The organism is Micromonospora haikouensis, assembly GCF_900091595.1.
In the GTDB taxonomy this organism is placed as follows: Bacteria; Actinomycetota; Actinomycetes; order Mycobacteriales; family Micromonosporaceae; genus Micromonospora; species Micromonospora haikouensis.
In genome coordinates this window covers 1-57,671 of sequence record NZ_FMCW01000025.1, presented here as the reverse complement: position 1 = coordinate 57,671, position 57,671 = coordinate 1, and the positions used below count along the sequence as shown (strand labels likewise).

Sequence of the window (57,671 nt, the reverse complement as noted above, 5' to 3'; positions counted from 1 at the left end):
GAGGCGTGCCGCCGCCGGGAAGTTTGCCGCAAGCCGCGCGGGATCCAACCTCACCTCGTGGTGGTCCGCCCCCCAGTGCGCCGCCGTCCGCCCGGCCACCTCGCCCTCGTCCAAAACGGAACCGGGGAACCGTACGGTGAACGTCCGCACCGGACCATGCTCGGCGGCGACCCCGACCACCGCCGACGAGTCGAGCCCGCCGCTGAGGTGGAAGCCCACCGGCACGTCGGCCACCAGCCGAAGCCGGACCGCCTCCTCGACGTGGCCCCGCACCAGGGCCGCAGCCGCACCATCGGGGCCGGCCGGACCGGCCACCGCCGCAGCCGGTGGGTAGTCGAGGTCCCAGTACCGCACGACCCGCACCCCGTCGCCGTCGGCACGCAACAGGCAACCGGGCGGCACCTGGAGGATGCCCGCGAACAGCGTCCGGTCCGGCGCGAGACAGGCGTGCAGGTGGTCGTGGAAGGACTCGGCGTCCCAACGGGGTACCGCGCCCGCCGCGAACAGCGCCTTGACCTCGGAGGCCACCACCAGCCGCCCGTCGATCCAGGTGTAGTACAACGGCTTGACGCCGAACCGGTCCCGGACCGCCAGGAACCGCCCCCGACGCTCGTCCCAGAGCACCACGGCGAACTCGCCGCGCAGCAGGCCCACGAATCCCGCCGGATCCTCCTCGTAGAGATGTACGGCGATCTCGCTGTCCGAGTCGGTGCGCAACCGGTGTCCCCGGGCCTGCAGATCCCGCCGCCACCGCCGATGGTCGTAGAACTCCCCGTTGACCACCGCCCGCACGTCGCCGGCCCCGTTGCGCACCGGCTGGTCGCCGTTGCCGACCCCGACCACCGCCAGCCGGACCTGAGCCAGCCCCGCCCGCCCGGAGGGGGCCACCCAGCACCCCGTGCCATCCGGACCCCGGTGCCGCAACACCCCGATCGGAGCAAGGTGCTCGAGCGCCACCCCGGCCCCGGGCGACCAGACCGCCACCAGACCGCACACGGCTATGCCCGCCCGCCCGGAGACGACCCGCCACGGAGGGCCGCCGTCACCGCGTCCCGTTCCAGACGCAGGCGGGCCAAGGCGGCCACGCGCAGCGCGCGTTCCGGATCGCGGGCCAGCCACGCGTGGTCGATCTTGCCGTTGCCGGTACGCGGCAGCGCCGGCACCACCACGAACCGGGCCGGCACGCTCGCCGCGGGTAGGCGCTGAGCCAGGTGCCGCCGCACGCCCTCGCGGTCGAGACCGACGCCCGGTCCGGCGACCAGGTACGCCACCAGCACCGTCCGTCCGGCGGCCGGCCGCCCGCACACCGCGGCCTCCCGGACTCCCGGCACCAGACGCAACGCCGCCTCGACCTCGGCCGGCTCCACCCGGTGCCCCCGGATCTTGAGCTGACGGTCGACCCGACCGTGGAAGTGCAGCAGCCCACCGGAGTCGACGCTGGCCAGGTCGCCGGTACGGTACCGGCGCGCCCCCGCAGAGCCGGGGTCCGGCCGAAACCTATCCGCGGTCAGACCCGGCAGCCCCAGGTAGCCCCGCGCCAACGCCGCCCCGCCGATGTGCAGCTCGGCCCGGCCGCCGGGCGCGACGGCGCCGTCCAGGGTCACGGATGCGTACGGCAGCGCGGTACCGATCGGCACGGCCTCGGGATCGCCGGTGCTCACCCCGTGCACACAGCAGCCCACGACCGCCTCGGTCGGGCCGTACTCGTTGATCACCTCGGTCGGCGACGTGCCCCGCCACCACGGCTCGGCCTGGCCACGGAACAGCTGCTCACCACCGACCACGAGGACGTCCACCGAGGTCCGCACGTCCGGACGCCGGGCCAGAGCCGCCGCCACCGCGTCGAGGTGCGACGGGGTCAGCTTGACCAACCCCCACCTCCGGGCGGTCAGCGCCGAGGCCAGCGCCGTCGGCGCCGGATCGGCGAGCAGGACGACCCGGGCGCCCACCAACAGGGGCGCGAACAGGCCGGTGACCGTGAGGTCGAACGCGGGCGAGGTCGACACGAGGGCCGGTCCACCCCGGACGTAGCGGGTGGCCGCCCAGGCCAGATACCGGGCCAACCCGCCGTGCGAGACCACGACCCCCTTCGCCGTGCCCGTGGAGCCGGAGGTGTACATGACGTACGCCGCCTGCTCCGGATGAATCGCCGGCAGCGGACGCCGGTCCGGTGACGCCCCGGCCCAGCGTACGGGCATCGTCGGCACGCCCGGATCGGCCGCGGCCCCCTCCTCGGCCAGCACGGCGACGGCCCCGCTGGACCGCACGATCTCCCACCGCCGGCGTCCGGGATGGTGCACGTCGATCGGCACGAACGCGGCACCGCAGCGCAGCACCGCCAGCAACGCCACCACCAGATCACGGCCGCGCGGCAGGCACACCGCGACCCGGCGTTCCGGGCCGGCGCCCGCCGCCGCGAGCCGGCGGGCCAGCTCACCGGAACGCCGGTACAACTGCGCATAGCTGACGAAACCGCGGTCGTCCTCGACCGCCACCGCGTCCGGCGTCGACGCGACCACCCCGGCCAACCGCACGCCGAACAGCGCGGGTTCCTCCGACACCGGCATCAGCACCTCCCCAGACCGACGACGCGCCCTGGCCGGACCGCCGTCGCGCGATCCGGGCGACCACGACCACCCACCAGGGCGCGATGATGACCAACAATGGAGGCGTGACCAGTGACCCGCCCGCCGAGCCGGCGTCCACCCCCGCCCCACCCTGGTTCTTCGCCATCAGCCGGCGCAACCACGACCCGGCCCACACATGGTCCGCGCTCGACGCGACGGTCCGGCTCGCCGACCGGTACGGATTCACCGGCATACTCGCCCACACCGGCAACGACACGCTGGTGGACCCATGGTTCGTGGGCCAACACACGCTGACGGTGTCGGACCGGCTCCTGCCGTTGGTGGCGGTGAACCCCGTCTACCACCACCCGTTCGCGGTCGCCCAACTCGCCGCGTCGCTCACCTACCGACACCGGCGCCCGATCTTCCTCAACTTCGTCGCCGGCACCTCGACACCGGACCGGCTGGCCCTCGGCGACCACACCGACCACGACCGCCGGTACCAACGGCTGCGCGAACACGCGGAAATCGTGCTGCGCCTGACCGGCGATCCCGCGCCGGTCACTGTCGACGGCGAGTTCTACCAACTGCGCGGGGCGCGGCTGCGGCTGCCCGTCGGCCCCCGCTGGCGTCCGGTCCCGTTCGTGGCCGGACACTCCCCGGCCGCCCGGGAGACCGCGCAGGCGCTCGGCGCGACCCACGTCGGCATGATCTCGCCGAGGGTGCCGCCGGAGTCCGCGGCGACGTCCCCGGACCGATCGCCCCGGGTCGACGACCGGACCGGCGTGTACGCCGGCCTCATCGTCCGCGCCGACGACCGGCGGGCGTGGCGGGTGGCCCGGGAGCGGTACCCGCACGACCCCGGTCTGGAGGAGGCCGGCGCGACCGCGTTGCGGTACACCGACGCGCTCTGGCGGCACGAGGCGTTCCGCTCGGCGGACGATGTACGGGCTGTGCCAGGTCACTTCTGGACGGGACCGATGCGCAGCCTGCGGGCGGACTGCCCGTACCTGGTCGGTGGTGTCGACACCCTGGCCCCAGTGCTGGCGGCGGAGTTGGCCGGCGGGGTGCGCGCGTTCATCCTCGACCTCGCGCCCACCGAGACCGACTTCCGCTGGGCACGGGAACTGCTGCGCCGCGCCACCGCCCTGGCCGCGCCCGCCGGCGATCCCGGTCCGCCTCCGACTCACGGCAGCTCCGGCCGGTAGAGCCGGAACCAGGTGGCGGCCTCCAGCAGCCACTCCAACATCCCGCGCGCCGTCGGGTCCAGGTCGCCGGGGTCGGCCGTGACCGATCGACGCAGCCACCGGCCGTCGAAGAACCGCAGCGCGTCCGAAGAGTCCTCCGTGACCAGCGCGCGAGCCTGCCGTTGCACCTCGGCCAGGTACCGCCGGCCGAGCATGGACGGGTAGTGGCTCTTGCGCCGGCGTCGGACCGGCTCCGGCAGCAGGTCAGCCGTTGCCATCCGGAGCAGGGACTTCTCCCGCCCGTCCGCGACCCGGACCGACCACGGGGTGCCGAACACGTACTCGACCAGCCGGTGGTCGCAGAACGGCACCCGGATCTCCAGGCCGTGTGCCATGCCGATGCGGTCCTTGCGCTCCAGCAGCGCCGGCAGCAACCGGGTCAGATGCAGGTACCCGATCTCCCTGAGCCGCCGTTCGGTCGCCCCGCCGGTGCCCCCGGCCGGCACCTCGGTCAGGGCCTCGCGGTACCGCGCGTCGACGTACGACCACAGGTCCAGCTCGGCGCTGAACCCGGCCGCCAACGGCGCCCGGCCCGTCGCAGCGGCCGCCACCGGGTCACCCCGCGACGACGGCGGGGCAAGCCACGGGAACGTCGCCGCCTCCCGGGCAACCGGGTCGTGGAACCAGTGGTAGCCGCCGAACACCTCGTCGGCCCCCTCACCGGAGAGCACCACGGTGCGATGCCGGCGCACGTCCCGCAGGAACAGGTACAGGGATCCGTCCAGGTTCACCATCCCGGCGGGTGCGTCGCGGGCGGTCACGGTGGCCGCCCGGACAGCCGGCGCGACGGCGGAGACCGGGTCCACCGGCACGGTCCGGTGGTCGCTGCCCACCGCGGCCACCACCCGCTCCACGTACGGCTGGTCGACGTCCGGCTCGCCGTGCCCGGCACCCTCGCCGGACGGGCTGGTCAGGGTGAGCGAGAACGTGGCCGGTCGGTGGTCGGGTGCGTGCGCGGCGGCCAGCGCGGTCAGGGCGGTAGAGTCCAGACCGCCGGAGAGCAGAAGCCCGACGGGCACGTCGGCGTCCAGGTGCGCCACGACGATGTCGGCCAGCAGTTCCCGTACCGTCGCGGCGGCCAGCCGGGGGTCGTCGTCGTAACCGGTCGCGGTCAGCCCCCAGTACGCGTGCTCGACCGCACCTGCGCGGTCCACCACCAGCAGGTGCCCCGGCCGCAGGGCGCGCATGCCCCGCCACAGACAGTAGCCCGGGGTGCAGGTCAGCCCGGCCAACTCGCGCAGGGCGTCGCTGTCGAGCACCGCCCTGACCAGCGGGTGGGCGAGCAGGGCCTTGGGCTCCGAACCGAACAGCACCCCGTCGTCGGTGACCCGGTAGTACAGCGGCTTCACGCCGAGCCGGTCCCGGGCCAGCAGCAGGCGGTCCCGTCGGCCGTCCCACAGCGCCACAGCGAACATGCCGGTCAGCCGGCTGACGAAGGCATCGCCCCACTCCAGGTACGCCCGGAGCACCACCTCGGTGTCGCCGCTGCTGCGGAAGCGGTGACCTCGCCGGCGGAGTTCGTCGCGCAGACTCCGGTGGTTGTAGACCTCACCGCCGTACCCGAGCACGACCGGCCCCTCGGCGAACCGCTCCACCATCGGCTGGACGCCGCCGACCGGATCCACCACCGCCAGCCGGCAGTGACCGATCGCGGCCCGCCGGTCGCACCAGATCCCGTGGTCGTCCGGCCCCCGGTGCGCCAGCGCCGCGGTCATGGCCGCCACCGTCTCCCGGTACTGGCGCAGATCCGGCCCGAAGGCCACCCAACCGGCGATCCCACACACCGCGACCGGCCCGGTCAGTCGCCGCTGGGACGGCTCGACCCGTCCGCCAGCGTGCGTACGGCGTCGGCGACCTCCTCGGCCCGCTCCGGTGACATCAGCTCGATGTGCGTGCCGGGGACGACGGCCAGCTCGAACCGGCCGGTGAACACCCCTCGCCACAACGCCGGATCAGGCCGGGTCAGCGTGGAGCCGCTGGCGACGACCACTCCGGCCGCCTCCGGGTACGCGGACACCCGGTATCCGGTCAGCGCCTCGGTGCCGCGTTCGATGTTGTCGTAGAGCCGCCGGCCGGTTTCCTGGTCCAGGCCGCGCAGCGTTCGGCCGCAGTCCCGGATGATGGCGGCAATCCTGGTCGGCACGTCCCAGGAGGCGAACTCGGCCAGCTCACTGACCAGCCCCGCGGCGCGGGCGAACTGCCAGACCGACTCGACGGCGGGCGGCACCTCCTGCGACCCGAGCCGGACCAGCGCGTCGATCAGAACCAGGCACGGCGCGGGCGTGCCGGCCGCCCGTAGCTGTTGGGCCGCCTCGAGCGCGACGAAGCAGCCGAAGGAGAATCCGACCACGCAGTCGGGGACGGGCCGCCCCTTGCGGGCCAGGGCCGCCAGCCCGCGGGCCGCCATGCCCGGGATGGAGTCGCCGGCCGGGACCGCGGGCGCGGTCAGGATGCCGTACACGGTCCAGTCGGGCATCCGGGCGCTGAAGTGGGTGGCGACGTCCACCCCGCCGTCGATGCCCGGGTAGAAGACGGCGGTGCGGGCGCCGCCGACCGTGTTGAGCTTGACGGCCAGCGCCCGGGTCTGCGGCGGCTGTGGTCTCACGTGCCGTCCCCTCTCTGGGTGGGCTGGGCGGCCTCAGCCGGCCGGGGCGGGGCCGCGCCGGCGGCAGCGGCCACCAGCGCGGCCAGGTCGGCGACCGTCGGACTTTCCATCACCGCGCCGATCGACAGCTCGACGCCCAGGTCGTCGTTGATCTGATCGACCAGCAGCGCGGTGCGCAACGAGTTGCCGCCCAGGGCGAAGAAGTTGTCCGTCGGTTCGACCCGCACCCCCTCCAACACGGTCGCGACGATGTCGCGGACGCGCGGCAACCAGGCGCGCAGGATCTCCGGGTCCGGCCCGACCGGATCGGGCGCGATGCCGTCGACCACGACCGTCCGGGGCACGAGCTCGGGCGGCAGCATCGACTCCAGCCACTCGACGAGCACCATGGTGTCGAACGGATCGACGGGATCCGGGTCGGCCAGCCGGACCCGCGCGGTCAGGCCCGCCGGACCGGCAAGGCTCAGCTGCGCATGCGCGACGGCCGGATGCCCGGCGATGGTCCGCTCGATCGCGGCCGGGTCGCCGGGAACCCCGGCGATCAGGACCGTCCCCGCCACGCCCGGCCGACCGATGGCACCAGCATTCGGCACGCGCTGTTCCGGGGCCGGCACGAGATGGTCCGGCGGTGCAGCGGGTGGGCCGGACTCCGGCCCGACGCGGCCGGGTTCTGGCACGCGTTCAGCGTTCGGCGACGGGCCCAGCCCGGTGGTGCCGTCGGTGTGCGCGACCCGCACGCCGAGCAGGCGCCGCAGCGTCTCCTCGTCCTGGCTGTCGAGGGTTCCCGCGACGAGCCAGACGACGCGGAGGGTCTCCCGCGCAGCCAGAAGCAGGTACGCCAGCCGGTCGCCGGCGCCAAGCAGGAGACGGACCTCGGTTGCGGTCAACTCGACGACCGTCGCGGCTTCGCGCCGTACCGCCTCCAGCGCGAACACCAGGTGCTGTCGTTCGTCCCTGCCGGCCAGGACCAGCCGGGCGCCGGCCGCCAGCGCGGGCAGCATACGCAGCGGCGCGACACCGCACGTCGCGCCGCCCCGGTAGAGCACGGTGTCCGTCGGGCCGATCCCGGTATCGGCGACGACGGTCGCCACCGAGCGGGTGAGGACCGCGCGGCTGAGCCGGTGCACCGCCGCCGGATCGGTGGCCCACACCGGGCAGGAGACGTATCCGCCCGGTGCCGTGGCGCCGGTTCCGGCGAGGTGGGCACGCGGGCCACGCACCGGCACCGGGAGCACCGGTCCGGCACCGAGCCCGCTCCAACGGCACAGGTCATCGGCGGCGGCCACCACCATGCCGACGCCCGTCAGGCGGGCCAGGCCGGCGACGGCCGGCAGCGGCCAGGAGGAGTCGACGACGAGCGGCTCCACACCGGCGGCCAGCGCGGCGAGCAGCGCCACCGGCAGGGTCCCGTCGGGACGTACACACAGCGCGACCGTTCGGTGAGGATCGTCGTTGCGGGCGGACGGGGCCAACGTGGCGGCCAGCTTCCCGGCGGCCGCCGCGAGGGCGGCGTACCGGAGCGAGCCGCCCCGCGTGGTCACGGCGACGCGGTCCGGCTCGCGCGTGCCCCAGGCGCCGACCGGGTCGAGGAGGTCGTCGAACAAGGCTGGTTCAACGCGCATCGAGGGGCTCCCGGTGGTGTGCCGCCGGCAGGGCTTCCAGCGCGCCGGCGAGCTGTTCCAGTGGCTGCGGTCCGAGCAGCGCCCGGCCCCGCAGCCCGGTCCACCCGGCCAGTTCGAGGCAACGCTGGATGCTCGGCACCAGGGCGGCTCGGCCGCCCTGGTCCCGGAAGCTGGCCTCCGGCCCTACCGCTGGATCGGCCGTCACCTGCCGCACGGCCGCCAGCAGAGCCACGACCTGCGGCCGTCGCACCGGTTCGGGAGGTGCGGCGGCCGACGCGTCGGGCGGTAACCGGTGGACAACCACCTCGTCCGGCCGGACCACGCCCGGATGGTCCCAGTACGGCAGCAGTGGACGCAGTGGATCGGGCAGGTCCGCGGTCACCTCCAGACTGGCCACCAGACGGGGGGTGCCGTCGCCGGCCGGGCCGACGTGCGCCGTACGCACCCGCGGATCGGTCAGCCACAACTCGCGCATCAGATCCGGGTCGGCCCACACACCCGCGCGGGCGAAACAGCCTTCCGGGGGCCGTGGCCAGTCGCCGGGCAGACCAGCCGCGACCTCGTCAATGGTCGGGTCGGCACCGGCGGCGACGTCGCACAGCAGTGACTCGACCCTCCTGAGCACGGTCAGCATCGCCGCGTCGTCCAACACCCGGCGTTCGGCCAGCAGGGCGAGCACGCAACCGTCGGCGGAGTCCGCGGCGGAGAGTTCCAGGCCCCGTTTGGCGCTCTCCACTGCTCCCCACTCGATGGTGGTACGGGCCCGGACACCGGCCGACACCCGCCGGACACGGCCGGTGTACCCGTCGCCCGCCGCGACCGTCATGGCGTGGTAGTACGCGTCGACCTGGGTGACCCCGCCCCGGCTCCCCCAGAGCGCGGCCCGGTCGTCGAGAAACTCGCAGTAGTCGTAGTCGGCGAAACGTTGCGCCGTCAGCATGGCCGAGGCCGTGACCGCGACGGCGGCGGGAAACGGCGCGCCGAGCGGCAGGTCGACGTCGACGACGACCGGTTGCAGCCGGGTCTCGACAACGGGGCCGGCACCCGGCCGTGCCCCCTTGTCCGCCACCAGGGACCAGCGGATGGACGATCCGGTGTAGCAGCGCAGCACCATGCTGGCCACGGTCAGCACCACGGCGGACGCGGCCTGCCCGCACCGACGGGCGACCGTGGGCAGGACCAGCCCCAGTGCCGGCGAGGTCAGGGTCAGCGTCCGTACCGTTCCGGAGCCACCGGGCTCGGCATGGTAGGGAAAGGACACCGTCGGCGCGCCGCGCAGCAGCCTGGCCCAATGCTCGCGGGCCTGCCGCCGCTGTGTACCGCGTGCAGGGTCCGCTTCGTGGGCCAGACGCTCCTCGGCGGTGCCGGCGGCGGGCAGCACCGGCCCGGTGTCGCCATGCCGGGCACCGAGCAGGTGGCCGAACTCACCCTCCAGCACCGCCAACGCCTCCTGGTCGGCGGCGTGCCGGTGGATGGCGACGGCCAGGTACCTCGGCTGGTCGTCGAGGGTGAGCACGCTCGCCTGAATCGGCCAGCATCCCTCGATGTCGGCGGCCCGGTGGCTGAGGTCGTCGACCAGGCCGGTGACGCCGACGTAACCACAGTCCTCCAATCGCCGCACCGGCACGTCCATGTCGGTCGCCGGGTCCACGACGCCTGTCATGCCCGAGCCGGGGCGGTGCGCGATTCTGGTCCGCAGAACGCCGTGGCGGGCCACCACCTCCCGCACGGCGGCGGTGACGTCCGCAGTACGGCGGCCGGGCGGCAGCGCGACCAGTCGGGTCGTCACGTACTGGTGCCGCTGCGCCGGTGGCGCCTCGAGCATCTGGAAGATCCAGAAAAACTGGCTGCGGCTGAGCGGCCGCGCGGCCTCACTCATCGCCGGCCCCCGCCCAGTCCACGCCGGTCGGCAGCACCCGGGCGGCGACGGTGAGCCCAGGGTCGAGCCGCGCCAGCGCACCCGTCACCCGGCCCGCCGTGGTGGCCACGGCCGCGACGTCGTGCCGCCGCGGGTCGACGTACCAGGTCAGGTCCAACGTGTCGGAGGCCGAACGTACGTCGAGCAGCAGTCCCGCCGCGGTACCGGGCGGCGTGACGACCCGGTCTCCGGCCCGCCGTCGAATCCTGATCTCGGGCACGGGCCCGGGCGGTGCGTCCGGCGCGCCTGCCCGCCGGCCGGCGACGAAGCGGCGGGCCGGCCCGGCCGTGTAACAGCCGACCGGCTCGGCCTGCGGGGGCAGGCCCAACGCGCCGTGGGACCGGTCGTCCTCCGCCGGATCGTCGACCGGCAGGTCGAGTTCGGGTACGGCATGGCTGTCGGTCAGCACCGTACCGACGGCACGCCAGACCGCGGCGCCCGGCCCCGGGCCCATCGGCATGGCCGTGGCGGGTGCCGGGCCGGGAGCCAGGTTCTCGTGCCGGCACCAGTCACGCCAGGTCGGCCGGGCGGGCTCCCCCAGGACCGGCTCGCCGTCGAGCACGACGGCGACCGTCGTGCGCAGCGCCCGGACCACCCGGTCGAAGGACGCCGCGTCGCAGAGCACCGGGTGCACCCCGACCAGCAACCACGGACGGTCCGGGCCGTCGTGGTCGAGCAGGACGAAGTGGGTCAGCGGCACGGCGCGTACGTCGCCCGGGTCGGGCAGCAGCCGGCGCAGGTCCCACCCGTTCGGTCGGCTCTCGACGTGGACCCGGGCCAGCACGTCCTCGGCCACTGGCAGGTCGGTGACGCGCTGTCCGAGGCCGTCGGTGGTGAGCCGCACCCGCAGCGCGTCGTAACGGCCAAGTACGCCCCGGGCGGCGACCTCCAGGATCTGGTCGTTCCAGTCGGCACCGGCGGGGCGCAGCACGGCGAGTCGCCACCGGGCGGTCGGGGTGCGGTCCAGCACCGCGCGCTGGGTCCGCGTCAACGCGAGCGCGTCGGAGCCGCGATCGCCCGGTCCGCGGACGGCCTCGACCACCGCCCACAGCGTCGGCGCCCGGTAGAGCTGGTCGATGCCGATGTCGATGCCGGCGGACTCGGCAGCGTCGACGACGAGCGCGGCCCGCAGCGAGTTCCCGCCGACGTCCAGGAACGGTCGACCGAAGTCCGCGTCGTCGATTTCCAGCGTCTCGCGCAGGATGTCCGCCAGGCGGGCCGGTGCGCTCATCTGGCGGCGATCTCGCGGACGACGGACCGGCGCATCTTGCCCTCCCGGGTACGCGGCAGCCGTTCGGTGAACTGCACGACTCGTGGGAAGCGCACCTCGTCCAACCGTTGCCGGCAGTGGTCGAGCACGGCCGTCGCGTCGAGGCGTCCGGCGGCGCCAGGCACCGGCTCGACCACGGCGTGCAGCCGAAGCTGCCCGGTGCCGTCGACCACCCCGACCACCGCGACGTCGGCGACCAGCGGGTGCTCGCCGATGGCCTCCTCGACCATGGACGGGTACACGGTCTGCCCGTCGATCCGCAGTGTCTCCGACAGCCGGTCGGCGATGAACAGGTAGCCGTCCTCGTCCAGCCAGCCCAGGTCGGCGACGCTCACATAGGTCGGGTCGTCGGCGGCGGCACGCAGTTCGCTGCTGCCGACGTAGTAGTTCGCCCGGCCGGTGGTCTGGGCCACGAACACCTCGCCGATGGTGCCGGGCTTCACGTCGGCCCCCTGCTCGTCGAGGATCCGGATGCCCTGGCCCAGGCCGACAGTACCCGGCCGGCGCAGCCACTCCTGTCCATCGCACATGATCGGTCGGGCCGATCCGCCGACCTCGCTGCTGGAGTACACCTCGTGCACGCGTTTTGCCCCGACCAGCCCGATCCAGCCGCGCTTGACCCATTGCGGGCAATGGGTTCCGCCGTGCGACACCCGGCCGAGGCGGCGGTAGGCCGCCGTGTCCAGGTCGGGATGCACGAGAATCCGGCCCATGTGGAACGGCGACAGACACAAGGAGTAGACGGTCTGCTCCCGTAGGACGGCGGTGACCGTGTCCACCGCGAAGTCCCGCATGGTGACGACCCGGCAGCCGGTCAGCACGACGTGCAACGCCAGCGTCAGCTTGCCGGTGCTGTGCAGGTCGCCGCAGACCAGGCGGGTACCGTCCAGGCCGACGGGTTCACGCCCGCCGGTCGCGTGCGGCGAACTCGACCGGCCCACACCTCGAAAGGTGTACGACACCACCTTCGGCAGGCCGGTGGACCCGCCCGAGGTGAGGTAGAGGTACGGCGTCGCGCCTTCGCCGTCGCCCGGCGACTCTCCGGGCGGGGTGACCGGCCCGGTCCGCAACGACTCTCGCAGGCCCGCGCTGGCGGCCGCGTCCACGACCAGGGTCGGGCCGATCGCTGTCTCGACCAGACCGAGCAGTGACCGCTTGTCCGGGGCCGGCAGGGTCGTGCTGACAGGCAGCACCGCGCCGCCGTGCATCCACGTGCCGAACAGGTAGCTCAGGTAGAGCGGCTCGTTGTCGAGGTCCAGGACGACCAGCATCTCGGGACCGGCGCCAAGCTCGCGCAGGTGGTCTCGGAAACGACAGCTGGTCGCGAACAGTTCCGCGTAGGTCAGCGACTCCAGGCGACCGTCGGGCGCGGCGACCGCGAACGCAACGGTGTCCGGACAGGTCCGGGCCAACTCCGCGATCCGCCCGACGAGGTCGGCGCGGGTGGTGGTCGGGATACTCAAGGCCGATCTCCTCACCACGGTGGATCCGGGTTGCCGGCGGGTCGGGGTTGCCCCCTCACCCCCCGGGGCTCAGGTACAGGGATGCGTACAGCCCTTGGCGGGCGAGCAGCGCCTCGTGGCCGCCTTCCTCGACGATCAGGCCGTCGGCGAGCACCACGATCGCGTCGGCGGATCGGATGGTCGACAACCGGTGCGCCATGACCAGGGCGGTACGGCCGCGCAGGATCTCACGTAACGCTTCCTGGACCAGCCGCTCCGACACCCCGTCGAGGTGGGCGGTCGCCTCGTCCAGGACCACGATCGCCGGGCTCTTGAGGAACAGCCGGGCCAGGGCGAGCCGTTGCCGTTCGCCCCCGGAGAGCCGCTGTCCCCGGTCCCCGACCACGGTGTCGAGCCCGAGTGGCAGACCCCGGACGAACTCCAAGAGTTGCGCGGCCTCAAGGGCACGCTCGAGGTCGGCCTCGGCGGCGTCCGGACGGGCGTAGTGCAGGTTGGCCCGGATGGTGTCGTGGAACAGGAACGTCTCCTGGCTGACCACGCCCACGGCCTCACGCACCGCCCCGAGGCGGTACTCCCTCAGGTCGACGTCGTTGATCCGGACCGCACCGCTGTCCGGGTCGTACAGGCGGGCCAGCAGGTGCCCGATGGTGGTCTTGCCCGCCCCGGAGGGCCCGACGAGCGCGGTGACCGTACCGGGCCGCAGCTCGAACGACACTCCGTGCAGCACGCCGGTGCCGCCGCGTCGGCCGGGCAGCCGTACCTCGTCCAAACCAGCGGCGGTGAGCTGGTCGGTCGTGGGGTAGGCGAAGCTGACCTGATCGAAGCTGACCCGCGGCGGGACGGCCGGTTCGATCGGTCCCCGCCGGCCCGAATCGAGGACCGGCGGCTTCAGGTCGAGGACGGCGAAGACGCGTTCGAAGCTGACCATCGCATTCATCACGTCCACATGCACGTTGACCAGCCCGGCAACCGGGCCGTAGAGCCGGCCGATCAGGGCGACGAGCGCGATGAGCGCCCCGAGTTGCATAGCCCCCCCGGCCACCAGTGCCCCGCCGACGCCGTAGACGGCGGCGGTGGCGATCGCGGCGGCGCCGGTGAGGGTGACCATCAGTAGCTGTCCCCGACGGACCGAGACGATACCGAGGTCCCGGGCCCGGCCGGCGTGCCGCGCGAACGCGCCGGCCTCGTCGTCGTCGCGGCCGTAGAGCATGACCAGCATCGCCCCGGCCGCGCTGAACCGCTCCACCGCCGTGGCCGCCAGGTCGGCGTTGACGCCCATCTGGGCCCGGGCGACGGAGCGCAGGCCACGGGCCGCCACCCGCCCGATCAGAAAGAAGGCGGGCAGCAGCAGCACGGCGATCACCGCGACCGGCCAGGAGACCACGAACATGGTGGCCACCACCGAGACGACCGCGACCACGTTGGCCAGCAGACCGGCCAGGGTCGAGGTGAGCGCCCGCTGCGCGCCGATGACGTCGGTGTTGAGTCGGGACACCAGCGCGCCGGTGTGCACCTGGGTGAAGAAGGTCAGCGACATGCGCTGGATGTGCCGGACGAGTTCGGTCCGCAGATCGTAGATGATCGACTCGCCGATCCGGGCGGACACCATCCGTTGGGCGTAGCTGAGCAGTCCCTCTCCCACCGCGACGGCCGCGGCGAGTCCGGCGAGCAGGACCACCGTGTCCGTGTCCCGGCGGGCGATGCCCACCTCGACGATCGCCTGCAGCAGCAGCGGAGTGGCCACGATCGCCGCCGACCCGGCCAGCACGAGCAGGCAGAGAGCGAGTAGCCCGCCACGGTACGGGTGGGCGTAACGGAGAATTCGGCGCAGTGTTCCGGGGGCCGGTCCGCGGGCCGCCGGCCCGTTGCCGGCCAGTGAGCCGAGAGCCGCCCAACCGATGCCATTCTCCGCCATGTCCGCCCCGCTAACCGGTCACGACCTCGGCCCGCCAGGCGGGTGAGGACCTGATCTCCTGGGCGGTGAAGCGGCCGGTGACCCACTGGCTCGCCGAGTACAGCAGGGTCTGGTCCGCGTAGTGCGGCGAGGTCGGGTCGGCCGACTGTGAGTAGGTCAGTACCGTTCTCACCCGGGGCCCGCTTCCCGCGCGGAACTCGACCACCTGCACGAAGCTCGACCCGGACGAAACCTCGACGTTGCCGCGCGTGGCATCCCAGACAGGCTGCACGACGTTGAGCAGGCCGACGTGCGGCCCGGCTCCGTGTACCGGGATCGTCGTACCGGACCGGGTCACGCTCTGGTGATCACCGAGCGGGGCGTCGAGGGGAATGCCCGCAGCCTCCAGTCGCAGCGCGGCGTCGCCGAACGCGCGTTGCACCTCCACCCGGTCGGCGGCGAGCGTGTGCGGAGTGGTGAGCGGCGCGGCGGGGTCGAACGGCTGCTGCCAGTACCCGCCGGGTACCCGCCCGGCGAGCGAGATGAACCAACTGAACAGCAGTGCGCCACGGCTGTCGAGGCGGAACGACCCGTCCCAGGCGGACAGTGCCGCGCAGCCGTCGCCGACATCGACCAGGCCACCACCGCTGACCGGCGCCTTCCCGCCCGGGAACGCCGCGCACATCCGGGCGATGCCGTCGCGGGCCAGGTCGGCGACCCGACCGTGGTTGCCGTAGAAGGCTCCGGCCAGCGTCTCCAGCGAGTGCCCGCGACCGGCCAGGCCGTCGGTACCGTCGATCCGGGCCTCGACCGACAGAACCCCCTCCTGGGTGCGGAAGGAGCGCCGGGTACCGACGTCGCCCACCCCACGCGGATATCCGGTCAGCGGTGCCCGCGCGTTGGTCAGCCACGGGCTGTCGTTGAAGTTGGCAACGTAGTCGCGCCGAACGAGGCTGGGCAGCCGGGCGGTGCCGAAAATCCCGGGTTCGACCGCGTCCGCGTCGGTGCCCCACGCGCAGTCGCCCCGTGAGCCGTCGAGTACCGAGATGCCGGCAAGCGGGAACATCTGGCGTCCGAGCGGGGTACCGCAACTGAGCGCCTGCTCGTCGGTCACGTGCGGGACGGCCTGGTAGTCGGCGTAGAGAGTGCGGCCGTCGCGGTCGGCGGCGACGGTGTTGACCCAGGGCGCTCCCTGGTTGGCCGCCAGCGCCCGCGCGATGCCGGCGGTGTCCCGCGAGGTCGCGATGCCGAGCCAGGTGTTCAGCAGGCGCACATTGGTGGCGTTGGCGTCGCGTACCGCGTGCACGGTGGTTCCCCAGGGCAGCGGGGTACCGTACGCGCTGGTGACCACCGGTCCGTAGCGGGTCTCATAGAAGGTCCGCCCGACCGTCCGCAGCGTGCCGTCCGGCTGCCTGACCTCGACGCTGACCGCCCGGGTGGTCATCGCTTCGGCGGCCCCGTCCACAACGTACTCGGTGGGGCGCCCCGGGGTGGTCGGCATCTCGAAGAGCCCGATCGTCGCGGCCGTCGAGACGGTGTGGCTCCACGCCACGTGCCGGTTGTGGCCGATGAGCACCATGGGCAGGCCGAGCAGGCTCGCCCCCGAGACGTCGAGCCGTCCGGGAATGGTGAGGTGGCTCTGCCAGAACCGGCGTGCGCCCTGCCAGGGGAAGTGCGGGTTGCCGAGCAGGGCGCCGCGTGCTCCGCGACTTCCCTGGTCGCCGACGGCGATGGCGTTGCTGCCGAGTTCCTGGCCCGTGCGCCGCGCTTCGACCGCCGCGGTGATCTGGCGCGCGGTGGCGGCGGGATCGATCAGGGCAGGCGCGGCAGTGGCGCCGGCCGGTGGCGCGGCCGTCACGATGTCGGTGACGAGGCTGCCGGTCCCGCTCATCGTGGCTAGTGCGTAGAGGTGGCGGTACACATCCAGGTCGGTGATGGGCCGTACCCACTCGGCCCCGCGACAGGCCGGATCGGTGATACCGCCGACGCCGGTCTGGCGCAGATAACGGTTGTAGCCGCTGACGTATCCACGGACAAGGTCGACGACCTCGGGATGTGGCCCATGCGGCGCCGGAGCGCGGATCAGCCGTTCGACGACGCCGCTGGCGTTGGTCCGCGCGAAGTACAGGTCGCTGTCAAGACTGTTGGCAGCGGTGACCAGGCCCGACGCTGGCGCGTCCGGGCCGAGGTACCGGGCCCGCTCGGCACGTACGGTCAGATAGATGTCGGCGAGGAGACAGACATTGTCCTTGGCCGAGGCGTATCCGTAGCCGAGGCCGAGGCCGGTGTACGAGGTAGCCGAGATGTGCGGGATGCCGTACTCGGTGTACTGCACCAGGGCCTGCGGACGGCCGCCTCGGGTTCCGGCGGCGACCGCCCGTGAGGCAGTGGCGGGCACGACGGTCGCCACCGTGACGGCGACCACGACGGCGGCCAGCAGGTTTCGGCCGCTGGCCGACGGGCTACCGGCGCTGCTCATGCTCACTTGCCCTTCTGCCGGACACCGGCCAGCTCATCGGCGACTTGGGAAGCGACACGGGTTCGGAGAGCGCCCGGGCCGAGGCATCGATGATATTCGCACGCTTCGACGCCCCCGGATAGACCCATGGATGCAAATGCTTGGCTGAGACAGCCCTGGCGGGACCCGCCCAGCCACTCGGCCAGGTCGCCGCCCCCCGGCGATTGACCGCCGAATTAGGTTAGCCTAACCTTTTACCATGGCGCGCACGAACATGAAGCAGGCTCGACTCAAGCCCGAAGCGGTGGAGCCGCTCACGATCCAGGTCGTCCGCCGCGAACGACTGTCCGCCCATTTTGTCCGGATCACCTTCAGTGGCGGCGACATCGAGCGATTCCGGTACATGGGCTTTGACCAGTGGTTCCGGCTGTTTCTCCCGGTCGCCGACGACTCGCTTGAGCGCCTGCCGGCCAAGCTCGACGCCCTGTCGTACCTGCGATTCCTGACCATCCCCAAGGCGTCGCGCCCGGTACTACGCAACTACACCGTGCGTGCCTACCGCCCGAAGGGGCCGGAAATCGACGTGGACTTCGTCATCCACGGCAGCACCGACGACGGTACCGCCGGTCCGGCAGCGACCTGGGCCGACCGGTGCCGTGTCGGCGACCGCGTCGCGATCCTCGACGAGGGCATCATGTTCAACCCCCCGGGCGGCACCGACCGGGTGCTGTTGGTCGCCGACGAGACCGGCCTGGCGGCTACGGCCGGCATTCTCGCCTCACTGGCGCCACACGTGCAGGGTCAGGCCGTGGTGGAGATCCCGTCCGATGCGGACCGCCAGGAACTCGATGCGCCAGCCGGAGTCGAGGTCATCTGGCTCGCCCGGGAGGACCCGCAGGCGCTGCCCGGTCGGGCCGCGCTCGCCGCAGCACAGGCGCTACCGGCCCCGCCGCCGGACGCATACGCGTGGACCGTCGGCGAGCAGACACTGCCAACGGCGCTGCGCCGGCACTGGATCGCGGCCGGGATACCCAAGGAGCACATCATGTTCTGCGGATACTGGAAGGCACCAAAGAGCCATTGACCTTCGGCGGGCAGGGCAGCAGGCAGGGAGCCGGCGTCGTCGTCGCCGTGGTGGAGCCGGGCGGCCGGAACCGCTGCGCCACGTCGGGCGGAGCCGCCGCTCCGGATGAACGACGGCCGGGTCAGCTCGGGCAGCCGGAGCGCGCGTCGTCTCTGTCAGAAGGCGGCGCCCAGGCGCAGGCGTCGGCGCGGCGATCTGTCCGATCGGGGGCCGTGGTCAGGTTCGCCCCCGTACCTGACCACCGACCAGCCGGAACCGCGACGGATCAGGCGCCAGACGGCAGAGCGACGTGATCGGGACGGCCCGCCCGGACGGCGGCGCGGCGGCGGACCCGGGCCGGCGGAGGGGGCAGCGCCCGCCGGTCGATCTTGCCGTTGGCGGTGGCGGGCAGCTCGGGCAGGAGGACGCAACGTGCCGGCACCATGTGGTCAGGCAACGCCTCGGCGAGGAACCCGCGCAGCGCCGGCTCGGTCAGCCGGGCCGGTTCGGCGTCGCGCTCGGCGACCAGGTACGCCACCAGGGTCGGCGCGGCGCCCACGTCCTCGCGCAGCAGGACGACGCTGTTGGCCACGAGCGGGTGCCGGTTGAGGGTCGACTCGATCTCCCCCAGCTCCACCCGCTGCCCGCGGATCTTGACCTGGGTGTCGACCCGGCCGACGTAGTTGAGGTGGCCCTCCGGCGACCACCAGACCAGGTCCCCGGTCCGGTACACCCGCTGCGGCCGGCCGGCTACCGTCACCTCGACGAACCGCTCGGCGGTCAGGTCGGGCCGGCCCGCGTAGCCGCGCGCGAGGCAGTCCCCGCCGACCACCAGCTCCCCCACCTGGCCCAGCGGGGCGAGTTCGCCCCGGTCGTCGAGCACGTACGCGACGACGTTGCTGATCGGCCGGCCGATCGGCACGGTGTCGGCCGGTTCGGGCCGGCGGCACTGCCAGGCGGTGACGTCGATGGCCGCCTCGGTGGGGCCGTACAGGTTGTGCACCTGCGCCCCGGGCAGCACAGCGGTGAGCTTGTTGACCAGCTTCGGCGGCAGCGCCTCCCCGCTGCAGATCACCCGGCGCAGGTCGGCACAGCGCTCCAGTCCCGCCTCCTCGACGAAGAGGGCGAGCATGGAGGGCACGAAGTGGACGGTGGTCACCGACTCGCGGGCGATCACCTCGACCATCTCCTGCGGGTCACGGTGGGCCTGCGGCTGCGCCGTCACCAGGGTGGCGCCGGCGAGGAAGGGCCAGAGCAGCTCCCACACCGAGACGTCGAAGGTGTACGGCGTCTTCTGCAACACCACGTCACCCGGGCCGATCCGATAGGTGTCCTGCATCCAGGCCAGGCGGTTGGCCAGCGACAGGTGCGTCATCTGCACGCCCTTGGGCGCGCCCGTCGAGCCGGAGGTGAAGATCACGTACGAGAGGCCGTGGACCACCTCCTCCGGCGTCCGGTAGCCGCGCCAGTCGACCGGCGGGGCGGGCCGGTCGCCGCCGTCCAGCGGGCGAACGGGCACGGTCGGCTCGACGCCGAGGGCGGCCTGCCCCGCCGGGTCGGCCAGCACCAGCGCCGCCCCGGCGGTGCCGAGCATGAGGTCCAGCCGGGGACGCGGGTGCGCCGGGTCGACCGGCAGGTACGCCGCGCCGGCCAGCAGCACGCCGAGCACCGCGACCACCAGTTCGGGGCTGCGTTCGGCGCAGAGCCCGACCACCGACCCCGGGCCTATCCCGTCGGCGCGCAGCCGTCCGGCCAGCGCCGCCGCCTCGTCCAGGAACTCGCGGTAGCTGAGGTGTCGGACGCCGCCGCGCAGCGCGACGGCGTCCGGGGTGCGTGCCGCCTGCCGGCAGATCAGCTCGTGCACCGGGGTGCGCGGGGTGGGCGTCGGCGCGGGGTTGAAGCCGAGCAGGGTCCGGCGTTCCTCGGGGCCGACGAGCGTCGCCTCCCGCACCGGCCGGTCCGGGTGGGCGGTGAGCCATGCCTGCAGGGTGTGCAGGCGCTCCGGCAGCCACCGGGCGTCGCCGTGGTGGCGCAGGAAGCGCACCGGCAGCGCGCCCAGGGTGGCCACGACACCGTCGTCGGCGGCCGGAGCGGACAGCAGCACGTCCGGCACCGCCGCCGGCGGCACATCCGGCTCCACCGCCGCCGGGGGGAGGCCGCGCGCCTGCGCGCGTACCTGGTCGAGGGTGTGCTCCGGGCCCACGCGCAGCCGCAGCTCGCCGCGCGGGCCGTGCACCGCGACCTCGGTCGCGCCGCCGAGCCGGTGGCAGAGCACGGCCGCCACCGCGGCGGCGAGATCCAGGTCGTCGTGGCGGGCGGTCACGCGGTCACCAGCCCGGCGAGCACGCGCGGCGTGGCGTCCGCGGTGAGGGTGTCGATCGGCACCCGCACCCCGTAGCGGCGCCGCAGCTGGCTGATCATGCGGATGAGCAGCAGCGAGTCGCCGCCGACCGCGAAGAAGTTCGTGTCCGGGCCGATCTCCGGGACACCGAGCAGGTCGGTCCAGAGCGCCACGAGCTCCCCCACGAGGCCGTCCTCGCCGCCGGCCGGCGACGCCGGGGCGTCCATCCCGCCGGCCGGCGACGCCGGGACATCCGGTGCGACGTTCGGGACGTCCGGTGCGATGTCCGGGACCGGCGGCGGGACGTCCGGGAGCGGTGGTGCGGCGTCGAGCCAGTGCCGGGTGGGGGCGAACGGGTAGCCGGGCAGCGCGACCCGCCGGCTGCCGGTGTCGCCGCGCAGCGCCGGCCAGTCCACGCCCACCCCGGCCGTCCAGAGCGCGCCGATGCCGGCCAGCACGTCACCGGCGTCCGGGCGGGCCGTTGGCCGTGGCTGCAGGGCGTACCCGGGCACCGGCCGGCCCTGCGGGGTCTGCCGGGCGGCGCCGGTCAGCGCGCTTCCCGGCCCTACCTCGACCAGGACCGGGTCGGGCAGGCCGAGCGCGGTCAGCAGCGCGTCGTGGTAGCCGACCGGGCTGCGCAGCTGGGTCGCCCAGTAGCCCGCCGGGCGGGACAGCCCCTTGCCCAGCAGCGCCCCGTCCACTGTGTTGATCACCGCAACGGTGCGGGGACGCTGGTCCACCCGGTCGGCCTCGACGCCGAACCGCCGGGCCGCGTCGGCCATCATCCGGCTGTGGAAGGCCCGCCGGGCGGGCAGCGCCCGCCAGTGCACGCCCGCCCCGGTCAGCCGCTCCCGTAGCGCGTCGAGCTGCGCCACCGGCCCGGCCACCACGGTCAGGTCGGGGGCGTTGCGCGCGGCCACGTCGAGCTCGTCCAGGCCGGCCAGGTGGGGGGTGAGAACGGGCGGGGAGGCGAGGACGGCCAGCATGCCGCCCTCGGGTGCGTCGTGCATGAGCCGGCCCCGGGTCGCCACCAGGCGCAGCATGTCGTCGCCGGCCAGCTCCCCGGCCAGCGCGGCGGCGGCGAACTCGCCGACGGAGTGGCCGACCAGCGCGGCCGGGCGTACCCCCCAGGAGAGCAGCAGCCGGCCGAGGGCCAGCTCGTGCAGCGCCAGCACGGGCTGGGTCACGTCGGTGCGGTGCACCACGTCGTGCGGGTCGTCGTCGACCAGCACGTCGCGCGGGTCCAGCCCGAGGATCGGGGTGAGCAGCCGCGCCCCCCGGTCGAGGTCGGCCCGGAACGAGGGGTAACGGTCGTAGAGGCCCCGGGACATGGCGGGGAACTCGGTGCCCTGGCCGGGAAAGAGCAGGACCACGCTGGGCCGGCGGGCCGCCGCCCGGGCCGGGGCGCGGCGCAGCCGGGTCGCCGTCTCGGCGAGGTCCCGGGCAGCCACCGCGAGCCGGTGCGGGAAGTGCCGGCGGTACGACTGCAGGGTGCGGGCGACGTCGGCCAGCGGCAGGTCGGGGCGCTGCCGCAGGTGCTCGCCGAGCTGCTCGGCGGCGGCCCGGACCGCCTCCGGGGTGCGCCCGGAGAGCACCACCAGCTCGGTGCGCTCCCCGGGCGGGACGGTCGGGTCCGGCACGTCCGGCCCGTCCCCCTCCTCCAGCACCACGTGGACGTTGGTGCCGCCGAGGCCGAACGCGCTGACCCCGGCCCGGCGCGGCGTGCCGTCGGTCTCCCAGGGCCGGGCCACGGCGTCCACCGTGAACGGGGTGGAGCCGTCGAGCAGCTCGGGCCGGGCCTGCTTCAGGCCGGCCAGCGGCGGGATCTGGCGGAAGTGCAGCGCCAGCGCGGCCTTGATGAGCCCGGCGACGCCGGCCGCCGCGTCGAGGTGGCCGACGTTGGCCTTGACCGAGCCGAGCGAGCAGGGCCGGGTGCCCCGGGTGAAGACCTCGGCCAGCGCGGACAGCTCGATGGCGTCGCCGACCTCGGTGGCGGTGCCGTGCGCCTCCAGGTAGCCCACGGTGGCGGGGTCCACCCCGGCGGCAGCGTACGCGCGGGTCAGCACGTCGATCTGGCCGGCCACCCCGGGGGCGGTGTAGCCGACCTTCAGGTTGCCGTCGTTGTTCACCGCCGAGCCCTTGATCACCGCGTAGACGGTGTCGCCGTCGCGGCGGGCGTCCTCGGCGCGCTTGAGCACCACCAGGGCGACGCCGTTGCCGGGCACGGTCCCCTCCGCGGTGGCGTCGAACGGGCGACAGGTGCCGTCGGCCGACATGATGCCCTTGGTCTCGTACAGGTAGCCGGAGTGCTGCGGCACGGCCACGCAGGCCCCGCCGGCCAGCGCGACGTCCGAGTCGCCGGCGCGCAGGCTCTGCGCGGCCAGGTGCACCGCCACGAGCGAGGTCGAGCAGGCGGTCTGCACGGTGACGGCGGGCCCGCCCAGGCCCAGCCGGTAGGCGATCTTCGCCGCCAGGTGGTCCTTCTCGTTGCCGAGCACCACCGACAGCAGCCCCTGCGCGTCGACCAGGCCGGGCCGCGCGAAGACGTGGTGCAGCGCGTAGTAGTTGAAGCCCGCGCCGGCGAAGACGCCGACCCGGCCGAAGGGCGCGTCGGTGGTGAGCCCGGCCGACTCCAGCGCGGCCCAGGCGGTCTGCATCAGCAGCCGGTGCTGCGGGTCGGTGGTCTCCGCCTCCCGGGGGGTGATGCCGAAGAAGGCGGCGTCGAAGAGCTCCGGGTCGGCCAGCATCCCGCGCGCCGGCACGTACGCGGGGTCGTCCAGCCGGTCGGCGGGCACCCCGGCGGCCAGCAGCTCGCTGCGGGTCAGCGAGCTGATGGTGATCCGTCCGGCGGCCAGGTTGGACCAGTACTGCCAGACGTCGGCGGCGCCGGGGAACCGGCCCGCCATGCCTACGATCGCGATGTCGCCGTTCATGAGGGTGCGCCTGCTCCTTCGGTCTGTGCGTGCAGATGCCGGGCCAGCGTCTGGACGGTCGGAAAGCGGTAGAGGTCGGTCAGCGGGATCGTCCGGCCGGACAGCCGCTCCTGGAGCAGCCGGCGGACCACGGCCAGCCGCAGGGACTCCCCGCCGACGTCGAAGAACGCCTCGTCGAGGTCGAAGTCGTCGGTGCCCAGGGCCTCCACCCACGCCCCCGTGACCAGCTCCTCGAACTCGGTGAGCGACGCCGAGGACAAGGCCGGGGACGACGCCGAGGAGGAGGCCGAGGAGTTCGCCGCGGTGGGGGGCGCGACGGTGGCCAGGGCGGCCAGCGCCCGCAGGTCGACCTTGCCGTTGCGGTCCAGCGGAAACTCGGCCACGGTGTGCCACTGCTGCGGGCGGGCGTACGGGGCCAGCTCCGGCTCCACCGCCCGGCGCACGTCGGCCACGTCGACGCCGTCCCCGTCGGGCTTCAGGGCGGCGCACAGGCGCACCCCGGTCGCCGGGTCGCCGACGGTGAAGACCACCGCGTCGCGTACGCCGGGGCGGGCGCGCAGCCGGCGCTCGATGTCGACCAGCTCGACCCGGTGGCCGGCGATCTTCACCTGGCGGTCGTTGCGGCCGAGGAACCGCAGCTGCCCGTCCGCGCCCCAGCGCACCAGGTCACCGGTGCGGTACAGGCGCGTTCCCAGCTCCGCGGAGCGGACGAACGAGGCGTCCGTGCGGGCCGGGTCGTCGAGGTAGCCGTCGGCGAGCCCGGTCCCCGCCGCCCACAGCTCGCCGACCGCCCCGGGCGGGACGAGGCGTCCGCCCGGACCCACGACGTGCAGGTCGGTGCCGCGCACCGGCCCGCCGATCGGCAGCGGGTCCGGCGTGGCCTCGGCGTGGTCGATCGAGTACGTGGTGGTGAACGTGGTGTTCTCGGTCGGACCGTAGCCGTTGGTGAGCCGCAGCCCCGGGCAGGCGGCCAGCGCCCGGCGCACGTGCGCCGGGGAGACCACGCCGCCGCCGGTGAAGAGCTGCCGCAGCCCGGCGAAGGCGTCCGGCCGGTGGTCGGCGACCAGGTGGAAGACGCCCGAGGTGAGCCAGGCGTGGCTGACGGCCTCGGCGCGCAGGAACCCGGTCAGCGCGCTGGGCGTCGGCTCCCCGGCCGGGAAGACCACCACGGTGTCCCCGTTGGCCAGCGGCACCAGCAGCTCCAGCGTGGACGCGTCGAACGCCAGCGGCGACAGGCGCAGCATCCGCATGCCCGGCCGGTCGACGAAGAGCCCCGGGTCGTCGGCGAGGCGCAGCACCGCCCGGTGCGGGACGACGACGCCCTTCGGTACGCCGGTCGAGCCGGAGGTGAACGAGGTGTACGCGGTCCGGTCCGGCCCGGCCGGCGCCTCGGGGCCGGCGTCGAGGACCGGAGCCGGGTCGTGGAGGTCGACCAGCGGGCAGTCGGCCACGCCGGACCGGTGCGGCCCCGGTGCGTCCACGCCGAGCCGGGCGCGGGGTGCGACCGCCTCGACCAGGTGTGCCCGCCACTCGTCGGTGGCGTCCCGGTCGACCGCCACGTAGTACGCGCCGAGGCGCAGCACGCCCAGCACCGCCACCGCCTCCGCCGCCGAGCGCGGCAGCTCCAGCAGCACCCCGTCGCCGGCGCGCACCCCGCGGGCGTGCAGCAGGCCCGCCTGGGCCACGGCGCGGTCGTGCAGTTCGCGGTAGGTGAGGGTGAGCCCGGCCTGCGGATCGACCAGCGCGATCTTCTCGCCCGCGTCGCGGGCGTGGCGGGCGAACCGGTGCCACACGTCGTCGGTGGTGTGGTGGGGGCCACCGCCGCCCAGGGTGCGCAGCCGGTCCCGCTGGGCCGGCGAGAGGGTGCCGACCTCGCCCAGGGGCGCGTCGGGGTCGGCGGCGAGCGCGGCCAGCGCCGCCCGGAACGACTCGACCAGCTCGCCTGCCTCGGCGGCAGTGAGCGCCGACGTCGCGTACTCCAGGGCCAGCCGCGGGCGCGCCGACCAAGACTGCAGGTAGAGCAGGGCGTCGAAGACCGCGCCGTGGCAGTGCCCCTCGTGCAGCCGCCAGCGCCGGCCGCCCCCGGTCAGCTCGTCGGGGACCAGCTCGTGGTGGGCGGCGAAGCCGAGCTGCGCCAGCGGGTTGCGCGCCGGGTCGGTGGGGACGTCGAGCGCCGCGACGACCCGCTCGAACGGCACGTCGGCGTCGGCGGCCGCCTCGCCCACCGCCCCGGCCACGCCCCGGACGTGCTCGCGTACGGTCAGCGCGTCGCCGCTCGCGCAGCGCACCGGGACGACCCGGGTGCACAGGCCCACGATGTCCGCCATGCCCGCCTCGAAGCGGCCCGCCGCGGGGACCCCGAGGACCAGGTCGTCCAGCCCGGCGTGGCGGGACGCGGCCAGCGCCCAGCCCGCCATGACCACCGACGTCACGGTCACCCCGCACCGGCGGGCCAGGTCGGTCACCGCCTCGGCCGTCGCCGGGTCGAGGTGGAAGTGCAGGCGCGCGCCCCGCCCGTCGGCCTCGGCCAGCGGGGGCAGGTCGGTGGCGAGCGCCACCGTGCTCGGCGCGCCCGTCAGCCGGGTCCGGATCCGGGCCAGCGCGGCGTCCACCTCCCCGGCCGCCTCCCGCGCGGCCAGCCGGCTGCCGATCCAGTCCGGGGCGGGCGCGGGCGCGTCGTCACCGGGTGGTGCGCCGCCCGCCGCGTCGGCGGCGTAACGCGCGGTGAACTCCCGCCACAGCAGCCCGATGCTCCAGCCGTCGCTGACCACGTGGTGCACCAGCAGGGTCAGCAAATCCCGGTCCCCGGCCCGGGTCAGCACGAACACGACCGGTGGCTCCTCGAAGGGGCGCAGCAGCCGCCCCGCCGCGGTGCCATACAGGTCGTGCACGGCGCGGACCGCGTCGTCGCCGGGCAGCGCCTGGTGCAGCAGCCGCGGCTGGTACGGCGCGGGCAGCACGATCCGGGCCTGCCGGGGCTCGTGGACGAAGCGGGTGCGCAGCGCCTCGTGCCGGGCGGCCAGCTCCCCCAGCACCCGGCGAACGCGGGCCGGGTCCAGCGGGCCGTCCGCCTCCAGGGTGAACATCAGGTGGTAGGGCGCGTCCCGGTCGAGCAGGTGCGCGGCGAGCATGGACCGCTGGCCGGGCAGCAGGTCCCGTTCGGCGGGCCGCCGCGCGAGCACCGGCGGGGCGGTGTCGACGTACTCGACCGCGTCGGCGAGCACCTGCGCCAGCGGCAGCGCGGACAGCAGCCGGCCCGCCTCCACGTGCGCCCGCAGCTCCCGCTGGCCGAGCGAGACCAGCGCGATGGCCTGCAACGAGGTGCCGCCCAGCCCGACGAAGGACTCGGCGGCCGCCGCCTGACGCAGGTGCTCGGGCGCGACGCCGAGCACCTGGGCGGCCAGTGGCGTCCAGGCGGCCAGGTCGGGGCGGTCCATCACCGTGCCTCCGCCGCCGGCCGGTCCGCCGGCACCTGGCCCGCCACCGTACGCAGGTCGGCGAAGCGGGGGTTCTCCAGGACGTGACCGAACATCACCGCGAGGTTGAGCTCCTGGCGGATCAGGGTGCTGAGCCGCAGCGCGCTCAGCGAGTGGCCGCCGAGGTCGAAGAAGTCGTCGTCGTCGTCGACCGTGTCGACGCCGAGCACCTCCTTCCACAGCTCCTCGAACTCGGCCACCCAGGTCCGGTCGTCTACGTCGCGCATCAGTGGTGCCTCTCTGTGTCCAGGTGGGTAGCGGGGGCGTCCAGGTAGTGCCGGGTGGCGGCGAAGGGGTAGGTGGGGGCGGGCACCCGCCGCCGCCCCGTGTCGTACGCGGGATCCCAGGGGCCGGCCAGGCCGAGCTGCCACAGCGCGCCGACGGTCGCCAGCAGCCGGGCGTGCCGGTCGGTGGGCAGCGCCGACGGGTCCGGCCCGAACCGGGGGGTGACGCTCGTGCCGACCTCGATCCAGAGCAGCCGGTCCGCGTCGGGTGGCAGCGGCTGCGGCGCGGCCGGGGCGAGCGCCGCCGCCCGCCAGCGGGTCGGATCGGCGCACTCGGCGTCGGTGAGCGGTTCCCCGCCGGCGGCCCGCAGCGGCAGCTCGGCGGGGCGGAGCCGGGCCGGGTCGCGGTCGCCGCGCAGCAGCGCCACCGCCTCCGGCAGGGTGACCACCCCGGCCACCACCGCGCCGGCCAGCAGGCCGAGGCCGGTGCCGGCCAGCTCGCGGGGCGCGATCCCCCGGCCGCGTAGCGACCGGGCCAGGCCGACGCAGGCGACCAGCCGGTTGACCCGCTCGCGGGCCGGCTCGTCGAGGGGCTGCCCGCGCAGCAGCGCCGCCCCCTCGTCGGCGGTGGCCCGGTAGGCCGGGTCGGCGTCGTAGTTCGGCCGGTTGCCGGTCAGCTCGCCGGCTGCGGTGAGGTACAGGCCCACGCCCCGCGCCCGCGCCTTCGCGTCGACCTGCCGCACCGCCGGCCCCGGCACGCCGGCCCCGGCCGCCGGAGCGTGCCGGCCGGTGAGGAACGCCGCCCGCCAGGGCAGCTCGGCGCGGCCGGTGCGCAGCGTGTACGCGACGTCGGCCAGGTCGCCGGGGGCGGTCCGGGCCACGACGTCCACCGCACGGTCGACGCTGTCCTGGGCCGCGGTGGCCGTCTTCGCGGAGACGAGGACCAGCTCGGTGACGTGCCGACGGCGGCGGGGCGCGGGGTCCTGGGCGGCTTCGAGGACGACGTGGGCGTTGGTGCCGCCGATGCCGAAGGCGCTGACCCCGGCCCGCAGCACCCCGTCGATCGGGGTCCAGGGCCGCGCCGCCACCGGCAGGTCGAAGACGGAGCCGGCCAGCTCGACCCGGGGGTTGGGGGTGCTCAGGTGGGCGATCGGCGGGACGGTCCGGTGTTTCAGCGCCAGCACCGCCTTGACCAGCCCGATCACGCCGGCTGCGGTGTCCAGGTGCCCGACGACCGACTTGACCGCGCCGAGCGCGCAGGGGGCCCGGTCGGGCCGGTCGCTGTCGAAGACCTGCCGCAGGGCCGCCACCTCGATCGGGTCGCCCAGCGCGGTGCCGGTGCCGTGCGTCTCGATCAGCCCGACGGTGTCCGGGTCGACGCCGGCCACCTCCAGCGCCGCCGAGATCACCGCCGCCTGGCCGGTGGGGCCGGGCGCGGTGAAGCCGGCCTTGCGCAGGCCGTCGTTGTTGATCGCCGACCCCCGGACGACGGCGTGCACGGTGTCGCCGTCCCGGCGGGCGTCGGCGAGGCGCTTGAGCACCACCACGCCCGCCCCGTCGCCGGGCACGGTCCCGTCGGCGGCGGCGTCGAAGGCCCGGCACCGGCCGTCGGCGGAGAAGATGCCGCCGGGCTCGTACCGGTGCCCGCGCCGCGTCGGCGGCGCCACCGTCGCCGCCCCGGCCAGCGCCACGTCGGCGTCGTACGTCAGCAGCGCCTGCACCGCCTGGTGCACCGCGACCAGCGAGGTCGAGCAGGCGGCCTGCACCGTGACCGCCGGGCCCTGCAGGTTCAGCTTGTACGCGATCCGGGTGGCCGCGAAGTCCTTGTCGCTGCCGATGATCAGCCCGAGGCCGCCGGCCGCCTCGACGGCGCGCTGGTTGGGCCAGACGTTGTCGAGCAGGTAGACGTTGAGCCCGGTGCCGACGTACACCGCGATCCGGTTGCCGTCGGCGGCGACCGGTGGGTGGCCGGCGTGCTCCAGCGCGGCCCACGCGCACTCCAGCAGGACACGCTGCTGGGGGTCCATCAGCGCGCTGTCCGACGGCGAGTAGCTGAACAGCCGGTGGTCGAAGCGGTCCGCGCTCGCCAGCACCGCCCGGGCCGGCACGAAGTCGGGATGCTCGACGAGGTCCTTCGGCACGCCCCAGCCGAGCAGCTGCTCCGGGGTGAAGAAGCTGACGGCGTCGATGCCGTGCACCACGTGGTGCCAGAACCGGTCCAGGTCCCGGTCCGCGCCGGGGACGCGCACGGCCAGGCCGACCACGGCCACCGCGGCGTCGTCGTCGGGCTCAGCCACGGCCGCCTCCGGCACCGCGCCGCCGGCCGGCGAGCAGGGCCCGCCCCTGGTGGCGCTGGGTGACCCGCGCATCGGCCGGCACCGGGGCGGCCTCGCGCAGCTGCGCCGCGCAGCCGGCGACCGTGCCGGCCCGGAACAGGTCCGTCACGGAGACCTCCAGCCCGTCGTCGGCGAGCCGCTGCTGCAACGCGATCAGCGCGAAGCTGTGCCCGCCCAGGTCGAAGAAGTTGTCGTGCAGCCCCACGTCGGAGCGGCCGAGCACCTCGCTCCAGCAGGCCCGTACCCGCTCCTGGAGGTCCGTGCCGGCGGCGCGGTCGGCGGCCGGGGCCGGCGCGGCGGCCGTCCGGGCCGCGCGGGTCTCGGCCAGCAGGCGGGCGGTGTCCACCTTGCCGTGTGCGGTGAGCGGGATCGCCTCGACGGCGAGGATCCGGGCCGGCACCATGTAGGCGGGCAGCGTCCGCCGGACGTGGCCGCGCAGCTCGCGTTCGGTGTCTGGGCCGGTCCCGCCGACGACGAAGGCGACCAGTTGGTCGTTCTCGGCCGCCACCGCGCACGAGCGCACCGCCGGGTGGGTCAGGAACGCGCCCTCGACCTCGGCCAGCTCCACCCGGTAGCCGCGCAGCTGCACCTGGGTGTCGTTGCGGCCGAGGTAGACCATGGTGCCGTCGGCGCCCCACTTGACCACGTCGCCGGTCTTGTACATGACCCCCCTCCCGTACGGGTCGGGCAGGAAGCGGGCGGCGGTCAGCTCGGGGTTGTTCACGTAGCCGTGCGCGACGAGCACCCCGCCGCAGTACAGCTCGCCGGGCACGTCCACCCCGGTCGGGCGCAGCTGTTCGTCGAGGACGTAGCACCGGGCCGAGGGCAGCGGCACGCCGATGGTGCCCTCCCGGACCCGGGCCAGCTCGGCGGCGGGCGCGGCGAAGATCGTGCAGTGGATGGTGCCCTCGGTGATGCCGTACATGTTCACGAAGACCGTGTCCAGCCGGGGCGCCCCGCCGACCAGCTGGGTGAGCCGGGCCCAGCTCAACGCCTCGCCGCCGAGGACGACGTAGCGCAGCCGGGACCGCCCGCCGCCGAGCTGCCGCAGGTAGGGCGGCAGCAGCCGGTAGAGGGCGCCCGGGGTCTGGAACACCGCCGTGACCGCCTCCCGGTGCACCAGGGCGGCGAGCCGCTCCCGGTCGACCAGGTCCGCCTGGTCGGCGACGACCAGCCGGCCGCCGGTGGTCAGCGCTCCCCACATCTCCCACACCGAGGCGTCGAACGAGAAGGAGCTGGCCGCCAGCCACACGTCGGCGGCGGTGACGTCGAGACCACCGGGGGTGGGGGTGTTCAGGGCGTCCAGGCCGCCGTGCCCGACCAGCACGCCCTTGGGCACCCCGGTCGAGCCGGAGGTGTAGATGACGTAGGCCGGGTCGTCCCCGGCAGGGTAGGCCAGCGGCACCTCGGCGGCCCCGTCGAGGGTGTGCGGGTCGGCCAGCCGGATGCCCCGGCCGGCGGTGAGCGCCCCGGCGGTGTCGGCGGTCCCGGGCTCCGCCAGCATGATCCGCAGCCCGGCGCTGGCGGTGATCAGGTCGAGGCGCTGCCGGGGATACTCCGGGTCCAGCGGCACGTAGACGGCGCCGAGCCGCCACACCCCGACGATGGCCGCGATCACCGCGGGCGAGCGGCCGAGCAGCAGCCCCACCCGGTCGCCGTGGCCGATCCCCAGGTCCGCGAGGCCGGCGGCGATCCGCCCGGCCCAGCGATCCAGCTCGGCGTACGTCACCGTCGCGTCGCGGTGCCGCACCGCCACCGCCTCCGGGGTACGCGCCACGTGCTCGTCGAAGCGGCGCAGCACCGACGGGTACCCGATCGGCTCGGCGGTCAGTGGCGGGTTCACCTCCTCGACGAGCAGCCGGTGCTCGGCCGCGTCCACCATGGACGGCTCGGCGTCCGGCTCGTCCACGATCGCGCGCAGGAAGGTCAGGTAGTGCCGGAGCAGCGTGGCGACGGTCTCCTCGGTGAACAGCTCGGTGCTGTACTCGGCGCGCAGGAACGGGGCGTCGGTGGAGACGTCGAGGGTGAGCCCCACGTCGAACTTCGTGACGTCGACCTCGACGTCCACCTCGGTCAGCTTCACCCCGTCGAACTCGGGAAAGGCGAACGGGAAGTTCTGCACGGTCAGCGAGGTCTGGAACAGCGGCGCGTGGCTGAGCTGCCGCTCCCCCACGGTGGCCCGCACGATCTCCTCGAACGGCACGTCCTGGTTGGCGAAGGCGGCCATGCTGGCCCGGCGGGCCCGGTCGACCAGCTCGGCGAAGCGGGGCCGGTCGGCCAGGTCGAGCCGGATCGGCAGGGTGTTGACCAGGCAGCCGACCAGCCGCTCCTCGGCCTCGTCCATCCGGTTGGCCACCGGGACCCCGATCACCACGTCGTCCTGGCGGGCGTAGCGGGACAGCACCGCGGCGTAGGCGGCCAGGGTCACCGCGAACAGCGTCGCCCCGCGCTCCCGTGCCCACGCGGTCAGCCGGTCGACCAGCCCGGCGTCGACCGGCCGGCGCAGCACCGCGCCCCGGTTGCCGAGCACGCTCGGCCGGGGGAAGTCGGTGAGCAGCGCGAGCTGCGGGACGTCCCGCAGCTCGGTGCGCCAGAAGTCCAGCCCGGAGCCGTCCCGCTCCCAGTCGGCGCGCTGCCGCTGCGCGTACGCCAGGTAGGACTCGGCGGGTTCGGCGTGGCCGACGCCGTCGGCCCCGGCCAGCGCGGCGTGGTACTCGGCGGCGAGGTCTTGCAGCAGCAGCCCGACCGACCAGCCGTCGCAGGCGATGTGGTGGACCAGCACCGCCAGGGTGTGCTCGTCGGGCCCCCAGGAACGCAGGTACGCGCGCAGCACCGGGCCCTCGTCGAGCGCGAACGCCCGACGCGCCTGCTCGGCGACCAGGGTCCGCAGGAACCCCTCCTGGGTGTCCCGGTCGGCCCACTCCCCGGCCTCGATCTCGATCTCCGCCTGCGGGGAGTCCGCCACCCGCTGGACGAGCACCCCGTCCACCAGCGCGAACGTGGTACGCAGCGCCTCGTGCCGAGCGGTGACGCGCAGCAGGGCCGCGCGCAGCGCCTCGGGGCGAAGCGTGCCGTGCAGGTGCACCCCGAAGGCCACCACGTAGGCCGGATTGCCGGGTTGCAGCTGGTTGAGGAAGTAGAGCCGTTCCTGAGCGAACGAAGCACGACCGGTACGAACCATGCACCGATCGTGGCCGTCCGGGCACCCCGCCCGACAGAGCGGGCTTTCCCGCCCCGGCAGGGAAAACCTCCCGGTCGGCTGGCAGACAGCTCCGCCGGGCCCGGCCCGCCGGCGGGCCCACGGTCACCGTCCCGGCCACCGCCGTGGAGCCAGGGCTACGCGAGGTCGGGGTGGCACCGCGCGCGGTGCCACCCCGACCTGACGACCCGACCGGGGGTCAATACTCGCCGCGCCCGAAGGCCGCCAGCTCGGCGGAGTGTGCCGGGTTGCTGACGTACGTGGCGCCGATCGGCGCGGTGACCCGGCACCACATGTCGAGCCGGTCGACGTCGATCCCGGCGGCGGCGGCCAGCTCGTCGCGGCGGCGTACCATCTCCGCGCGATCCAGTCCTTCGAGCACGTAGTCGACGGCGTCGAAGCAGGGGTCGCCGGCGCAGGCCATCGGGTCGATCGCCACCAACCCCCGGGCGCCGCCGCTGAGCACGTTGCCCAGGTGCAGGTCGCCGTGGAGCAGCACGGTTTCGGTGGGCACCGCGAAGAGGTCGTCGCGCAGCCGCTTCGACCCGGCGAGGTCGGCGCCCCGCCGGACCGCCGAGTTGAACAGCACGTCGATCCAGTCGGTGAGCTGCCGGGGCGCGGCGGCCGGGTCACCGGCGGCGTGCAGGTCGGTGAGGAAGTCGGCGTAGTCGGCGGGGGTGGGCGGCTGCGCCATCTTCTCCACCAGCGTGCCCGGCCGGATCGACTCCAGCAGCACCGCGCCCCGGGCCGCCGCCAGCACCACCGGCACCCGCCCGCTGGGCCCGAACTGGCGCAGCATGTCGACCTCCTCCCGCACCGCGTAGCTGTCCGGTGACAGCTTCAGCACCGCCTCGCCCTGCGGGCCGGTGCAGCGGAACACCACCGAGGAGTTGCCGGACTTGAGCTGCTCACCGAGGTCGAGCCCCCACTCGGCGACGAGATCGGTCAGCCGCTGCGGCAAGGTGCCGGCCCAGCGGTGGGCGGCCTTGCCGAAGCGCGGCTCCAGCCGGTTGGCGATGGTCTCCAGGTCCAGGGTCATGCCGTTCATGCCGTTCCCTCCACCGAGCGCAGGCTGGCCAGTGCCGCCGGGCCGCCCGCCCGGCGCAACGGCATCGCGCCAGCGCCGTGCAGCCGGGGACTCCCGCCGCCGGCCACCAGGTCGAGCCCCGGCCGGTACGGCCGCGGTCGGGCGAACCGGGCCTCGCGGGCCATCTCGATCGCCTCGTACCGGTCCGACACGTTCAGTTTGTTGAAGATCGTCGAGATGTGGTTGCTGATCGTCTTCGGGGACAGGTTGAGCCGGGCGGCGATCGCGGCGTTGCGCATGCCCGCCGCGATCAGCTCCAGCACCTGCCGCTCGCGCTCCGTGAGCTCCGGGAACATCTGCTGGTTGCGCGGCTCCCGGCCGAGCTGCCCGATGAGCAGGTCGGCGACGCGGGGACCGAGGATCACCTCGCCGGTGGCCAGGCCCCGGACCGTCCGCACGATGCCGTCGCCGGGGCAGCTCTTGAGCACGTACCCTCGGGCGCCGGCACGCATGGTGGTGACCACGACGGCCTCGTCCTCGACGGCGGTGAAGACCAGCACCGCGGTCGACGGCGAGACCCGGGTGATCTCCTGAAGGGTGCCGGCCTGGAAGTCCGGCATCGCGATGTCGAGCACGAGCACGTCGGGGCGGACCGACGCCGCGCTCCGCAGCGCCGCCTGCGCCGTTCCCGCCTCGGCCACCACGTCGATCTCAGTCGAGGTGGACAGCAGGGCGATGAGCCCCCTGCGCACCACCGGCTGAGCGTCGGCCAGCACCACCGTCACGACCCGGGGTTGTGCCCCGTCCGCGACCTCCTCCGGATCCCGACTCATCGTATGAGCCAGGTCCGTGGACGAGCCAACGCCGACCATTGCCACACCTCACCCCGTCCCCAAGCAGCCCGCGACGCCTCCCGGCGGGAGGGCGTCGCGGGAACGGATCGCCTCATCGGCATGAACAGCTACCTACATCTACTAGAACAACACATATACACGATCGGCGGGCCCCCCTGTCAATCATCCGACCTATTTTCCGAGGTCAATTACGTAAACGAAGATGGATCGCAGCTACTGTCAGTCAGAAACATTTCAGCGCCGATGGCGGATCCCAAGGTCACGACCTGCGCCTACGGTCGTCCGGCCGGCGGGATCCGCCCCGATCTGCGCGTACGCCTAGCGCAGCGGCCCCGGGTTGTCCAGCGGAAAACTTCCCGGACGGCCGGGAAGTCGTCCCGCCCGCCGCCGCCCGCAGGCCCTGTCCATCCGCCACCCCGATCACGATTATTGATGACGACCGCGCCATTACACCAGGATGTGGGAACATGCCCTTTTCGCGATTGATTGATTATTCGTTCCGTTTGGTGCCGACCGATCCGCTGCGCAGGAAACTGATCGCGATCCGGCTGGCCGAGTCGATCGGCAAGGGCGTCTTCCTCAGCGGCAGCGTGGTCTACTTCACACTCCGCGTCGGGCTCGACGCCAAGCAGGTCGGCCTGGGCCTCTCCGCGGCCGGCCTCTCCGCCTTCGTGTCGTCGGTGCTCTTCGGGGTGATCGCCGACCGGGTGGGCGCGCGGCGGCTGCTGATCGTCCTGTTCACCACCCTGGCGGTCGGCTTCGGCCTCTACACCCTGGTGGGCAGCGCGGCGCAGTTCTACGCCCTGGTGGTCGCCGTCGGGTTCATCGAGTACGGCACCGGACCGACGAACGGGGCCCTGGTCGGCAACCTCGTGCCCGCCGACGAACGGGTCAAGCTCAAGGCCATGATGCGCTCGGTGTTCAACATCGGCTTCAGCATCGGCATCGGGGTGGCCGCCGTCGCCGCCCTCAGCCAGCGGCTGCTGGTGCTCATCCCGCTCACCACCGCCGCGCTGATGGTCGGCGCCGCGCTGCTGGTCACCCGCCTGCCCGACGCGCCGTCCCGGCCGGTGCCGGTGGGCTTCAAGCGCTTCGCCGCCGTACGCGATCCGCGCTTCCTCGCGGTCATCGGCGTCTCCACGATCCTGGCCTCGCACGTCAGCGTCATCCTGGTCACCATGCCGCTCTGGGCACTCAACCGCACCACGCTGCCGCACTTCCTGGTGCCACTGCTGCTGATCTTCAACACCGTGTTCGTCATCCTGTTCCAGGTCCGGGCCAGCCGCGGCGCGGACACCGTGGCGGGAGCCGGCCGGCTCGCCCGACGCTCCGGCTACTGGCTCGCCGGCGGATGCCTGGTCATCGCCCTGACCGCGCTGGAGGACAACGTGGCGCTCGCCTGCGTGGCGATCGTCGCCGGCGTGCTGATCCTCTCGGTGGCCGAGGTGATGCAGGCCGCCTCCGGCTGGGGACTCGCCTTCGGGCTCGCCCCCGAGCACGCCCAGGGCGAATACCTGGGCGCGTTCGACCTGCACGTCATCACGCAGAACATCGTCGGCCCGGCGGTGCTCTCCGGCCTGGTCATCACGTTCGGGTTCTGGGGGTGGCTGGGCATCGCCCTCGCCGCGCTCGCCGCGTCGGCGTTGATCGTCCCGGTCGCGCACCGCAGCCAGGTCACCCTGGAGCCCGAGCCCGCCCCGGCGACCAGCCGCTGACGGGCACGGCCAGCGCGGCTGCCACCGCACCGTCCCACCCTTCTCCTGAGCTGCCCCGATCCGTCGTCCATTCGTTGTCCACAAGGCACGCCTAGCCTTTCACCAGTGCTTCGCGCACGGTGGACGACAGGAGCTCACGGTGACAGAGCCACGCTCGACGGGTCGCTCGGTGCAGACGATCTACGACTCGATCGCGAGCACGTACGACCACGTCACCCGACGCAACGACTACGACCGCTGGGTCGCGCTCTACCTGGACCTGATCGGGCGGCACGGCGCAGCCGGACGACGCCTGCTCGACCTGGGCGCCGGCACCGGCCAGGCCGCCATCCGCCTCGCCCAGGCGGGATACCAGGTCACCGCGGTCGACGTCTCGCCGGAGATGCTCCGGCAGGCACGGGCGAAGCCGGGCGCCGAGCAGGTCCGCCTCGTCGTCGCGGACCTGCGGGAGCTGCCCGACCTCGGGGTGTTCGACGTCGCGGTGACGCTGGGCGAGCCGTTCGTCTACCTGCGCGACGAGCAGGAGCTGTCCGCCGCGCTACGCGGGGTGTCCGCCCTGCTGGCGCCGGGCGCCCTGTTCGTCTTCGACCTCGGCACCGCCGGATTCCATCGGCGGCACCCGTCGCGCGTGGTCGTGGAGGACAGCGAGGACGAGTTCACCGTCGTACGCGGGGCGTCGTCGCGGCGCGACCCGCACGGCTCGGACTACCTGATCGACCGGTTCACGACCCACGACGGGATCACCTGGCGGCGGTTCCACCAGCGGCACGAGTTCTCGTACTTCGCGCCGGACGTGGTCGGGCGGCTGCTGGGCGAGGCGGGCCTGACGCACCTGGCCACCCACGGGCTGCACCTCGGCGAGCTGGCCGAGGACGCCGACGAGGAGCTGCACCGCAAGAGCTTCGTCGTCGCGCGCAAGCCGGGCTGACGGTTTGCCCGGGCCCCGCATGCCGTGCGCGGCACCGGGTCGGAGCCGGTGCCGACGAGTCCCTGGAGGCGAGAGGAGGTGCCCGATGAAGATCGCCGACTGGAGCGAGTGACCCGCGGCCCCGTGGCGGGCCGCCTCCTGCGTCGGCCTCAGGAGCGGCCCGCCACGGACCGGGCCCGAGCAGGGCGGCCGGGTGGTCCGGAAGGGGGACGCCGGTGGGCACGGACCGACCTCCCGTCGCACGTGGCGCCGCTGCGGGTGCCGGCGTTCCGGCGTTACTGGGGCGCCGTGAGCGTCTCGACCGCCGGGGACGGGGTGCTGTCGGTGGCGGTGCCCGTCGCCGCCGCAGTGCTGCTCGGCGCGGGCCCGGCCCAGATGGGCTGGCTGACGGCGCTGGCGTGGATCCCGAGCGTCCTGTTCGCCATTCCGGCGGGAGGGTGGGTGGCCCGCTTCCGGCACCCGCTGGCCCCGATGATCGGCGCCGACCTCGTCCGCTTCGCGGCGACCGCGGCGCTGCCAGCGGCCTGGTGGCTGGGCTGGTTGCACCTGCCCGCCCTGTACGCGCTCACCGCGATCGTCGCGAGCGCGTCGGTGGTGTTCGTCGTGGCCGATGCCGCTCTCTTCCCCACCCTCCTCGACGACGACCGCCTCGTCGCCGGCCAGTCGCTGGTCTACAGCGCCCGCACGGTGGCGTCCGTGGCAGGATCCGGTGCCGGCGGTCTCCTGGTCCCGGTCCTCTCCGCCCCCGTCGCGGTGGCCGCGGACGCGCTGTCCTACCTCTGGTCGGCCGCCCTGCTGACCAGGATCGACCGCCCTGCGGCACGGACTCCGCCACCACGGACCGCACCGGTCTCCACCACGGGGCTGCGCTTCATCGCGGCCAACCCCGCCCTACGTGGCGCGCTCGGCGTCACCACCACCGCCAACTTCTTCAACCTGATGTTCCACGCCCTCCTCGTCCTGTTCCTCACCCGGACGCTGCACCTGTCCGCCGCCGTGACCGGGCTCGTGCTCGGCGCCGAGGCCGCCGGGGCCCTGGCGGGATCCCTGGCGCTCCCGGCGGTCGCCCGGCGCCTCGGGATGCCCCGGAGCCTGGTGGCCGGCAGTCTGCTCTCCGCCGCGCCGCTGACGGCCGTCGCGGTCGCGGCCGGTCCGACGGCGGTGGTCGTGACCGTCGTCCTCGTCGCCTCGTTCCTGTCCGGGGTGGGCCGCTCGGTGCAGGACATCAGCGTCGCCGCCACCTTCGTCTCCACCGTGCCGGTGCCGCTGCGTACCCAGGTCCGTGGGGCCTACCAGACGATCAGCTTCGGGGTACGCCCGGTCGGCGCGGTGCTCGGCGGGCTGGTGGGGCAGTCGGTCGCGCTGCGGCCGGCGGTCGTCCTCGCGACGGCCGGTGGCCTGCTCGCGTTCCTCTGGGCGCTGCCGTCCCTGCGGTCCCCGCACGGGCCGCGGGGGACACCGGCAGCCTGACGGCGGCGCAGCACCGTCAGGCCCCGCCCCTACCGCAGCCCGGACTCGCCACCAGCCCCGAGAACCGCCACTCGGATCACCCGTCCACGGCTGCATGACAAAGCACTACTAGTTGCCGACGCCGAGGCTCGACATGAACGCCGCCGGGTAACGGTCACCGCGCGCGGCGCCCTTCGGCACGGCCGCCTCGATCTCTTCGAGATCATCGGCCGACAGCTTCACGTCCAGCGCCGGCAACGCCTCAGCCAGTCGCTGCCGGGTACGCGCACCGACCAGCGCAACGATGGACGGGTCCTGCGCCGCCACCCACGCGATCGCCAGCTGCGCCACCGTGCACCCCTTCGCGTCGGCGACCCGGCGCAACGCGTCCACCAGGGCGAGGTTGTGCGACGCGTTCTCGGCGGAGAAGCGGGGACTGTGGTTACGCGGATCGTCCGCCCGCCCCGGCACCCAGTTCCCCGAGAGCAGGCCACGGCCCAGCACCCCGTACGCGGTCAGCCCGATGCCCAGCTCCTGCAGGGTGGGCAGCACGTCGGCCTCGACCGCCCGCGACAGCAGCGAATACTCGATCTGAAGATCAGCAACCGGATGTACGGCGTGCGCCCGCCGGACGGTCTCCGCGTCGACCTCGGAGAGCCCTACATACCGTACGTAACCGGCGTCGATCATCTCCTTGATCGCGCCGATCGTGTCCTCGATCGGCACCGACCGGTCGAGCCGGGCCGGCCGGTAGATGTCCACGTGGTCGACGCCGAGCCGGGTCAGCGAGTAGCTCAGGAAGTTCCGCACGGAAGCCGGTCGGCAGTCCTGACCGGAAAACCGCATGCCCGGCCCCACCTGCTGCCCGAACTTCACGCTCAGCAGATAGCTGTCCCGGTCGCGTCCCCGTAACGCCTCCGACAGCAGCAGCTCGTTGTGCCCCATGCCGTAGAAGTCACCGGTGTCGACCAGCGTGACCCCCGCGTCCAGCGCGGCCCGCACCGTGGCGATGCTCTCCCCGCGATCGGCCGGACCGTACGCGCCCGACATGCTCATCGCCCCCAGCCCCACCGCGGAAACCGTGGGACCCGTGCTGCCCAGAGTGCGTGTCTGCATCGAAACTCTCCCTCGTCGGTCGATCTCGGCTCCACCTTGCGCCGCTTTGCGGCCCGTCGGCAGCGGAGCGCTTGTCGTGGGAGCGCCACTCCCTGGCTCGACGCCCAGTCCCCGGGCAGCATGGAGGCATGCAGCGCAAGCAGCTCGCCGACTTCCTGCGTCGCCGGCGCGAGGCCATCCGCCCCGCCGAGGCCGGCATCGCCGACGGCCCCCGCCGCCGCACCGCCGGCCTACGCCGCGAGGAGGTCGCCATGCTCGCCGGCATGTCCGTCGACTACGTCGTCCGCCTTGAGCAGGGCCGCAGCAGCCAGCCGTCGACCCAGCTGCTCGGCGCCCTGGCCCGGGCCCTGCGCCTGACCGACGACGAGCGAAGCCACCTGTTCCACCTGGCCGGCCACCAGCCGCCGCCCGCCGACGGCATCGCCCGCCTGGCCCGGGCCGGCCTGGTCCGCCTGCTCGACCTGGTGGGCGACACCCCCGCCATGGTCCTGTCCGACCTCGGCGAGGTGCTGGCGCAGAACCGCATGTCGATCCTGCTCACCGGCGACCACACCGGGCTGACCGGCGACCGCCGCTACGTCACCTACCGCTACTTCACCGACCCGGCCATCCGCGACCTCCACGGCCCCGAGGAATGGCAGCGGCACGCCCGCCAGCAGGTCGCCGACCTGCGCGCGGTGGCCGGACGGCGGGCCGGCGACCCGGCCGTGACCGGCCTGATCGAACGGTTGCGGGCGGCGAGCGACGACTTCCAGCGGCTGTGGGCCGAGCACGAGGTGGCGGTGCGCCGGGCCGACCGCAAGACATTCATGCACCCGCGCGTGGGCCGCGTCACGATGGACTGCGAAACCCTGGTCACCCCCGATCTCGGCCAGCAGCTACTGGTGCTGACCCCGGCCGACGCCGAGGCCCGGGAGAAACTCGAGCTGCTGCGCGTGCTGGGGGTCGAGGAGTTCCCGGCCGCCGTGCCCTACTGACGACGCCCGCAGTTCCCCACGCCGACCGAAGCTGGCGCGGGTGATCCCGGACAGCGCGCCGCGTGGGCATGGACAGCGCGACACTGTTTGCGACACCATGTCGCAAACTTGACGACAGGGTGTCGCATAAGGCAGAGTGCGGCCATGCAGAAGCTGATCGTGGTCACCGGCGCCTCCACCGGCATGGGTGCCTCAACCGCCCGCGAACTGGCCCGCCAGAGGTTCCACGTCCTGGCCGGCGTGCGACGCGACCACGACGCCGACGCCATCCGCACGACCGACATCGAGCCGGTCATCCTCGACATCACCAGCTCCGAGCAGGTCGCGGCACTCGCCGCGCGGGTCGCGGCCGACCCGCGCACGCTGCACGCCCTCGTCAACAACGCGGGAATCCAGGTGAACGCGCCGGTCGAAGCACGCCGATGGCGCAGTGGCGGCGGGTGTTCGAGGTCAACCTGTTCGGCCACGTCGCCGTCACCCAGGCGCTCCTGCCCGCGCTCCTGCAGGACAAGGGCCGCGTGATCAACATCAGCTCGATAGGCGGCAAGGCCGCCATGCCCACCTACGGGGCGTACGCCGGCGCGAAGTTCGCCCTGGAGGCGGTGAGCGACTCGCTGCGGCGCGAGGTCGCGCCGCTGGGCGTACCCGTGGTCGTGGTCGAGCCCGGCGGCGTCCGCACGAAAATGGCCGCCCGTGGGATCGCCACGGCGAACCAACTGGCCGCCGAGATGACGCCGGAGCAGGACGCCCGGTACGGCAGCCTGGTCCAGGCGATCAACACGTTGATGCAGACCGGCACGGCGTCGGGCGTGACCGCCGACGCCGCCGCCCGGGTCGTCGCGAAGGCCGTGACGGCCCGCAGACCGCGTACCCGCTACACCATCGGCCGCGATGCCGCCCTGGTCATCGGCCTGACCCGGCTGCTCTCCGACCGGATGCTCGACCACGTCATCGCCGCCAACCTACGCCGCCACCACCCGAAGGCAGCCACCGGATGACCCCCTGCCGTAGGGAAGGATGACCGAATGCCGCGGATCCGGGGAACCAGCATCGGGGAACACCACGAGCTGGTCTGGGCCGATCTCGCCGAGGCGATGCGGCAGCTACTACTCGAACGCGACTACGACTCGATCAACATGGGCCACATCGCGACCCGGGCCGGGCTCGCGCGCAACACGCTGTACAACTACGCCCGCGACCAGACAGCGCTGGTCCTGGCACTGACCCAGCGGGTGGGCCAGCCCACGGTCGAACGGGTGGCCACGATCGCCACACGTTCCACCGAACCGGCTGCGGATCGGATGCGGGAGATCATCGAGACCGTCCTGACCGCGTTCCAGGACCAGATCCTGCAGCTGATGTTCCGGCCCGGCTCCGGTCCGCCGTTCGTCGACCTACCCAAGGGGCCGGACAGCCCGTTCCACGCGATCGTCGTCGAGGTCGAGAACGTCGTACAGGACGGCATCGAACGCGGCGAGTTCCGCGATGTCGGCGACGTGCACCTCACGGTGGAGCTGCTCTCCGGCGTCATGCGCGCGGGCGCAGAACGCATCGGCCGGGACCCGGCCACCTACTCGGCCACGGTCCACACCGCACGGGAACTCATCCTCGCCTCGCTCGAGTTCCCCCCGCTTTGAGGGAGCGGGTGGGCCCCGCTGGCAGCGAACATCCGGGCAGCGTGACCGGCTGACCGCAGGACTGCCGGAGACCTTCCGTCAGCCAACCGGTCGTCTCAATGCGGTCATCACGGTGTGCACGCTGGAACAGCGACCCGCACTGCCAGCATGCGGCCCTCGCGGGCCGACCTGCGAGCCTTCTCGTGGAAGTCAGGTGCCGCGCAGGCGAACAGTGTCGTCCCTGCGGCACCGCCGAGGGCGCAGGCGTACACCGGCGAGCCGGGCCGGATCTCGTCGGTGATCGTGCCGCCCTCGACCACCCGCACGAGCCGGCTGCCGACCGCATCGGCGATCCACAGCCCGCCCGTCGCGTCGAGGCAGGCACCGTCGCCAGCGACCTGCAGCTCGGCCAGCACCTGGTCGAGCCGGTGGCCGACCGGGAGGGGCCCGAACGTCGCCCACGGCCGCCGGCCGCTGAGGTCCCCGTCGTCGGAGATGTCGAAGGCGGTGACCCGGTTGCCGAACGTCTCCACCACGAGAAGCACGTTGTCGGGGGTGATGACGCTGCCGTTGGGAAACCACAGGTCGTCGGCCACCTGCGTGACGTAGCCGTCGGGATCCACGCGGTGCAGCCCGGCCGGTCGTAGCGGATCATCGGCCATGAGATCGAAGCCGAAGTTGCCGACGAACGCGCGGCCGTGGCTGTCCACAACCAGGTCGTTGCCGTGCCCGGTGGCGTGACCGGCCAGATCGGCATGCACGACCAGCGTTCCGCCCGGCTCCTTGCGGAGCACCTTGCGGTCGCGCATCGATACGACCAACATGCGTCCGTCGGGGAGCCAGCCCAGTCCGGAGGGTTGCCCTGGCACGTCGGCCTCGGCCCGCAGATCAGCGCCGTCCTCCCGCATGGACCAGACCTGAGGGCCGTAGAAGTCGACGAACCAGAGCCGCTGATCGCGCCAACGTGGTGCCTCCAAGAAGTGGAAGCCCTCGGCCACCGTGGTCGCTTTCGTCGTCATGATCGCCCTCCTGGGCCCACGCCTGGCAGGTCAACCAGGCGACCAGCCTGCCACATGAACAGAGTAGCCACGAAAGGCGTGCGTCCCGGAAGACAACGCATGACCTTCGTTTGCGCAGCGCTGGACGCGACAGTCGCCGCTCCGGCAGTTCGCCAGCCCGGCAGCCGCGCCGACTTCCCCGCCTCGTACGTCTCGATCGATGGCGTGCCTCGACCCGGCGTCAGCCGGAAACGGCATGTTCGACGCCCGCGAGTCCGCGCCGGCGCTTCCCTTCCTCGGGGGACCAGGCAACGGCGCCCGCCATCGCCGCCTGGACAACTCCGAAGCTCGGTCCGCACGGCACGGCGAGGGCCGGCCGTGATCGAAGTCAGATGACCGATGTGCCGTCGGTGGGCGCCGCGCAGAGTTGCTCGCAGATCCACGACCCAGGAGGTCTCACCATGACCGTCGGACACGGTTCGTCAGGCCACAATGACCGCCCAGCCGGGCGGGCCGCCCCCGGTGCGGGCGTCGCCGGCGGGTCGCCGTGGGCGGCTTCCACCGCCGGTCGGCGGCGTGACCTGCTTGGCGCAGTCGCGGAAGCGCTCGCGCCGGGCATGTTCGTCGTCTTCGCCGTCGCCGTCGCCTTCACCGCCAGCCGCTGCGCGCCATCGGCCGCCCGGCTGAGGCTCCGCTGGGGCCGATTCTGGACGACGGAGCGGATCCCCGGTGGCGGTGTGGAAAGCCAAGATTCCGGCGTTCGAGCTGTCATCCGGTGAAGAGATCCACCCGGCGTCCGTCAGTTCGGGTGTGGCAGCCGTGGGCCTCACCGGTCCAGCCGCATGAGGCTGTCCGAGCTGAAGGATGATGCAGATGTCGATGCGGGTGATCGGGGTCGGGTTCGGCAGGACCGGCACCGAGTCGTTGAAGGCGGCTCTCGAAACGTTGGCTTCGGCCCCTGCTACCACATGCTCGAGATCGCCGACCAACCCGAACGGGCGAAGGCCTGGGTCGACCTCGAAGACCCCACTCGGCCCGCCTGGGACGCCATCTTCTCGGGATACCAGGCAACCGTGGACTGGCCCGGCGCCGCCTATTGGCGAGATCTTGTCGTCGCCTACCCGGAAGCCAAGATCATATTGACCGTACGCGATCCGGAAAGATGGTACGCCAGTGCGACGAAGACCGTCTTCGCCGCCTGGCGCTTCCTCCGCTCGCCGTTCGCCTCGGTCCTCCTCGGCGCCATGGCCCTGCGCAATCCGGCCTACCGCTACTTCCCGGCGACACTCAATCGGATGATCGCAGACCGCGTCTTCGGTGGCAGCCGGTTCGACCGCAACCACGCGCTGGCGACGTTCGACTCCCACATCAGCGAGGTCCGGCGAACCGTTCCCAGCGAACGTCCTCTCGTGTTCGATGTCGCGGAGGGATGGCACCCGCTGTGCTCGTTCCTGGAGGTCGCCGTCCCAGCCGCGGACTTCCCTCGGAAGAACGACAAGAAGTCCTTCTCCCGGCGTCGCCTGACGGACACGTTCCGTGCCATAGGGACCGCATTGTCCGGCCCGGCCTTCGCCGCGCGCCGATTCCGCTCGCGCCGCACGACACCCGGGGCTCGGAGGAAGTGACGGCCCGGACGGCCCCGGCCGTGGCGGTCAGAGGCTGCTGCGGTAGGGCGGCATGAACCGCAGCCGGGGCATCTGGTCGGCGAGCACTCCCCCGTCGACGACCACATGGGTGCCGTTGACGTAACGGCCGGCGGCGGAGGCCAGCAACAGCAGCGCGCCGACGCAGTCGGCCGGCGTGCCGTAGCCGCCGCGCAGCGGGATCCGCTCCGCCCAGGCGGCCTCGAACGCCTGCCGGTCCAGGGGAAACCCGCCGTCGATCGGGGTGGCGATCATGCCGGGGGCGATCGTGTTGGCGGTGATCCCGTGCGGCCCCAGCTCGGCGGCGAGCGACCGGGTGAGCAGCTCGACGGCGCCCTTGGAGGCGTTGTAGTGGGCCAACCCGGCCTCGGCCACCAGCCCGTTCTTCGAGGAGACGTTGACGATCCGGCCCGCCACGCCGTCGGCGATCATGTGTTCGGCGGCGCGCTGGGCGAGGAAGAAGACGGCGTCCACGTTCACCCGCATCACCTCGCGCCAGGCGGCCGGGGTGATCTCGTTGAAGTGCTCCAGCCGGGCCACGCCGGCGCTGTTGACCAGGATGTACACCGGGCCGCGGTCGCGGCGGATCCCGTCGAACCAGGCGGCGATCGCCTCGGTGTCGGCGAGGTCGAACGGGTACGGGTGGCAGGCGCAGCCCCGCCCGGTCACCGCGGCCACGACCGGGTCGAGGTCGACACCGGGCCGGTCCACCACCACCACGTCGGCGCCGGCCGAGGCGAGGCCGGCGGCGAACGCGGCCCCGAGCCCGCGCGCGGCGCCGGTCACCACGGCCAGCCGGCCGGACAGGTCGAAGGAGGGCGGTACGCAGGAGGTCATGCCAACCCCAGCAGGTCGAGGGACGGGCGGTGGATCAGCCGCTCGATCTGCTCGGTGTCGAGCGGGTCGAGGCCGGGGATGCCGGGCACCCGCCCGACCGCCCGCAGCCCCTCGATCGAGGCGTCGACGGTGGTGAAAGGATAGTCGCTGCCGAACATGATCTTGTGCCACACGCCGTAGTCCTGCACGAGCCGCAGGCTGTGCCAGAGCTGGAAGGGGCGGTAGTGCAGCGCGGACACGTCGGCGTAGACGTGCCGGTGCTTGCGGACGACCGCGATGCACTCCCCCTCGTACGGGTGGCCGAGATGGGCGAGCACCATGCGCAGCTCGGGATGGCGGATGGCCACCTCGTCGAGGTGCACCGGAAGCGCGTAGCGCAGCGGCGCCGTGGAGACGAACGTGGTGCCGGTGTGCACCAGCAGCGGCAGCCCGTGCCGTTCGGCGTAGGCGTACAGGTCGTCGTAGGCGGGGTCGGCGGGGTCGAACCCGGCGTACATCGGCATCAGCTTGATGCCGCGCAGGCCCAGGTCGCGGTGCCCGTGCTCCAGCTCGTCGCGCCAGCCGGGCTGGGTGGGGTCCAGGGCGAGGTAGCCGACGAGCCGGTCCGGCCGGGCGGCCACGTACGCGGCCACCGCCGCGTCGTCGACCCACAGCCCGGACCGGCGGGCCTTGCCACCGACGACGACGGTGCGGGTGTCCGCCGGTGCGGTGGCCGCGTACTGCGACCACCGCACCGTCAGGTCGACCTCGCCGCCGTGGGCCCGCGCCGCCTCGGCGGCGAACGGGTCGCCGACGTGGTCGGGGCAGTCGAACAGGTGCGAGTGCACGTCGACGATCATCGGCGGTCCCGTTTCTCCCACCCCTCGGCGAACATGTTCCAGAAGCCGTGGCTCGGCGGGTGCTCGGCGAACACCTCGTCCACCAGCTCGACGCCGAGGCCGGGCGCGGTGGGCAGGTCGATGTGCCCGTCGACCACCGGCAGGGCGCCCCGCACGGCGTCGAAGACGTACTCCTCCAGCAGCCCGTCGAAGGTCTCCAGGATCTTGAAGTTCGGCATCCCGAGGACGGCGTGCACCGAGGCGGTGGTGCACAGCGGCGAGTTGGAGTTGTACGGGGCGACCACCATGGCGTGCTGGTCGGCGATGGCGGCGAGCTTGCGCACCTCGGTGAAGCCGCCGGCCATGGAGAGGTCGGGCTGGATGATGTCGACGGCCTCGGCGGCGACAGCCGGGCGTACTCGTAGCGGTTGTGGAAGTGCTCGCCGCCGGAGATCGGCATGGTGGACTTTCCGGACGTGCTGCCGACCTCGGTCGCCGCCTACCTGGCGGGCCCAGGCGCGGCACACTGCGCGGTGCCGGAGAAGAACTGGCGGCAGGACGAGTAGCCCACCACACCCTGAACGGGTACGGCTACCACGACACGGCCAGCGACCGGCTGCCGATGATCGTGGCGTACCCGGACCGGGCGACCGTCCGACGCGGCGGCTCGCCGCTGCCCGCCGCGACGTCGGTAAGGACGCCGCCGCAACGTCGGCCTCGGCCCCATCGCCGAATACGCCGACCGACTACGCCAGCAGGACCCCGGAGATCAAAGGCGGCACTGACCGGCCGAACTGCTCGTCGCGGCAGGTGGTCGCCAGGGTGAGCCACCCGAGGAAGAACCGCTGCCCAGACGCGTGGTGACGCCGCCCTCGCAGCCGCAGACGACGGTGGGCGCGGTGGTCACCTCTTCCACGACGGCGGCCCCGAAGGCGCCAACACCACAGCCGATCCTCCCCCGCAGCCCGGGGGCGGTCATCGTGGCGCAGGGGCGCGGCCTGCAAGCCGCGCCCCTGCCTCCATCACCGAGACTCGGCTCTGGCTGCGTACCGTCGTACCCAGTCGACGAAGGACGAGAAGTCGGGGTCGCCCAAGAGGCTCAGCACACCATCCAACTCTGCGCTGGGTCCTTCATCGGCGAGCAGGACAGCGAGCGCTGCATCGCGGGGACAGTCACCTGGCAGCGTGGCGCCCGACCGGAGCCGCTCCTTGAGAACGCCGCGGTCCAGCAGCGGAGCGAACTCCGCGATCTTCTCCGCCAACAGGGTGCGCAGGGTCGCCCCCTTCCCCACCACCGCCTGAGGGGAATCGATCAACCACAGGGAGTGATCGCCGGAGTCGATCCCCGCCGGGACCCTGCCACTGGTCAGGATGCGGAGCATCTCCTCACGCGGCAACGCCCAGAGCGAGTTCGGCTTGACCAACCGGGTGCGGACCAAGCCCTCCGTCACTTCCGGCAGTTCGGCGTCGGTCGCCGTCGAATCGCCTCGCCTGTGCAGCAACCACGGATACGGCACGACAGCCACGTTGACGTAGAAGAGATACGCGTTCCTCGTCGACGACGAGGAACGCTGGAACTCCACGACGAGAGCATCCCCGTCGTCTTCGACCCGGCGGTAGACGTGTCCCGCCCCGCTTACCAGGCCGTGCTCTGCCATAACCGGATCGACGAACTCCCGGCAGAGCGTTCGGCTCAGATTGCGCGCCAGGTGCCCAGACATCGCCCCTCCCACTCTCGTGGCAGTTGGTACCGCGCCAAGCTGATCTCCCTCAGAATGCCTTCGTCCACATCTTGCGGCTCCTGGCGGTCGAGCCGGAATTCCGCCAACGCGGTGAGTGCATGGCATGCCCAGTCGAGTTCCTCGACCAAGGCACCGTCGAGGAACTCGTTGGTCGCGGCCATCCCGCCCGACAAGCACCGGGCCACCTCCGGCCGTAGCGACCGGATGCTCCGCCTCGACATCGTCGTGCCGGCACGAAGGTTCAACCGTGCTGCTGCGAGCCTATGATCGCCGAGAATCGTCGAAGGGTGGTAGCGCGGATGAGGGTCGCGATCTCCGGGACGCATGGGATCGGAAAGACCACCCTGGCCGAAGCGCTGTGTGCGCGCCTGCCGGGCCACGTCATGGTCGACGAGCCGTATTACCTCCTGGAAGAGCAGGGGTACGACTTCGCTCTCCCACCGTCATCGGAGGATTACCGGGCGATGTTGGCCTGCTCGATTCGGAGCCTGCAGTCGCCGTCAACATCCAGGGCCGTCTTCGACCGGACACCGCTCGACTATCTCGCATACCTGGCCGCCAACGGAGCGGACCCGGCGGAGCAGGCCGATGCCTCCACGTTGCGCCTCGCGTTCGCGACTCTCGATCTACTGATCATCGCGGTGATCACGCCGGAGAGCGAGCGAATCCTGCCCGCCGCGGAGTTGCCCGGCCTTCGCTCGCGAATGAACGACGCGCTCCTGGAACTGGTGTACGACGACCCGCTTGACGCCTGGAATGACACTCCTGTCCTGGAGCTGAGTGGACCGCTCGACAGCCGGCTGGATGCGACCCTCGGCGTCCTCAAGGCAGATTCGGCGGGCCCAGGTCCGAGCACGACCGAAGCCGGGGCAGGAAGGCCATGGCCAGGGTCAGGTGTCCGCCCGCACCGGCGACCGCGCGGTCCCGCAGTCGCCGAACGGCGGCGGGCTCCCGACGACGCCCGATCAGGCTGTGGCGAGTAGGGCCGCCCAGGCGGCCGTAGGTGACGTCGATGTCGTCGTGTGACCCCTGGTGGACCGTGACGGCGAGGTCGGCGGGCGGCAACTCGACAACCTCGATCCGGCCACTCGCGCGCGGGCTGCGGACCGGCCGGAAGACCGTCATGCGGCCGATGCCGTCGGTGAACAGTTCGTTGGCGTACCGCCCGCCGGGGGCCCGGTGCGTTCGGTCGGCGGGAAGGACTCGTCCAGCTCGGTCATCGCCGTGTCGAACCAGGCGAGCGCGTTCTCCTGTCGGACCTGGGCGCGGATGGCGACCACGGTCCGGGCGGGGACGGAACGCAGTTCGATCTCGGGTACGGCCGCGTCCGGACGCAGCAGCTGGCGGAGCGACACGACGGCGGCTCGTGTGCGGTCCGACTCGGCCTCGAGTCGCCGCAGGTGGCCCGCGACGAGTTCGGTGCGCCGTTGCGGGTCGTCGGTGTCGAGGATCGACCTGACCTCGGCCAGGGGCACGTCGAGCTGCCGGAGCCGGTGGATGACCTGCGCGGTCGCGATCTGCTCGGGTTGGTAGTACCGGTAACCCGTGTACGGGTCGACGGTGGCCGGCACCAACAGCCCGGCCTCGTGGTACCGGCGCAGGGTTCGCACGCTGAGGTGACTCATGGTGGCGAACTCGCCGATGGTCAAGCCTTTTCGCATCACCACCGCACCCGTCTCGCACCAGGCGTGCATCTCATCATTCCGTACGCCGGGGCGACGGACTCGCGCAACCGGTCGAGTCCGGCTCCGATCCGCCTGCGGTTCGCCTCCCGAGAAGGTGCGGACCGTGCCGGTGGGCTCAGCCCGTTCGTCTTCGCGGGTCCCGGGTTCCGCGGGCGCCGCGGTCGCGACGGGCGCTGCCGAACCCAGAGTCGGCTCTCGGGCTTCGTGCCGAATCAGTCATTCGCCTGTGTCCGCGCGCGGCAGTCCGGCATGGCGCGGTCAGGTCATTCGACAGTCAGCCCGAGGTACGGCAGGCGCCGGGGTGGACGCGGGCCCGCGGTGCTGCGCCGATCTTGCGCACCTGTCGGGCGGTGTGGGGCTCACGGTTCGATCGTGAGCCGGGCGATCAGGTCTCCGGCCAGGACGAACCGGTAGTGCAAATCCGCGGAGCCGCCCGGGAAGTCACCCTCCAGGTGCTGCGCCACGTCGAACCGCCCCTCACCGACCTGGTGAGCACCGACGAACTCCGTGGTGTACGTGTACTCACTTCCCCCGTTGACCAGCCAGTTCCGGATCTCCGCCGCACCCCGGTGGCTACGGCCCTCATCCGTCACCACCGCGTCCGCGGCGAACGCGCCGACGGCGGCGTCCGCCTCCCGGGCCTCATGCGTGGGAAGGAACCCCGTGATCGCCGCCGGCAGATCGTCCCAGTTCAACGCCGTTGCCCGCTTCGAGCGCATCTCCATGCCCCAACCATCAGGTCTCCCTCCGGGGGAGGGTCAAGGAGGCCGGTCGGAGTCACGCCGACCCCTGACGCGGGGGTCTGGGGACTGGCGGAGCAACCGCGCCGCGGAGTCCGCACGGCCCCGCATCAGTTCCGCACCGGCGAGGCTGCGGGCCGTGTGGGCGCGACCGAGATCGTCGCCTACGGCGGTGGCCGTCACGGTCCGCAGTCTTTTCCCGCCGGGGCTGCGGACGCCTGCCACGCCGGTGCGGACGGTGAACGCGAGCCCGGCGCGTCCGACCGGTCCGTGCGCGAGCCAGGCACGCGAGACCACCGGCTGAGGGCCGGGTCAGGCCTTCGCCGGCAACAGGATCGCGGAGGGGTGAACGCCATCGTGCAGGATCTCGAGGTGGGTGACGTGGGCGGTCGTGGCGGTCGCGATCGGCTCGTCCCCGCCGAGGTTGCGGGCGAACCGGGGAAACGCCCCGGCGGACACCTGAACGCGCAGGCGGTGACCGCGCCGGAAGACGTACGCGGTGGGGGACAGCTCCACGGTCACCTCGGTCGTGCCGTCGGGCCGAACGGTGACCAGGTCGTCGCACACGTTGATCGACTTGCCGCGCTCGTCGACGTCGCACAGCCGGACGAACAGGTCATTGCTGGGCCGGTCGGCGCGCAGCCACACCTGCGCCGTGACCTGCCCGACAACCTCCAGGTCGGACTCGAGCACCGGTGAGGTGAAGGTCAGCACGTCCGCCCGCTTCTCCAGCGACCGGTTGTCCTTGGGGCCGGGACCGTTACCGTCCAGCTTCGGCCCGCCCACCGACGGGGTCGGGTCGTTCGGGTCGTAGGTGAAGGTGCTCGGCGGCGAGGCCGGGTTCACACCCCGCTCCAGCGCGCCGCCGGAGCGCAGGTGCCAGCGCTGCCGCGGGTACCCCGCCGGCGGCCACTGGTCGAAGTCACGCCATTGGCCGACACCCATCACGAACAACCGCACCGGCGCCCGGTCGGCTGGCTGCTCTCCCCGCGCGAGCGCGGCCCCCCAATCGACCACCTGCTCGATCGCGGCGCCCATGCCGACGGGGTCGGCATGCCACCACGGGCCGACGGTCAGCCGGGGGTTGCGGCCGGCGGCGGCCAGGGCCTGGAAGTCGCGCAGCTGGTCGGTCAGGAAGATGTCGTACCACCCGGTGATCGAACTGACCGGCACGGTCACGTCACCGACGGCGCCGCTGTGGTCCTCGTCCTTCCAGTACGGGTCGTTCTGGTCGTAACGCACCGTCTCCTGGAAGAACGGCGACTCGCGACCGAGCAGCGCCTTGTCCACACCGGTCAACGGGAGCGTGTTCATCGCCGCGGCGACGCGCTTGCGGTCCAGGCCCAGCATGGACCGCAGCAACGCCCGCGGTCGCTCCTGCGTCTCGGTGTTCCACACCCAGTTGGTCAGCGTGTCGAGCTCGAAACGACCGGGACGTAGCAGGGTCAGCGCCAGCCGCGACGACGTGATGTGCGGAACCATCGCCTTGACCTGCACCGGCGTCTCAGCGGCGACCGCCCACTGGGTGTAACCGAAGTAGCTGGAGCCGGCCAGTACCACGCCGCCCCTGGCCCACGGCTGGTCCGCCAGCCAGCGCAAGGTGGCCAGCCCGTCCTCCCGCTCGTGCCGCATGGCCAGGAACGTGCCACCGGAGCCGAACGTGCCCCGGCTGCGCACCATCAGCACATGCATGCCGCGCTCGGCGATGGCCCGGCCGTACATCCACCCCAGAGGACCACCCGGCCCGTACGCGGTCCGCACCACCACGGTGGGCAGCTGCTCCAGCGGGATGCCGGCGGAGCCTGCGGGCGCCCAGTGGTCGGCGAGCAGGGTGATGCCGTCCTCGACCGTGATCGGGATGTCCCGTTCCACCGTCACCTCGCGGGTGACGGCCGGCGGAAGCTTCAGCATCCGCTGTCCGAGCCGACCGGCCAGTTTCGTGACGAAATCATTCTTGGGGCGGGTGCTCACGATGGTCTCCTGTTGATTCGGACGAGGCGGTGCGGGGGCCGAGGCGTGCAGCGGTCTTACGGGACGAGGACGACGCGGCCCTGGGCCGTGTGCTCTTGCAGCCGCTGGTGAGCGGTCGCCGCCTCCGCGAGGGGCAGCAACTCGATCTCGGTGTCGGCGAGCCCGGAGGACGCGGCGGTCAGGGCGGCGGCTGCGGCGGCGGGGACGGCTTCCGGGTGCGCCGGCAGGTAGCCACCGGCGTTGAAGCCGGCCACGATGACGTTGCCCTGCCAGATCGTGTTGCCGTTGACGCCGTGCTCCCACTCTCCGCTGGCGTTGCCGACCAGCAGCAGCCGGCCGCCCGGGGCGAGCAGTTGCAGGCTCTCGGTGCGGACCTGCCCGCCGACCGGGTCGACGATCACGTCGAACTTCTCGTCGTCGAGGACGCTCAGCATGGCGGCCGAGTCGACGATCTGGTCGTACGGCAGCCTGCTGGTGGTCGCCGCGGCCACCCGATCACCGCGCACGGTGCCGACCACCCGGGACGCCCCGAGCTGCTTGGCGACACCGGGGAACGCCGCCGCGAGCGCGCCGAACGCCCCGTGCACCAGGACCCGCTCCCCCGGGTGCAGCTGGATCGGGCCGGTGAGGGCGACATGGGCCATCAGCGCGTTGGGCACGACGGCCACCGCCAGCGCGGGGTCGAGGTCGTAGGCCTGGGTCGACAGCACCCTGGCCCGGTCGCTGACATACACCGATGCGTAGCCGCCGGTGGCCGACGCCGACAGGGTCACCACCTTCTCCCCGATCGTCAGATCGGTGACGCCCTCGCCGAGGGCCCGGACCGTCCCGGCGACCTCGAGGCCAGGAACGTACGGCGGCTGCGGCAGGCCAGGCACACCGTCGTACAGGCCCTGCCGGAGGTAGACGTCGATCAGCCCGACCGCGGCGTGGGTCACGTCGATCGCCACCTGGCCGGGCCCGGGCTCGGGGTCCGGCAGCTCCGTGAGCGCCAGGACCTTCGCGTCGCCGAACTCAGTGACCTGTACGACCCTCATGATGGCCCTCCCTGCTTAACGCACCTTGTGATGCGTTAAGTGGTGTCAGCATATGCACCTGGCGTAGCGCAGCGCAAGGTGCGTTATGGTGGGGTCATGCGTCAGCGGGCACGGTCGATCGACGACAAGCAGCGTCGTTCCGAGGATTTGCTGGTGGCCGCCGAAGCGGTGGCCCTCGAGCGGGGTGGCGTCCGGTTCGTGACGCTGACCCCGGTCACCGAGCGAGCCGGCCTGCACCGCACGGGTGTGCGGCGCTACTACGCCAGCAAGGAGGAGTTGCTTCTCGAGCTGGCCGAACGCGGCTGGCAGCAGTGGAGCGCCGCGATCACCGACAAGGTGCGCGACAGCGACGGCCTCGGGCCGCGCGAGGTGGCTCTGGTGCTGGCCGACACCATCGCGTCCCTGCCGGTGTTCTGCGACCTGCTGACCCACGTGACGCTGAGCCTGGAAGGCGACGTCGACATCGAGCGCGCCCGGCAGTACAAGACCAGGGCCTTCGCCGCCTACGACGAGATCGTGGCCGCCCTGGACCGGGCGAGCAGCATGACCGTCGACCAGATCCAGGCGCTGCTGGCGGCCACACTCGCCTTCGCCGCCAACTTCTGGCAGGTGTCGCACCCCACTCCCACCCTCGCGGCGCTGTACGAGCAGGTGCCGGAATGGGGCCACGTCGCCTTCGACTTCCGTCCCCGGCTCCAACTGCTGCTGCAGTCGACCGCTGTCGGACTGGCCGAGACGCTCACTGCCACCTGATGAGGACGGCCGCGGGGCCTACCCGGCGTTGCCCTTCAATGCGCCCACACTGCGCCACACGTCCGATGACGTCGTCGAGGCGTCACACCCACCTGCAGCTGTCGGCCACCAGCGGCCGGATCGCCGATCCGATCGAACCGGGAGATCACCGGAGTCATCGCGGCGCGCCCGTGGACGTCGGTGCCCTGCGGAGCGATCCCGCTCCCGCGCTGGCCGATCTCGTCATGCATGCCGCGCAGTTGGCGAACCTCGGCGGAGGCGATCTGGCCGACGCACTCGCCGACCGCCACCGGGCCGACGCCGCGCGATACGCGCCGGATCCGCGTTCGCGCAGCGGTAGACCACCAGCGGTACGAGCGGGCCACGCCTATCTTGCTCCCGGCTCCTCCAAGCGGCGGAGCGCGGCGTGTGACGGAGAACCGGGTTCGGCGTGGTACATCACCATGAGCTGGCCGTCGGCGCCGTTCACCGTGAACTTCTCGTGTCGCAGCTTCAGCGGCCCCACGACCGGGTGGAGCATGTGGCTGAAGCCGCCGACCTTGGGCCGCACATCCTGTCGGGCCCACAGCCGGCGAAACCGGTCGCTTCGCCGGCACAGCTCGTCGACGAGTTCGTCGAGCCGTGGATCGTCGAGGTCGACGCCGGCCGCAGCCCGCAGCCCGGCCACCGATTCCGCCGTCGCCCTGTCCCAGTCCTGGTGCAATTGCCTGTCCCGGGGATCGAGGAACACCGCCCGGAGCAGGTTCACGCCGGGCCGGTACTGCGGAGACAACGCCCGGGCCAGGGGGTTCGCGGCGAGGACGTCCATGAAGCGCCCCTGAACGAAGGTCGGCACGGTCAGCTGTTCAATCAGCTCGGCCACCCCGGGCGGCACTCGTTCCTCCGTCTCCCGGCGGGCGGGGCGAGCGGCGGTGGCCCGGGCGAGCTGGTGCAGGTAACCGGTGGCGTCGGAGTCGAGGCGGAGGACCGAGGCGAGCGCGTCCAGCACTTGCGGGGACGGGTTGTGGTCGCGGCCCTGCTCAAGGCGGAGGTAGTAGTCCGGGCTGATCCCGGCAAGCAGGGCCAGTTCCTCGCGTCGCAGGCCGGGCACCCGGCGCCGGCTGCCCCGGGGCAGATCCACCTCCTCCGGCGTGACGAGCTCGCGACGCGCTTTCAGGTATGCCCCGAGCCGTTTCCTACCGTCCACCCACCGACCGTAGTCCGCTGCGCGGCGTGACCGCCGACTTCCCACCGCAGCAGGCACTCGGACCCGGATTCTCATCCTGGTCCTGACAGGGCCCTGCCTCACGGGGGCCTCCGATCAGGTCCCGGACCCGTTGCACCATGTGATCGGCGCCGCTCCCGGAGTGGCCGGAATCCGTCGGCGCCACCAGGAGGGAACTCGTGAGCACGTCCATCATCAGCCCTTTCACCAGGGAAAATACCGCCGACGAGGTCAGCGCGGGCATCGACCTCACCGGCAGGCGGGCGATCGTCACCGGGGGCGCGTCCGGCATCGGCGTCGAGACGGTCCGCACCCTCGCCCGGCGAGGCGCCGAGGTCACGATCGCGGCTCGGCGGCTCGACGCCGCGACCAGGATCGCGGAGGACATCAAGGCCGACACCGGCCACCCGAACGTGCACGCCGCCGAGCTCGAGCTCACCGACCGCGCGTCCGTGGCCGCCTTCGCCGATGCCTGGACCGGGCCGCTCGACCTACTGATCAACAACGCCGGAGTCATGATGATCCAGGAACTCACCCGCAACGCCGACGGCCGCGAGATGCAGTTCGCGACGAACCATCTCGGCCACTTCGATCTCACCACGCGTCTGCATGCCGCCCTGGCCGCCGCGCCGGACGGCGCCCGCGTCGTCAATGTCAGCTCCTCCGGCCATCTGTTCGGCCCGGTCGTCTTCGACGACATCGACTACCGGTTCCGGGTCTACGACCCGTTGTCGGCGTACGCACAGTCGAAGACCGCCGGGATCCTGTTCGCCGTCGGCGCCACCCAACGCTGGGCCGGTGACGGCATCCTCGTCAACGCCGTCAATCCCGGCGCGATCAGAACCGGTCTGCAGCGGCACATCGGCGGCAAGCTGGCCACCCCGCAGGATCAGCAGAAGGACGTCCATCAGGGCGCGGCGACCAGCATCTTCGCCGCGGTGTCCCCCCTGCTGGAAGGCATCGGCGGGCGGTACTTCAACGACAACACCGAGGCCGTCCCCGTCGACAAGCGTCCCGCCGACGCCCGGGTTCTCGTCACCACGGTCGCGAGATACGCCCTTGACCCCGAGGCGGCCGACCGGCTCTGGACGGCCTCCGAGCAGTACCTGAGCTGATCGGCCGTCAGACCGCGAAGTCAGGGAGGAGAATCCTGAACCGGCACACCGTTTCCACCGTCGGCTGGGTCGGCCTCGGCGACCAGGGCGCACCCACCACCTTGTCGCCGGTGTTGAGCGCGGAGATGGGGCGGCCGCTGCCGTCAGCGAGCAGCACCCGGGTCGACGGGTCGAAGCTGTGGCAGTTCTCCTGCCGACGACCCGAACCCGCCGACGGCGAGCCACCACCCGAGGACCGATCGACCGTACGCACCGACGAACCACCGCCACCGCTCCGGCCCCGGCCCCCGCCGCTCCTGGTCGCTGCGGCACGGGCCGAAGAGCCCCCACCAGCCTTCACCCCGCTGCCGCCAGGCATCCGACTGCCCAGGCTCGGCAGCCGGCCGGCCGCCCCGCCGAGCGCCCGGGTCCCGAGCGCTCCCCCGAGCCGCCCGAGACCAGCGGACGCGGCACCGTCGAGACCACCCTCGATCATCGTTCCGGCCAGGCCACTCCAGGAGAACTCCTGATCACCCCGGGAGACGTCGACCATGTAGCCGGTTCCTGACGCAATGCCGTTCAGATAAGGGTGTTTGGGCAGGCCAGGCGGGGTGTGGGTGGTCTGGGGTGGCGGGTGTTGCGGTCGGCGGGGCGTTTGACGCGGTAGGAGTTGTGGCGGGCGCGTTTGATCGCGCGGGGGCAGGTGCGGTGTCGGCGTGGCGGTAGCCGGTGGTGCAGGAGTTCGGCGATGGTGTCGGCAATGGCGGTGTTCAGGCGCTCAGGGGGTGATGGCCGCCTGGTCGGTGACCTGGCGGCGGACGACCCGGACGCCCTGTGTGAACGACATGCGG

Annotated in this window: 43 protein-coding genes and 3 pseudogenes (1 of these 46 running past the window's edge); 14 read left to right on the top strand and 32 right to left on the bottom strand. The window is 73.0% G+C overall.

Annotation, left to right across the window (positions count from 1 at the left end; genetic code table 11):
* Both asnB (GA0070558_RS23825) and GA0070558_RS23820 read right to left on the bottom strand, forming a co-directional pair.
* Nucleotides 1–984, bottom strand: partial view of an asparagine synthase (glutamine-hydrolyzing) gene (gene asnB, locus GA0070558_RS23825; RefSeq protein WP_500862223.1) — the 5' portion only. It extends 876 nt beyond the left edge of the window; only the first 984 of its 1,860 coding nucleotides appear in the window; it begins with the start codon at nucleotides 982–984; the stop codon falls past the left edge of the window.
* 14 nt (nucleotides 985–998) lie between these two features.
* Nucleotides 999–2,561 carry an amino acid adenylation domain-containing protein gene (locus GA0070558_RS23820; RefSeq protein WP_176734348.1) on the bottom strand — a complete coding sequence of 521 codons (1,563 nt, stop codon included), beginning with the start codon at nucleotides 2,559–2,561 and terminating at the stop codon, nucleotides 999–1,001.
* A gap of 110 nt (nucleotides 2,562–2,671) precedes the next feature.
* Here GA0070558_RS23820 and GA0070558_RS23815 point away from each other — a divergent pair, with 110 nt between their 5' ends.
* The gene (locus GA0070558_RS23815; RefSeq protein ID WP_176734347.1) at nucleotides 2,672–3,775 is read left to right on the top strand and encodes an LLM class flavin-dependent oxidoreductase; all 1,104 of its coding nucleotides are present in this window, start codon (nucleotides 2,672–2,674) and stop codon (nucleotides 3,773–3,775) included.
* On the opposite strand, the gene asnB (GA0070558_RS23810) is transcribed toward GA0070558_RS23815, so the two are convergent.
* Genes asnB (GA0070558_RS23810) through GA0070558_RS23775 form a run of 8 tightly spaced genes read right to left on the bottom strand, consistent with a single transcriptional unit; the run spans nucleotide 3,754 to nucleotide 16,921 of the window.
* Nucleotides 3,754–5,598, bottom strand: coding sequence for an asparagine synthase (glutamine-hydrolyzing) (asnB, locus tag GA0070558_RS23810; protein WP_091283744.1), 1,845 nt, complete (start codon nucleotides 5,596–5,598; stop codon nucleotides 3,754–3,756). The two genes, GA0070558_RS23815 and asnB (GA0070558_RS23810), sit on opposite strands and share 22 nt — an antisense overlap.
* Before the next feature lie 14 nt (nucleotides 5,599–5,612).
* Complete coding sequence (locus GA0070558_RS23805; RefSeq protein ID WP_091283742.1) at nucleotides 5,613–6,419, bottom strand: thioesterase domain-containing protein; 807 nt, start codon at nucleotides 6,417–6,419, stop codon at nucleotides 5,613–5,615.
* Complete coding sequence (locus tag GA0070558_RS23800; RefSeq protein WP_091283740.1) at nucleotides 6,416–8,041, bottom strand: non-ribosomal peptide synthetase; 1,626 nt, start codon at nucleotides 8,039–8,041, stop codon at nucleotides 6,416–6,418. The genes GA0070558_RS23805 and GA0070558_RS23800 overlap by 4 nt, the downstream gene beginning before the upstream one ends.
* Nucleotides 8,031–9,920: a condensation domain-containing protein gene (locus GA0070558_RS23795; protein WP_091283737.1), complete on the bottom strand. Its 1,890-nt coding sequence runs from the start codon at nucleotides 9,918–9,920 to the stop codon at nucleotides 8,031–8,033. Before GA0070558_RS23795 ends, GA0070558_RS23800 begins: the two co-directional genes overlap by 11 nt.
* Complete coding sequence (locus GA0070558_RS23790) at nucleotides 9,913–11,190, bottom strand: phosphopantetheine-binding protein (RefSeq protein ID WP_091283734.1); 1,278 nt, start codon at nucleotides 11,188–11,190, stop codon at nucleotides 9,913–9,915. The genes GA0070558_RS23795 and GA0070558_RS23790 overlap by 8 nt, the downstream gene beginning before the upstream one ends.
* Nucleotides 11,187–12,692: a class I adenylate-forming enzyme family protein gene (locus tag GA0070558_RS23785; RefSeq protein ID WP_176734346.1), complete on the bottom strand. Its 1,506-nt coding sequence runs from the start codon at nucleotides 12,690–12,692 to the stop codon at nucleotides 11,187–11,189. Before GA0070558_RS23785 ends, GA0070558_RS23790 begins: the two co-directional genes overlap by 4 nt.
* A gap of 55 nt (nucleotides 12,693–12,747) precedes the next feature.
* A complete protein-coding gene (locus GA0070558_RS23780; protein WP_091283729.1) occupies nucleotides 12,748–14,607 on the bottom strand; it encodes an ABC transporter ATP-binding protein in 1,860 nt (619 codons plus the stop codon).
* 10 nt (nucleotides 14,608–14,617) lie between these two features.
* Nucleotides 14,618–16,921 (bottom strand): penicillin acylase family protein, encoded by a 2,304-nt coding sequence (locus tag GA0070558_RS23775; protein ID WP_218107071.1) that lies wholly within the window; start codon nucleotides 16,919–16,921, stop codon nucleotides 14,618–14,620.
* 382 nt (nucleotides 16,922–17,303) lie between these two features.
* On the opposite strand from GA0070558_RS23775, the gene GA0070558_RS23770 reads away from it, so the two are divergent.
* On the top strand, nucleotides 17,304–18,128 hold the full coding sequence (locus tag GA0070558_RS23770) for a siderophore-interacting protein (RefSeq protein WP_176734345.1): 825 nt from the start codon (nucleotides 17,304–17,306) through the stop codon (nucleotides 18,126–18,128).
* Between the two features lie 265 nt (nucleotides 18,129–18,393).
* Here GA0070558_RS23770 and GA0070558_RS23765 read toward each other — a convergent pair whose 3' ends face one another.
* The 8 genes from GA0070558_RS23765 to GA0070558_RS23730 all read right to left on the bottom strand — a co-directional run bounded on the left by GA0070558_RS23765 (nucleotide 18,394) and on the right by GA0070558_RS23730 (nucleotide 34,476).
* Nucleotides 18,394–20,430, bottom strand: coding sequence for an amino acid adenylation domain-containing protein (locus GA0070558_RS23765; protein WP_091283724.1), 2,037 nt, complete (start codon nucleotides 20,428–20,430; stop codon nucleotides 18,394–18,396).
* Complete coding sequence (locus GA0070558_RS23760; protein ID WP_091283722.1) at nucleotides 20,427–23,381, bottom strand: type I polyketide synthase; 2,955 nt, start codon at nucleotides 23,379–23,381, stop codon at nucleotides 20,427–20,429. The genes GA0070558_RS23765 and GA0070558_RS23760 overlap by 4 nt, the downstream gene beginning before the upstream one ends.
* Complete coding sequence (locus tag GA0070558_RS23755; RefSeq protein WP_091283721.1) at nucleotides 23,378–26,818, bottom strand: non-ribosomal peptide synthetase; 3,441 nt, start codon at nucleotides 26,816–26,818, stop codon at nucleotides 23,378–23,380. The genes GA0070558_RS23760 and GA0070558_RS23755 overlap by 4 nt, the downstream gene beginning before the upstream one ends.
* Nucleotides 26,818–27,084 (bottom strand): phosphopantetheine-binding protein, encoded by a 267-nt coding sequence (locus GA0070558_RS23750; protein WP_077939623.1) that lies wholly within the window; start codon nucleotides 27,082–27,084, stop codon nucleotides 26,818–26,820. The genes GA0070558_RS23755 and GA0070558_RS23750 overlap by 1 nt, the downstream gene beginning before the upstream one ends.
* Entirely contained in the window at nucleotides 27,084–29,378 is a 2,295-nt protein-coding gene (locus GA0070558_RS23745) for a beta-ketoacyl synthase N-terminal-like domain-containing protein (protein ID WP_176734344.1), read from the bottom strand. The genes GA0070558_RS23750 and GA0070558_RS23745 overlap by 1 nt, the downstream gene beginning before the upstream one ends.
* Complete coding sequence (locus GA0070558_RS23740) at nucleotides 29,371–32,598, bottom strand: non-ribosomal peptide synthetase (RefSeq protein ID WP_091283718.1); 3,228 nt, start codon at nucleotides 32,596–32,598, stop codon at nucleotides 29,371–29,373. Before GA0070558_RS23740 ends, GA0070558_RS23745 begins: the two co-directional genes overlap by 8 nt.
* Nucleotides 32,599–32,815: 217 nt before the next feature.
* On the bottom strand, nucleotides 32,816–33,664 hold the full coding sequence (locus GA0070558_RS23735; RefSeq protein ID WP_091283715.1) for an aminoglycoside phosphotransferase family protein: 849 nt from the start codon (nucleotides 33,662–33,664) through the stop codon (nucleotides 32,816–32,818).
* The gene (locus tag GA0070558_RS23730; RefSeq protein WP_077939619.1) at nucleotides 33,661–34,476 is read right to left on the bottom strand and encodes a LuxR C-terminal-related transcriptional regulator; all 816 of its coding nucleotides are present in this window, start codon (nucleotides 34,474–34,476) and stop codon (nucleotides 33,661–33,663) included. Before GA0070558_RS23730 ends, GA0070558_RS23735 begins: the two co-directional genes overlap by 4 nt.
* 527 nt (nucleotides 34,477–35,003) lie before the next feature.
* Between GA0070558_RS23730 and GA0070558_RS23725 the strand changes: the two genes are divergently transcribed.
* The 3 genes from GA0070558_RS23725 to GA0070558_RS23715 all read left to right on the top strand — a co-directional run bounded on the left by GA0070558_RS23725 (nucleotide 35,004) and on the right by GA0070558_RS23715 (nucleotide 38,610).
* A complete protein-coding gene (locus GA0070558_RS23725; RefSeq protein ID WP_043968262.1) occupies nucleotides 35,004–36,212 on the top strand; it encodes an MFS transporter in 1,209 nt (402 codons plus the stop codon).
* Nucleotides 36,213–36,351: 139 nt separating this feature from the next.
* Nucleotides 36,352–37,140, top strand: coding sequence for a class I SAM-dependent DNA methyltransferase (locus tag GA0070558_RS23720; protein ID WP_176734343.1), 789 nt, complete (start codon nucleotides 36,352–36,354; stop codon nucleotides 37,138–37,140).
* A 24-nt stretch (nucleotides 37,141–37,164) separates the two neighbouring features.
* Complete coding sequence (locus tag GA0070558_RS23715) at nucleotides 37,165–38,610, top strand: MFS transporter (protein WP_091283712.1); 1,446 nt, start codon at nucleotides 37,165–37,167, stop codon at nucleotides 38,608–38,610.
* 108 nt (nucleotides 38,611–38,718) lie between these two features.
* On the opposite strand, the gene GA0070558_RS23710 is transcribed toward GA0070558_RS23715, so the two are convergent.
* Entirely contained in the window at nucleotides 38,719–39,705 is a 987-nt protein-coding gene (locus GA0070558_RS23710; RefSeq protein WP_091283709.1) for an aldo/keto reductase, read from the bottom strand.
* A 128-nt stretch (nucleotides 39,706–39,833) separates the two neighbouring features.
* On the opposite strand from GA0070558_RS23710, the gene GA0070558_RS23705 reads away from it, so the two are divergent.
* The 4 genes from GA0070558_RS23705 (at nucleotide 39,834) to GA0070558_RS23695 (ending at nucleotide 42,319) form a co-directional block, all read left to right on the top strand.
* Nucleotides 39,834–40,682 (top strand): helix-turn-helix transcriptional regulator, encoded by an 849-nt coding sequence (locus GA0070558_RS23705; RefSeq protein ID WP_091283708.1) that lies wholly within the window; start codon nucleotides 39,834–39,836, stop codon nucleotides 40,680–40,682.
* 144 nt (nucleotides 40,683–40,826) lie between these two features.
* Nucleotides 40,827–41,204, top strand: coding sequence for an SDR family NAD(P)-dependent oxidoreductase (locus GA0070558_RS33910; RefSeq protein WP_218107070.1), 378 nt, complete (start codon nucleotides 40,827–40,829; stop codon nucleotides 41,202–41,204).
* The gene (locus GA0070558_RS23700; protein ID WP_218107069.1) at nucleotides 41,105–41,680 is read left to right on the top strand and encodes an SDR family NAD(P)-dependent oxidoreductase; all 576 of its coding nucleotides are present in this window, start codon (nucleotides 41,105–41,107) and stop codon (nucleotides 41,678–41,680) included. The genes GA0070558_RS33910 and GA0070558_RS23700 overlap by 100 nt, the downstream gene beginning before the upstream one ends.
* Before the next feature lie 27 nt (nucleotides 41,681–41,707).
* Nucleotides 41,708–42,319: a TetR/AcrR family transcriptional regulator gene (locus GA0070558_RS23695; protein WP_091283705.1), complete on the top strand. Its 612-nt coding sequence runs from the start codon at nucleotides 41,708–41,710 to the stop codon at nucleotides 42,317–42,319.
* Nucleotides 42,320–42,426: 107 nt separating this feature from the next.
* Here the strand turns inward: GA0070558_RS23695 and GA0070558_RS23690 are convergent, their stop codons facing one another.
* Nucleotides 42,427–43,296, bottom strand: coding sequence for an SMP-30/gluconolactonase/LRE family protein (locus GA0070558_RS23690; RefSeq protein WP_256092093.1), 870 nt, complete (start codon nucleotides 43,294–43,296; stop codon nucleotides 42,427–42,429).
* A 392-nt stretch (nucleotides 43,297–43,688) separates the two neighbouring features.
* Here GA0070558_RS23690 and GA0070558_RS32980 point away from each other — a divergent pair, with 392 nt between their 5' ends.
* Both GA0070558_RS32980 and GA0070558_RS23685 read left to right on the top strand, forming a co-directional pair.
* A complete protein-coding gene (locus GA0070558_RS32980) occupies nucleotides 43,689–44,075 on the top strand; it encodes a hypothetical protein (protein WP_141722297.1) in 387 nt (128 codons plus the stop codon).
* Between the two features lie 85 nt (nucleotides 44,076–44,160).
* Nucleotides 44,161–44,921, top strand: a pseudogene (locus tag GA0070558_RS23685) (sulfotransferase family protein).
* A 27-nt stretch (nucleotides 44,922–44,948) separates the two neighbouring features.
* On the opposite strand, the gene GA0070558_RS23680 reads toward GA0070558_RS23685, so the two are convergent.
* The 5 genes and pseudogenes from GA0070558_RS23680 to GA0070558_RS33530 all read right to left on the bottom strand — a co-directional run bounded on the left by GA0070558_RS23680 (nucleotide 44,949) and on the right by GA0070558_RS33530 (nucleotide 48,497).
* A complete protein-coding gene (locus tag GA0070558_RS23680) occupies nucleotides 44,949–45,776 on the bottom strand; it encodes an SDR family NAD(P)-dependent oxidoreductase (protein WP_091283701.1) in 828 nt (275 codons plus the stop codon).
* On the bottom strand, nucleotides 45,773–46,615 hold the full coding sequence (locus GA0070558_RS23675) for an amidohydrolase family protein (RefSeq protein ID WP_091283699.1): 843 nt from the start codon (nucleotides 46,613–46,615) through the stop codon (nucleotides 45,773–45,775). Before GA0070558_RS23675 ends, GA0070558_RS23680 begins: the two co-directional genes overlap by 4 nt.
* Nucleotides 46,612–47,004 (bottom strand): annotated as a pseudogene (locus GA0070558_RS23670) (enolase C-terminal domain-like protein); the annotation flags it as partial. The gene GA0070558_RS23675 and the pseudogene GA0070558_RS23670, both read right to left, overlap by 4 nt.
* Nucleotides 47,005–47,616: 612 nt before the next feature.
* Entirely contained in the window at nucleotides 47,617–48,315 is a 699-nt protein-coding gene (locus GA0070558_RS23665) for a DUF4304 domain-containing protein (protein ID WP_176734341.1), read from the bottom strand.
* Nucleotides 48,288–48,497, bottom strand: coding sequence for a hypothetical protein (locus GA0070558_RS33530; protein WP_218107067.1), 210 nt, complete (start codon nucleotides 48,495–48,497; stop codon nucleotides 48,288–48,290). The genes GA0070558_RS23665 and GA0070558_RS33530 overlap by 28 nt, the downstream gene beginning before the upstream one ends.
* Before the next feature lie 138 nt (nucleotides 48,498–48,635).
* Between GA0070558_RS33530 and GA0070558_RS23660 the strand changes: the two are divergent.
* Nucleotides 48,636–49,154: pseudogene (locus tag GA0070558_RS23660) on the top strand (AAA family ATPase); the annotation flags it as partial.
* 303 nt (nucleotides 49,155–49,457) lie between these two features.
* On the opposite strand, the gene GA0070558_RS33525 reads toward GA0070558_RS23660, so the two are convergent.
* The 4 genes from GA0070558_RS33525 to GA0070558_RS23640 all read right to left on the bottom strand — a co-directional run bounded on the left by GA0070558_RS33525 (nucleotide 49,458) and on the right by GA0070558_RS23640 (nucleotide 53,769).
* The gene (locus tag GA0070558_RS33525) at nucleotides 49,458–49,997 is read right to left on the bottom strand and encodes a MerR family transcriptional regulator (protein ID WP_218107073.1); all 540 of its coding nucleotides are present in this window, start codon (nucleotides 49,995–49,997) and stop codon (nucleotides 49,458–49,460) included.
* A gap of 383 nt (nucleotides 49,998–50,380) precedes the next feature.
* The gene (locus GA0070558_RS23650; protein WP_256092091.1) at nucleotides 50,381–50,746 is read right to left on the bottom strand and encodes a nuclear transport factor 2 family protein; all 366 of its coding nucleotides are present in this window, start codon (nucleotides 50,744–50,746) and stop codon (nucleotides 50,381–50,383) included.
* A gap of 327 nt (nucleotides 50,747–51,073) precedes the next feature.
* Nucleotides 51,074–52,732 carry a CocE/NonD family hydrolase gene (locus GA0070558_RS23645; RefSeq protein ID WP_218107066.1) on the bottom strand — a complete coding sequence of 553 codons (1,659 nt, stop codon included), beginning with the start codon at nucleotides 52,730–52,732 and terminating at the stop codon, nucleotides 51,074–51,076.
* 56 nt (nucleotides 52,733–52,788) lie between these two features.
* Complete coding sequence (locus GA0070558_RS23640; RefSeq protein WP_091283692.1) at nucleotides 52,789–53,769, bottom strand: quinone oxidoreductase family protein; 981 nt, start codon at nucleotides 53,767–53,769, stop codon at nucleotides 52,789–52,791.
* Between the two features lie 96 nt (nucleotides 53,770–53,865).
* Here GA0070558_RS23640 and GA0070558_RS23635 point away from each other — a divergent pair, with 96 nt between their 5' ends.
* Complete coding sequence (locus tag GA0070558_RS23635; protein ID WP_176734339.1) at nucleotides 53,866–54,522, top strand: TetR family transcriptional regulator; 657 nt, start codon at nucleotides 53,866–53,868, stop codon at nucleotides 54,520–54,522.
* A 35-nt stretch (nucleotides 54,523–54,557) separates the two neighbouring features.
* On the opposite strand, the gene GA0070558_RS23630 is transcribed toward GA0070558_RS23635, so the two are convergent.
* Together GA0070558_RS23630 and GA0070558_RS23625 are read right to left on the bottom strand one after the other, a co-directional pair.
* Nucleotides 54,558–54,887 (bottom strand): hypothetical protein, encoded by a 330-nt coding sequence (locus GA0070558_RS23630; protein ID WP_141722296.1) that lies wholly within the window; start codon nucleotides 54,885–54,887, stop codon nucleotides 54,558–54,560.
* Between the two features lie 2 nt (nucleotides 54,888–54,889).
* Nucleotides 54,890–55,708: a helix-turn-helix domain-containing protein gene (locus tag GA0070558_RS23625; RefSeq protein WP_091283688.1), complete on the bottom strand. Its 819-nt coding sequence runs from the start codon at nucleotides 55,706–55,708 to the stop codon at nucleotides 54,890–54,892.
* 197 nt (nucleotides 55,709–55,905) lie between these two features.
* On the opposite strand from GA0070558_RS23625, the gene GA0070558_RS23620 reads away from it, so the two are divergent.
* Nucleotides 55,906–56,841, top strand: coding sequence for an SDR family NAD(P)-dependent oxidoreductase (locus GA0070558_RS23620; protein WP_091283686.1), 936 nt, complete (start codon nucleotides 55,906–55,908; stop codon nucleotides 56,839–56,841).
* 7 nt (nucleotides 56,842–56,848) lie between these two features.
* On the opposite strand, the gene GA0070558_RS32975 is transcribed toward GA0070558_RS23620, so the two are convergent.
* On the bottom strand, nucleotides 56,849–57,094 hold the full coding sequence (locus GA0070558_RS32975; RefSeq protein WP_141722295.1) for a hypothetical protein: 246 nt from the start codon (nucleotides 57,092–57,094) through the stop codon (nucleotides 56,849–56,851).
* Between the last annotated feature and the right edge of the window lie 577 nt (nucleotides 57,095–57,671).

Coding starts and splice junctions, on each gene's coding strand:
- GA0070558_RS23675 (WP_091283699.1), bottom strand. CDS start 46,615: ATGATCGTCGACGTGCACTCGCACCTGTTCGACTGCCCCGACCACGTC.
- GA0070558_RS23770 (WP_176734345.1), top strand. CDS start 17,304: ATGGCGCGCACGAACATGAAGCAGGCTCGACTCAAGCCCGAAGCGGTG.
- GA0070558_RS33910 (WP_218107070.1), top strand. CDS start 40,827: ATGCAGAAGCTGATCGTGGTCACCGGCGCCTCCACCGGCATGGGTGCC.
- GA0070558_RS23700 (WP_218107069.1), top strand. CDS start 41,105: ATGGCGCAGTGGCGGCGGGTGTTCGAGGTCAACCTGTTCGGCCACGTC.
- GA0070558_RS23710 (WP_091283709.1), bottom strand. CDS start 39,705: ATGCAGACACGCACTCTGGGCAGCACGGGTCCCACGGTTTCCGCGGTG.
- GA0070558_RS33525 (WP_218107073.1), bottom strand. CDS start 49,997: ATGCGAAAAGGCTTGACCATCGGCGAGTTCGCCACCATGAGTCACCTC.
- GA0070558_RS23695 (WP_091283705.1), top strand. CDS start 41,708: ATGCCGCGGATCCGGGGAACCAGCATCGGGGAACACCACGAGCTGGTC.
- GA0070558_RS23795 (WP_091283737.1), bottom strand. CDS start 9,920: ATGAGTGAGGCCGCGCGGCCGCTCAGCCGCAGCCAGTTTTTCTGGATC.
- GA0070558_RS23665 (WP_176734341.1), bottom strand. CDS start 48,315: ATGTCTGGGCACCTGGCGCGCAATCTGAGCCGAACGCTCTGCCGGGAG.
- GA0070558_RS23760 (WP_091283722.1), bottom strand. CDS start 23,381: ATGAACGGCGACATCGCGATCGTAGGCATGGCGGGCCGGTTCCCCGGC.
- GA0070558_RS33530 (WP_218107067.1), bottom strand. CDS start 48,497: ATGGCCGCGACCAACGAGTTCCTCGACGGTGCCTTGGTCGAGGAACTC.
- GA0070558_RS23780 (WP_091283729.1), bottom strand. CDS start 14,607: ATGGCGGAGAATGGCATCGGTTGGGCGGCTCTCGGCTCACTGGCCGGC.
- GA0070558_RS23750 (WP_077939623.1), bottom strand. CDS start 27,084: ATGCGCGACGTAGACGACCGGACCTGGGTGGCCGAGTTCGAGGAGCTG.
- GA0070558_RS23730 (WP_077939619.1), bottom strand. CDS start 34,476: ATGAGTCGGGATCCGGAGGAGGTCGCGGACGGGGCACAACCCCGGGTC.
- GA0070558_RS23680 (WP_091283701.1), bottom strand. CDS start 45,776: ATGACCTCCTGCGTACCGCCCTCCTTCGACCTGTCCGGCCGGCTGGCC.
- GA0070558_RS23705 (WP_091283708.1), top strand. CDS start 39,834: ATGCAGCGCAAGCAGCTCGCCGACTTCCTGCGTCGCCGGCGCGAGGCC.
- GA0070558_RS23755 (WP_091283721.1), bottom strand. CDS start 26,818: ATGGACCGCCCCGACCTGGCCGCCTGGACGCCACTGGCCGCCCAGGTG.
- GA0070558_RS23800 (WP_091283740.1), bottom strand. CDS start 8,041: ATGCGCGTTGAACCAGCCTTGTTCGACGACCTCCTCGACCCGGTCGGC.
- GA0070558_RS23640 (WP_091283692.1), bottom strand. CDS start 53,769: ATGAGGGTCGTACAGGTCACTGAGTTCGGCGACGCGAAGGTCCTGGCG.
- GA0070558_RS23790 (WP_091283734.1), bottom strand. CDS start 11,190: ATGAGCGCACCGGCCCGCCTGGCGGACATCCTGCGCGAGACGCTGGAA.
- GA0070558_RS23735 (WP_091283715.1), bottom strand. CDS start 33,664: ATGAACGGCATGACCCTGGACCTGGAGACCATCGCCAACCGGCTGGAG.
- GA0070558_RS23740 (WP_091283718.1), bottom strand. CDS start 32,598: ATGGTTCGTACCGGTCGTGCTTCGTTCGCTCAGGAACGGCTCTACTTC.
- GA0070558_RS23635 (WP_176734339.1), top strand. CDS start 53,866: ATGCGTCAGCGGGCACGGTCGATCGACGACAAGCAGCGTCGTTCCGAG.
- GA0070558_RS23650 (WP_256092091.1), bottom strand. CDS start 50,746: ATGGAGATGCGCTCGAAGCGGGCAACGGCGTTGAACTGGGACGATCTG.
- GA0070558_RS32980 (WP_141722297.1), top strand. CDS start 43,689: ATGACCGATGTGCCGTCGGTGGGCGCCGCGCAGAGTTGCTCGCAGATC.